At 38.4% G+C, this 57671-nt stretch carries 63 protein-coding genes, 1 riboswitch and 2 other annotated features (1 of these 66 running past the window's edge); of the genes, 28 read left to right on the top strand and 35 right to left on the bottom strand.

Features of this window, described 5'->3' with window-relative positions; genetic code table 11:
* Window positions 1-117: 117 nt before the first annotated feature.
* From F1560_RS03290 to F1560_RS03300, 3 genes are all read right to left on the bottom strand, one after another.
* The gene (locus F1560_RS03290; protein WP_149473215.1) at window positions 118-567 is read right to left on the bottom strand and encodes a YueI family protein; all 450 of its coding nucleotides are present in this window, start codon (window positions 565-567) and stop codon (window positions 118-120) included.
* A gap of 167 nt (window positions 568-734) precedes the next feature.
* Window positions 735-905 (bottom strand): YfhD family protein, encoded by a 171-nt coding sequence (locus F1560_RS03295; RefSeq protein ID WP_149473216.1) that lies wholly within the window; start codon window positions 903-905, stop codon window positions 735-737.
* 204 nt (window positions 906-1109) lie between these two features.
* The gene (locus F1560_RS03300; RefSeq protein ID WP_149473217.1) at window positions 1110-1724 is read right to left on the bottom strand and encodes a spore coat protein; all 615 of its coding nucleotides are present in this window, start codon (window positions 1722-1724) and stop codon (window positions 1110-1112) included.
* Window positions 1725-2042: 318 nt separating this feature from the next.
* Between F1560_RS03300 and F1560_RS03305 the strand changes: the two genes are divergently transcribed.
* A complete protein-coding gene (locus tag F1560_RS03305) occupies window positions 2043-2990 on the top strand; it encodes an MBL fold metallo-hydrolase (RefSeq protein ID WP_149473218.1) in 948 nt (315 codons plus the stop codon).
* Between the two features lie 123 nt (window positions 2991-3113).
* On the opposite strand, the gene F1560_RS03310 is transcribed toward F1560_RS03305, so the two are convergent.
* Window positions 3114-3509, bottom strand: coding sequence for a hypothetical protein (locus tag F1560_RS03310; RefSeq protein ID WP_149473219.1), 396 nt, complete (start codon window positions 3507-3509; stop codon window positions 3114-3116).
* 171 nt (window positions 3510-3680) lie between these two features.
* Window positions 3681-4439, bottom strand: coding sequence for an exodeoxyribonuclease III (locus tag F1560_RS03315; protein ID WP_149473306.1), 759 nt, complete (start codon window positions 4437-4439; stop codon window positions 3681-3683).
* 292 nt (window positions 4440-4731) lie between these two features.
* On the opposite strand from F1560_RS03315, the gene F1560_RS03320 reads away from it, so the two are divergent.
* From F1560_RS03320 to F1560_RS03345, 6 genes are read left to right on the top strand one after another with little or no spacing between them, the layout of a single operon-like run.
* Complete coding sequence (locus tag F1560_RS03320) at window positions 4732-5124, top strand: GntR family transcriptional regulator (protein WP_149473220.1); 393 nt, start codon at window positions 4732-4734, stop codon at window positions 5122-5124.
* Window positions 5121-5810, top strand: a complete 690-nt coding sequence (locus F1560_RS03325; RefSeq protein ID WP_149473221.1) for an ATP-binding cassette domain-containing protein — start codon at window positions 5121-5123, stop codon at window positions 5808-5810. The genes F1560_RS03320 and F1560_RS03325 overlap by 4 nt, the downstream gene beginning before the upstream one ends.
* Window positions 5807-6640: a hypothetical protein gene (locus tag F1560_RS03330; RefSeq protein WP_149473222.1), complete on the top strand. Its 834-nt coding sequence runs from the start codon at window positions 5807-5809 to the stop codon at window positions 6638-6640. The genes F1560_RS03325 and F1560_RS03330 overlap by 4 nt, the downstream gene beginning before the upstream one ends.
* 12 nt (window positions 6641-6652) lie before the next feature.
* Window positions 6653-7897, top strand: a complete 1245-nt coding sequence (locus F1560_RS03335) for a hypothetical protein (RefSeq protein WP_149473223.1) — start codon at window positions 6653-6655, stop codon at window positions 7895-7897.
* Between the two features lie 13 nt (window positions 7898-7910).
* Window positions 7911-8603 (top strand): ABC transporter ATP-binding protein, encoded by a 693-nt coding sequence (locus tag F1560_RS03340; protein WP_149473224.1) that lies wholly within the window; start codon window positions 7911-7913, stop codon window positions 8601-8603.
* Window positions 8600-9940: an ABC transporter permease gene (locus F1560_RS03345; protein WP_149473225.1), complete on the top strand. Its 1341-nt coding sequence runs from the start codon at window positions 8600-8602 to the stop codon at window positions 9938-9940. Before F1560_RS03340 ends, F1560_RS03345 begins: the two co-directional genes overlap by 4 nt.
* Window positions 9941-9966: 26 nt before the next feature.
* Here F1560_RS03345 and F1560_RS03350 read toward each other — a convergent pair whose 3' ends face one another.
* Window positions 9967-10305, bottom strand: coding sequence for a thioredoxin family protein (locus F1560_RS03350; protein WP_149473226.1), 339 nt, complete (start codon window positions 10303-10305; stop codon window positions 9967-9969).
* Window positions 10306-10437: 132 nt separating this feature from the next.
* On the opposite strand from F1560_RS03350, the gene F1560_RS03355 reads away from it, so the two are divergent.
* Complete coding sequence (locus F1560_RS03355) at window positions 10438-10653, top strand: hypothetical protein (protein WP_149473227.1); 216 nt, start codon at window positions 10438-10440, stop codon at window positions 10651-10653.
* A gap of 67 nt (window positions 10654-10720) precedes the next feature.
* On the opposite strand, the gene F1560_RS03360 is transcribed toward F1560_RS03355, so the two are convergent.
* The 10 genes from F1560_RS03360 to trpE all read right to left on the bottom strand — a co-directional run bounded on the left by F1560_RS03360 (window position 10721) and on the right by trpE (window position 20171).
* Window positions 10721-11275: a CotY/CotZ family spore coat protein gene (locus F1560_RS03360; RefSeq protein ID WP_149473228.1), complete on the bottom strand. Its 555-nt coding sequence runs from the start codon at window positions 11273-11275 to the stop codon at window positions 10721-10723.
* A 263-nt stretch (window positions 11276-11538) separates the two neighbouring features.
* Window positions 11539-12483 carry a lipoyl synthase gene (gene lipA, locus F1560_RS03365; protein ID WP_187773614.1) on the bottom strand — a complete coding sequence of 315 codons (945 nt, stop codon included), beginning with the start codon at window positions 12481-12483 and terminating at the stop codon, window positions 11539-11541.
* Window positions 12476-13318: a lipoate--protein ligase family protein gene (locus F1560_RS03370; protein ID WP_420874455.1), complete on the bottom strand. Its 843-nt coding sequence runs from the start codon at window positions 13316-13318 to the stop codon at window positions 12476-12478. Before F1560_RS03370 ends, lipA begins: the two co-directional genes overlap by 8 nt.
* A 114-nt stretch (window positions 13319-13432) precedes the next feature.
* A riboswitch (TPP riboswitch) is annotated at window positions 13433-13535 on the bottom strand.
* Between the two features lie 127 nt (window positions 13536-13662).
* Entirely contained in the window at window positions 13663-14460 is a 798-nt protein-coding gene (trpA, locus tag F1560_RS03375) for a tryptophan synthase subunit alpha (RefSeq protein ID WP_149473230.1), read from the bottom strand.
* Entirely contained in the window at window positions 14460-15659 is a 1200-nt protein-coding gene (trpB, locus tag F1560_RS03380; protein WP_149473231.1) for a tryptophan synthase subunit beta, read from the bottom strand. Before trpB ends, trpA begins: the two co-directional genes overlap by 1 nt.
* A 103-nt stretch (window positions 15660-15762) precedes the next feature.
* Complete coding sequence (locus F1560_RS22380; protein ID WP_149473232.1) at window positions 15763-16380, bottom strand: phosphoribosylanthranilate isomerase; 618 nt, start codon at window positions 16378-16380, stop codon at window positions 15763-15765.
* Complete coding sequence (gene trpC, locus F1560_RS22385; RefSeq protein WP_149473233.1) at window positions 16381-17166, bottom strand: indole-3-glycerol phosphate synthase TrpC; 786 nt, start codon at window positions 17164-17166, stop codon at window positions 16381-16383. It lies immediately after the preceding gene.
* Window positions 17167-18192 (bottom strand): anthranilate phosphoribosyltransferase, encoded by a 1026-nt coding sequence (trpD, locus tag F1560_RS03395; RefSeq protein WP_149473234.1) that lies wholly within the window; start codon window positions 18190-18192, stop codon window positions 17167-17169. It lies immediately after the preceding gene.
* Window positions 18176-18778, bottom strand: a complete 603-nt coding sequence (locus F1560_RS03400; RefSeq protein WP_149473235.1) for an anthranilate synthase component II — start codon at window positions 18776-18778, stop codon at window positions 18176-18178. The genes trpD and F1560_RS03400 overlap by 17 nt, the downstream gene beginning before the upstream one ends.
* Complete coding sequence (gene trpE / locus F1560_RS03405; RefSeq protein WP_149473236.1) at window positions 18762-20171, bottom strand: anthranilate synthase component I; 1410 nt, start codon at window positions 20169-20171, stop codon at window positions 18762-18764. Before trpE ends, F1560_RS03400 begins: the two co-directional genes overlap by 17 nt.
* A 61-nt stretch (window positions 20172-20232) precedes the next feature.
* Window positions 20233-20495, bottom strand: a binding site (T-box leader).
* Window positions 20496-20536: 41 nt separating this feature from the next.
* Window positions 20537-20780: a binding site (T-box leader), on the bottom strand.
* 171 nt (window positions 20781-20951) lie between these two features.
* On the opposite strand from trpE, the gene F1560_RS03410 reads away from it, so the two are divergent.
* Both F1560_RS03410 and F1560_RS03415 read left to right on the top strand, forming a co-directional pair.
* On the top strand, window positions 20952-22322 hold the full coding sequence (locus F1560_RS03410) for a VWA domain-containing protein (RefSeq protein ID WP_149473237.1): 1371 nt from the start codon (window positions 20952-20954) through the stop codon (window positions 22320-22322).
* Between the two features lie 82 nt (window positions 22323-22404).
* Window positions 22405-22602, top strand: coding sequence for a hypothetical protein (locus F1560_RS03415; protein WP_149473238.1), 198 nt, complete (start codon window positions 22405-22407; stop codon window positions 22600-22602).
* A gap of 48 nt (window positions 22603-22650) precedes the next feature.
* On the opposite strand, the gene F1560_RS03420 is transcribed toward F1560_RS03415, so the two are convergent.
* Window positions 22651-23199 (bottom strand): nitroreductase family protein, encoded by a 549-nt coding sequence (locus F1560_RS03420; protein WP_149473239.1) that lies wholly within the window; start codon window positions 23197-23199, stop codon window positions 22651-22653.
* 301 nt (window positions 23200-23500) lie between these two features.
* Here F1560_RS03420 and F1560_RS03425 point away from each other — a divergent pair, with 301 nt between their 5' ends.
* The gene (locus tag F1560_RS03425) at window positions 23501-23953 is read left to right on the top strand and encodes a DUF2269 family protein (protein WP_149473240.1); all 453 of its coding nucleotides are present in this window, start codon (window positions 23501-23503) and stop codon (window positions 23951-23953) included.
* Window positions 23954-24023: 70 nt separating this feature from the next.
* Here the strand turns inward: F1560_RS03425 and F1560_RS03430 are convergent, their stop codons facing one another.
* Entirely contained in the window at window positions 24024-24341 is a 318-nt protein-coding gene (locus F1560_RS03430) for a hypothetical protein (RefSeq protein WP_149473241.1), read from the bottom strand.
* A 253-nt stretch (window positions 24342-24594) separates the two neighbouring features.
* Between F1560_RS03430 and F1560_RS03435 the strand changes: the two genes are divergently transcribed.
* Window positions 24595-25131 (top strand): HD domain-containing protein, encoded by a 537-nt coding sequence (locus tag F1560_RS03435; protein ID WP_149473242.1) that lies wholly within the window; start codon window positions 24595-24597, stop codon window positions 25129-25131.
* A gap of 74 nt (window positions 25132-25205) precedes the next feature.
* Here the strand turns inward: F1560_RS03435 and F1560_RS03440 are convergent, their stop codons facing one another.
* Window positions 25206-26240 carry a D-alanyl-D-alanine carboxypeptidase family protein gene (locus F1560_RS03440; RefSeq protein WP_149473243.1) on the bottom strand — a complete coding sequence of 345 codons (1035 nt, stop codon included), beginning with the start codon at window positions 26238-26240 and terminating at the stop codon, window positions 25206-25208.
* 285 nt (window positions 26241-26525) lie between these two features.
* Complete coding sequence (pepT, locus tag F1560_RS03445; protein WP_149473244.1) at window positions 26526-27755, bottom strand: peptidase T; 1230 nt, start codon at window positions 27753-27755, stop codon at window positions 26526-26528.
* 216 nt (window positions 27756-27971) lie between these two features.
* Here pepT and F1560_RS03450 point away from each other — a divergent pair, with 216 nt between their 5' ends.
* Both F1560_RS03450 and F1560_RS03455 read left to right on the top strand, forming a co-directional pair.
* A complete protein-coding gene (locus F1560_RS03450; protein ID WP_149473245.1) occupies window positions 27972-28811 on the top strand; it encodes a sulfurtransferase in 840 nt (279 codons plus the stop codon).
* Entirely contained in the window at window positions 28804-29367 is a 564-nt protein-coding gene (locus tag F1560_RS03455; RefSeq protein ID WP_149473246.1) for a DNA-3-methyladenine glycosylase I, read from the top strand. The genes F1560_RS03450 and F1560_RS03455 overlap by 8 nt, the downstream gene beginning before the upstream one ends.
* 147 nt (window positions 29368-29514) lie before the next feature.
* On the opposite strand, the gene F1560_RS03460 is transcribed toward F1560_RS03455, so the two are convergent.
* On the bottom strand, window positions 29515-31281 hold the full coding sequence (locus F1560_RS03460; protein ID WP_149473247.1) for a methyl-accepting chemotaxis protein: 1767 nt from the start codon (window positions 31279-31281) through the stop codon (window positions 29515-29517).
* A gap of 187 nt (window positions 31282-31468) precedes the next feature.
* Here F1560_RS03460 and F1560_RS03465 point away from each other — a divergent pair, with 187 nt between their 5' ends.
* Window positions 31469-32293, top strand: a complete 825-nt coding sequence (locus tag F1560_RS03465; protein ID WP_149473248.1) for an aldo/keto reductase — start codon at window positions 31469-31471, stop codon at window positions 32291-32293.
* A gap of 274 nt (window positions 32294-32567) precedes the next feature.
* Window positions 32568-33638 (top strand): ribosome small subunit-dependent GTPase A, encoded by a 1071-nt coding sequence (gene rsgA / locus F1560_RS03470; protein WP_420874457.1) that lies wholly within the window; start codon window positions 32568-32570, stop codon window positions 33636-33638.
* Between the two features lie 96 nt (window positions 33639-33734).
* Here the strand turns inward: rsgA and F1560_RS03475 are convergent, their stop codons facing one another.
* Window positions 33735-34274: an HD domain-containing protein gene (locus F1560_RS03475; RefSeq protein WP_149473249.1), complete on the bottom strand. Its 540-nt coding sequence runs from the start codon at window positions 34272-34274 to the stop codon at window positions 33735-33737.
* Window positions 34275-34477: 203 nt separating this feature from the next.
* Between F1560_RS03475 and fni the strand changes: the two genes are divergently transcribed.
* The 8 genes from fni to F1560_RS03515 all read left to right on the top strand — a co-directional run bounded on the left by fni (window position 34478) and on the right by F1560_RS03515 (window position 43394).
* Window positions 34478-35533 (top strand): type 2 isopentenyl-diphosphate Delta-isomerase, encoded by a 1056-nt coding sequence (fni, locus tag F1560_RS03480; RefSeq protein ID WP_149473250.1) that lies wholly within the window; start codon window positions 34478-34480, stop codon window positions 35531-35533.
* A 126-nt stretch (window positions 35534-35659) separates the two neighbouring features.
* Complete coding sequence (locus F1560_RS03485; protein ID WP_149473251.1) at window positions 35660-36115, top strand: DUF2188 domain-containing protein; 456 nt, start codon at window positions 35660-35662, stop codon at window positions 36113-36115.
* Window positions 36116-36264: 149 nt separating this feature from the next.
* Complete coding sequence (locus tag F1560_RS03490) at window positions 36265-36978, top strand: DsbA family oxidoreductase (protein ID WP_149473252.1); 714 nt, start codon at window positions 36265-36267, stop codon at window positions 36976-36978.
* 906 nt (window positions 36979-37884) lie between these two features.
* Window positions 37885-38655, top strand: coding sequence for an iron ABC transporter ATP-binding protein (locus tag F1560_RS03495; RefSeq protein WP_149473253.1), 771 nt, complete (start codon window positions 37885-37887; stop codon window positions 38653-38655).
* Window positions 38656-39271: 616 nt separating this feature from the next.
* On the top strand, window positions 39272-40291 hold the full coding sequence (locus tag F1560_RS03500) for a siderophore ABC transporter substrate-binding protein (protein ID WP_149473254.1): 1020 nt from the start codon (window positions 39272-39274) through the stop codon (window positions 40289-40291).
* A gap of 44 nt (window positions 40292-40335) precedes the next feature.
* Window positions 40336-41325: an ABC transporter permease gene (locus F1560_RS03505; protein ID WP_245347839.1), complete on the top strand. Its 990-nt coding sequence runs from the start codon at window positions 40336-40338 to the stop codon at window positions 41323-41325.
* 4 nt (window positions 41326-41329) lie between these two features.
* Window positions 41330-42385 carry an iron chelate uptake ABC transporter family permease subunit gene (locus F1560_RS03510; protein ID WP_149473256.1) on the top strand — a complete coding sequence of 352 codons (1056 nt, stop codon included), beginning with the start codon at window positions 41330-41332 and terminating at the stop codon, window positions 42383-42385.
* A 295-nt stretch (window positions 42386-42680) separates the two neighbouring features.
* Window positions 42681-43394, top strand: coding sequence for a SurA N-terminal domain-containing protein (locus F1560_RS03515; protein WP_149473257.1), 714 nt, complete (start codon window positions 42681-42683; stop codon window positions 43392-43394).
* Between the two features lie 42 nt (window positions 43395-43436).
* On the opposite strand, the gene hisC is transcribed toward F1560_RS03515, so the two are convergent.
* The 9 genes from hisC to hisZ are packed head-to-tail and all read right to left on the bottom strand — an operon-like array spanning window position 43437 to window position 50988.
* Window positions 43437-44492, bottom strand: coding sequence for a histidinol-phosphate transaminase (hisC, locus tag F1560_RS03520; protein ID WP_149473258.1), 1056 nt, complete (start codon window positions 44490-44492; stop codon window positions 43437-43439).
* A complete protein-coding gene (gene hisIE, locus F1560_RS03525; RefSeq protein ID WP_149473259.1) occupies window positions 44485-45126 on the bottom strand; it encodes a bifunctional phosphoribosyl-AMP cyclohydrolase/phosphoribosyl-ATP diphosphatase HisIE in 642 nt (213 codons plus the stop codon). The genes hisC and hisIE overlap by 8 nt, the downstream gene beginning before the upstream one ends.
* A complete protein-coding gene (hisF, locus tag F1560_RS03530) occupies window positions 45117-45887 on the bottom strand; it encodes an imidazole glycerol phosphate synthase subunit HisF (RefSeq protein ID WP_149473260.1) in 771 nt (256 codons plus the stop codon). The genes hisIE and hisF overlap by 10 nt, the downstream gene beginning before the upstream one ends.
* Window positions 45877-46599, bottom strand: a complete 723-nt coding sequence (hisA, locus tag F1560_RS03535) for a 1-(5-phosphoribosyl)-5-[(5-phosphoribosylamino)methylideneamino]imidazole-4-carboxamide isomerase (RefSeq protein WP_149473261.1) — start codon at window positions 46597-46599, stop codon at window positions 45877-45879. The genes hisF and hisA overlap by 11 nt, the downstream gene beginning before the upstream one ends.
* On the bottom strand, window positions 46596-47201 hold the full coding sequence (gene hisH, locus F1560_RS03540) for an imidazole glycerol phosphate synthase subunit HisH (protein WP_149473262.1): 606 nt from the start codon (window positions 47199-47201) through the stop codon (window positions 46596-46598). Before hisH ends, hisA begins: the two co-directional genes overlap by 4 nt.
* Before the next feature lie 40 nt (window positions 47202-47241).
* Window positions 47242-47826: an imidazoleglycerol-phosphate dehydratase HisB gene (gene hisB, locus F1560_RS03545; RefSeq protein WP_149473263.1), complete on the bottom strand. Its 585-nt coding sequence runs from the start codon at window positions 47824-47826 to the stop codon at window positions 47242-47244.
* Window positions 47807-49105 carry a histidinol dehydrogenase gene (gene hisD / locus F1560_RS03550; protein WP_149473264.1) on the bottom strand — a complete coding sequence of 433 codons (1299 nt, stop codon included), beginning with the start codon at window positions 49103-49105 and terminating at the stop codon, window positions 47807-47809. The genes hisB and hisD overlap by 20 nt, the downstream gene beginning before the upstream one ends.
* 5 nt (window positions 49106-49110) lie before the next feature.
* A complete protein-coding gene (gene hisG, locus F1560_RS03555) occupies window positions 49111-49737 on the bottom strand; it encodes an ATP phosphoribosyltransferase (protein ID WP_149473265.1) in 627 nt (208 codons plus the stop codon).
* Window positions 49738-50988: an ATP phosphoribosyltransferase regulatory subunit gene (gene hisZ, locus F1560_RS03560; protein WP_149473266.1), complete on the bottom strand. Its 1251-nt coding sequence runs from the start codon at window positions 50986-50988 to the stop codon at window positions 49738-49740.
* Between the two features lie 194 nt (window positions 50989-51182).
* On the opposite strand from hisZ, the gene F1560_RS03565 reads away from it, so the two are divergent.
* The 4 genes from F1560_RS03565 to murB all read left to right on the top strand — a co-directional run bounded on the left by F1560_RS03565 (window position 51183) and on the right by murB (window position 54406).
* Window positions 51183-51983, top strand: a complete 801-nt coding sequence (locus F1560_RS03565; RefSeq protein ID WP_149473267.1) for a histidinol-phosphatase HisJ family protein — start codon at window positions 51183-51185, stop codon at window positions 51981-51983.
* A gap of 100 nt (window positions 51984-52083) precedes the next feature.
* Window positions 52084-52473 (top strand): YbaN family protein, encoded by a 390-nt coding sequence (locus F1560_RS03570; protein ID WP_149473268.1) that lies wholly within the window; start codon window positions 52084-52086, stop codon window positions 52471-52473.
* Window positions 52473-53291, top strand: coding sequence for an alpha/beta fold hydrolase (locus F1560_RS03575; protein WP_149473269.1), 819 nt, complete (start codon window positions 52473-52475; stop codon window positions 53289-53291). Before F1560_RS03570 ends, F1560_RS03575 begins: the two co-directional genes overlap by 1 nt.
* 191 nt (window positions 53292-53482) lie before the next feature.
* Complete coding sequence (gene murB, locus F1560_RS03580; protein ID WP_149473270.1) at window positions 53483-54406, top strand: UDP-N-acetylmuramate dehydrogenase; 924 nt, start codon at window positions 53483-53485, stop codon at window positions 54404-54406.
* Between the two features lie 371 nt (window positions 54407-54777).
* Here murB and ehuA read toward each other — a convergent pair whose 3' ends face one another.
* From ehuA to ehuB, 4 genes are all read right to left on the bottom strand, one after another.
* On the bottom strand, window positions 54778-55548 hold the full coding sequence (gene ehuA, locus F1560_RS03585; protein WP_149473271.1) for an ectoine/hydroxyectoine ABC transporter ATP-binding protein EhuA: 771 nt from the start codon (window positions 55546-55548) through the stop codon (window positions 54778-54780).
* Window positions 55549-55575: 27 nt separating this feature from the next.
* Window positions 55576-56268 carry an ectoine/hydroxyectoine ABC transporter permease subunit EhuD gene (gene ehuD, locus F1560_RS03590; protein ID WP_149473272.1) on the bottom strand — a complete coding sequence of 231 codons (693 nt, stop codon included), beginning with the start codon at window positions 56266-56268 and terminating at the stop codon, window positions 55576-55578.
* Window positions 56265-56927, bottom strand: a complete 663-nt coding sequence (ehuC, locus tag F1560_RS03595) for an ectoine/hydroxyectoine ABC transporter permease subunit EhuC (RefSeq protein WP_149473273.1) — start codon at window positions 56925-56927, stop codon at window positions 56265-56267. The genes ehuD and ehuC overlap by 4 nt, the downstream gene beginning before the upstream one ends.
* Window positions 56928-57089: 162 nt before the next feature.
* On the bottom strand, window positions 57090-57671 hold the 3' portion of the coding sequence (ehuB, locus tag F1560_RS03600) for an ectoine/hydroxyectoine ABC transporter substrate-binding protein EhuB (RefSeq protein ID WP_149473274.1). 297 nt of this gene lie beyond the right edge of the window; only the last 582 of its 879 coding nucleotides appear in the window; its start codon lies beyond the right edge, outside the window; it ends in the stop codon at window positions 57090-57092.

Raw genomic sequence — 57671 nt, forward strand, 5'->3', positions numbered from 1 at the left:
ATTTTAAATTCCTCACTATATTTCGCCATAAAAACACCCCCAAAAGTTAGTTTTTTACTCTAACTTTTGGGGGTCGGTACCACATTAAATTGTGCTGCGGTCTATAATGGCTTTACCTTAGAAACCAAACCACTTCTTTATTTTTCCGATAAAGCTTTTCGGTTGTTCATCCGTTTCAGTCATTTCCTCATTGGGTTGCTCTTCGTCAATAAAGATATTCTCTTTGTCAATGGCGTAGTCGTAAGTAAGTACTGCGCCAATGTCTGTATCACTTTCATTGTTGGTAATGGTTGTATAAGGAATATTATATTTATTAGCAAGTTCTTTTTCTTCTTTTAAAAAGCGATAAGGCACATGACCATTAATCAGTAATGTTGCTTCCCGATTCTCTTTGATTGCTTCTTCCAATTTATGAAGTCCAGAATCAGACATAACTTGTCCAATCGTTAGAGCCAAAACGATTCGTTCTCTAAGGGTGCCGAGAAACTGAATTCTTTCGTGCTCCTTCGGTCTGCGTGTTCCGTACATTCCTTCTGTTAAATAATCATCGACGCTTTTGTTAGTCATTCGTATTTCATCCTTTTGAAAAGTAATCTACTTCTAATTTATAATATTTTCATTGAAACTTCCAATAATAATCGATAAAAGCGACTAATTTGTAACAGAAATAGAACATTATTGTTAAAATTACAAAGCGATTCAATAATTTAAATTGAATCGCTTCGTCGTACTACTTATTTATCATGTGCTCGTTTGTCGGCTGCACGGCTTCTTGCTTGAGCTTCTCTATCAGCATCATCAGCAAACTCATCTGAAAATTCAACATCAATGCCATCTGTTTTCTGATTTTTAGGAGTTTGTGCCAAGTAATTATTTTTTCTCTTCTTATGATCATCTCTACCCATTTTGTTCACCCCTTTTTAGCTGTTTGGAAAGTTATTTACTTTGCAGTTTATAGTAAAGTAGTTATTAGAAAACTTGGCATTCGCCAATCTTTTAGGCGAGTGCCTTAGTTGCGCTTATGCAAGCAGGAAAGTTATTAAGTTTTATACTCTCCTTCTTGCTAAATCAAGGCTCTCAAGAAATAGCCTGAGAGCCTTGGATTCAAATTAATGTTGCATTGGATTTTGAACAGGAGCGAAGCTGTTCATATAAATTTGCATCTCTTCTGGCTTTAATTGAGGTACTTGATAATACTGGCGTTTATTTTGGTATAAAAATATTTCGTAAGCCATTTCGATAAGGTTTGGAATACTATCTGCAAACACTCTTCTTAAAACAGGGTTGGTTGTTTCGAGTGCTGTCATCGTAAAAGCAGAAGCAGATGATTTTAAATTACCCATCATAAAACTAGAAATACATTCGTCATTCAATTCTGTCGCAGATTGAGCAGGTGTCTTTGGTTGAGTAGCCTTCATTCCGTAAAGTACATCATTACTTTGTGCCATCATATACGTTTGTGTTTTTACGGATGGCTCCTGACCTGTATTGAGAGCCTCTACGATTGTATTGTACATTTGAGTAAGGTGCGTCTTGTGATTCTGAAGCATCGTTTTTAATTCAGGATCCTGAATATGCTGCTCATAAAGCAGTCCTTGTTCTAAACCGCCAATTAGGCCAGATATTGCTTCATGTGCATCAAACATTTCATGACCACCATGACTTTGATAATCAGGCATTTGTGAAGACCCTTGGAAATTTTGATTCTGTTGTTGATGATTCAATTTATAAAACCTCCTTTTTTATACAAGCACCCCAAGCAGGTTATCAAGCCACGTCATGTGGTGACAACCTTCATTGTCCACACACAACAAAATGGAAACCTGTAATGGTTTATACATCTGTATTTTTAACAGGTTTACTATACTTATTCATTTTAACAATGTACTTTTTATATAGAATCATGTGTTCAATCATTGTGGTATGCGCTTACATAAAGTTCGTCTATGTACGCTGGAAAATGATGTACAAGGGGGAATTTTGTGATAACATAAACGTAAAAGTATGTGCTGAGATTTTCATGAAATGAAGGGGGAGGTTTTATGAGGGTAAAAGATCCAATTATGCTGGATGATCGAATTTATTTAATTGATGGGTTTGACTTAGATGTAGCCAACCGGACTGGAACCTATGTTATTAAGGAAGAAGAATTAACACTTGTTGAAACAGGGCCAAGCCCATCCGTGAAGTATATTAAGGCTGGATTAGCAACGCTTGGACTTTCGTTGGATGAAGTGAAATATATTATTGTTACGCATATTCACCTCGATCATGCAGGAGGAGCAGGGCTTTTACTAAGAGAGTGTCCGAACGCGACAATTATTGTTCATCCCCGGGGACAGAGACATTTAATTAATCCGAAGAAGCTTGCAGCAGGGGCCAGAGCTATTTATGGTGACAGCTTCTCAGACTTATTTGATCCAATCGTTCCGGTACCTGAAGAGCGACTTCTTGTGAAAGGTGAGGGTGATACACTGAAAATTGGTCCAAATTGTACGCTTGAATTTTGGGATACACCTGGACATGCAAAGCATCATATCAGTATCTATGATCCAATAAGTAATGGAATGTTTACTGGTGACACAGTTGGTGTTCGTTATGAACAGCTCGTCCCGAATGGTGTTGATCTATTTTTGCCTTCTACTTCTCCAAACCATTTTAATCCGAATGAAATGGAAGCATCAATCAAGCGAATTCGCGAAAAAAATCTTGACCGGATTTACTTTGGGCACTTCGGTATGACGGAAAATACGGAGGAAGCATTGAATCAAGCTTCTGATTGGCTGGATGTATATATGGAAATCGGAGAACAAGTATTGATTGAAGGAAAAGGCTATGATGTAATTTCACAGCGCTTACTTGTGAAAATCCGGGAACATCTGAGAGAAAAAGGGATACCAGATGAGCATGAGGTCTATATTTTAATCAACCTCGACTTACAAGTTGGTTCGCTCGGTATCATTGATTATTTTAAAAAATTGAAGCAATAGAGATAACGAAGCACTCGGATATGTACGAGTGCTTCGTTATTTATCAAGGTTTAAAGAAGTACTACTTTGGCTAATTGAGTATCGCTTTATAATAAAAAGTTAATAATCAGGCAAGTAGTCAATCTATTTTGCTACTTCTGTTTTCATAAACGTTAAAATGAAAAAGAATACAAAGCTTATTAATAGTATGGTTCCTCCAACGATAAAGAAAATAGTTGTAAACGTATCTCCGATAGCAAAGGGACGAACGTAATAGAGCCACATGCCAATCGTCAAACCAAATGTTCCAATGATTGTTGTCCATACATGTAGTGCTGCAAATTTTTTATTTGCTGGCGTAAATAGTTTATAAAAAACCGCAAAAGCAAAAAGGGATAACCAGCCAACAACAAGAATATGTGCGTGAACGGTTTTGAATTCGTATCCGCCTGCACCTGCCATATGAGAGCCAATAACTGCTCCAAGTAATGCAAAGAACGCCGAAAAACGTAGTAATAATGTACTGTAATTCAATTTCATCTCTCCTTTACGCTGTTTCTAGTGTACAAATTGAATATGAACAGCGTGTGAACAGATGGTTACAGTGATTGGTTTTCCTATCTGCATAAGAGCAACAAGGGCATTCGCTCAGAAGATTTGCACTCCAACGTATAAGGGTTCTGAGAATTCCTTTAACGAATGCCACGTTTTCTATAGGTCACCCATTTCTAGTACAATTGGACAGTGGTCACTACCCATGACTGTTGTGTGAGCTCGAGAGTATTTTAGAGTAGGAATGAGTCTTTCTGAGACGATAAAATAATCAATCCTCCACCCAATATTCCGTTCCCGCACCGTACTCATATAAGACCACCATGTATAGATATCCTCCGTATCAGGATGGAAATGTCGTAATGTATCAATAAAACCTGAATCAAGTAGACGCGTCATTTTACCACGTTCTTCCGTTGTGAATCCAGAATTCCCATGATTCGTTTTATGATTTTTTAGATCAATTTCTTGATGGGCAACATTGAGGTCGCCACAATATATAACAGGTTTAACTGCATCTAATTGCTTTAAGTAGCTATATAGTTCATCTTCCCACTCTAGTCGATAATCAAGTCTACTCAAGTCTCTTTTAGCGTTTGGAGTATAAACGTTTACTAAAAAGAACGACTCAAATTCCAACGTGATAATTCTTCCTTCTTCTTGTACCTCTTCACTATTTAACCCATACGTAACACGAATAGGCTTTTTCTTTGTGAATACTGCTGTTCCAGAATAGCCTTTTTTAACAGCATAATTCCAGTATTGCTCGTATCCTTCCAAATCAAGTTCGATTTGTCCTTCCTGTAATTTGGATTCCTGAATACAGAATATATCAGCATCTACTTCGCGGAAATAATCAAGAAAACCTTTCTTAACACATGCACGAATACCATTAACATTCCAAGAAACAACTTTCATCGTTACATTCATTCCCTCTGTTTATTAGTCTGTTTTGTCTATTTTATCATAGTGGTAGGTAGAACATAGGGTTTTTGACAAAATCCAAGACAGAATGTCATACGATGTTGAATATTATTTCCCAGGAAATAATCTATAAAAGGTTGTCGAAAAATAGTTATTGACAGATTATGTGTATGAAGCATATAATACACGATAGAATGTATTAAACGATTAATACACTTTTTTAGGTTTGGTGTATTAAGGATGTAATACAGGTTGCGAACTTAGAAGAATATAGGAGCGTGTGCTGATGAATGTAAGCTTTAATAAACGGGATCCAGTCTATATACAGGTTGTCCGCCAATTTAAAGAAAGAATAGCAACAGGAACGTTTGAACCCGGGCAAGAGATTCCATCACGGCGTGAGTTAGCCAATCAGTTAAAAATAAATCCAAATACTGCACAACGAGCATATAAGGAAATGGAGGAAGAAGGATTGATTTATACAGAAGGCAACAACCCAAGTAGAATAACGAAGGATGAACATGTACTTGCTGCGGTTAGAGGCGAATTACTTGAGGAAGCGGTCGATTCTTTTATGACATCGATACGACGAATCCAAATTCCATTTGACGAACTTGTGGAAGTAATGAAAGAAAAATACCAAGAGCAGAGCGGGAAAGAAGGGGGGGAAATAAAATGATTGAAGTAAAAGATGTTACGAAGAAATTTGGCCGAAAGCAAGTGCTTAAGGGTGTGACATTTACTGCTGAAAAGGGAGAAATTACATGTCTGATTGGAATTAATGGTGTTGGTAAAACAACGATTTTAAATGCAATTATGGCATTAACACCAATCAATAGTGGTCAAATCTTAATTGACGGATCCGCAATCAACAAGAAAAGCTATGAAAAAATTACGTTTATCCCAGATGCAATAACGATGCTTCCACAAATGACGATTGGCCAATCGATGCAATTTATGCAGGACTTTTACGAAAGCTGGAACCAAGAGCGGGCTACGGAATTACTTGGATTCTTTAAATTAAAGCCGGAGGAAAAAATCTCTAGTCTTTCAAAAGGGAATACAGCAAAAGTAAATCTTCTGTTGGGCTTGGCACTCGATGTTGATTATTTATTAATGGATGAACCTTTCTCAGGTATTGACATTTTTAGTCGTGAACAAATCGCTAACGTATTTACAAGCCATTTAGTTGAAGATCGTGGTGTCATTATTACGACACATGAAATTAATGATATTGAGCATTTAATTGATCAAGTGGTTCTATTGGATGATGGTGTTGTTGTTAAAGCATTTAATTCCGAAGAGGTCCGTGAAAATGAAGGGAAATCGGTTGTTGACGTGATGAGAGAGGTGTACCAGCAATGAATAGATATCTAAAGCTTGTAAATTTTGAGCTTGGTCGTTTTATGAAAATCTATATCGCTTTAATCGGAATAACGATTGTTTCGCAGCTTGCCGCAGTCATTATCTCTTCTAAGAGCTATTTAAATAATGCAAATCAAGCGATTCATGTAGATCGAATGACAATCGAGGCGTTTGTTGAGCAATATGGGAAAATGTCTTTTAATAATGTCACGAATTCAATCTTGTTTTTCGGCCCAATTGCACTTTGTGTTGTTACCTTATTAATTTATACGCTGTTTATTTGGTACCGTGATTGGTTTGGGAAGAACACATTTATTTATCGACTGCTTATGCTGCCAACTGCGCGTTTAAATGTATACTTCGCTAAAGCTACAGCAATTTTTCTTTTTGTCCTAGGCTTGATTGCCTTACAACTTGTATTATTACCGGTTGAACGTTTGCTTTTACAAAAGATGGTTCCAGTTGACCTAAGGTTGGATATGACGATTAATGAGATGATTCGTTATTTTGACCAAATTGGAGTTATGATTCCAAATTCCTTTATAGAATTTGTGCTCCATTATGGGATAGGTTTTGTGGCTGTATTTGTAATCTTTACAATCATTATGCTGGAACGATGCTTCCGCTTGAAAGGAATATTTTTAGGAATCGGTTATGGTGTACTAGCATTTATCGTCTTTTTCTTACCTGTATTCATTCAAGAATTTATTCTGTTTAACTATTTCTACCCAGCGGAAATATTCGTATTAATGATCCTAACAGGGCTAATTGTTGGTACAGGGTCAATATGGGTGAGCAATTATTTATTAACAAAAAAGATACGGGTTTAAGGGGGGATCATGATGCAACGATATTGGAAATTAATTTCACTTATCAGTGTAATTGTACTTGTGATTGGAACATTTTATATTCAATCGAGTATGGCAGCAAGCAGGTTACCTGAATTTGTTCTTGAAAAAGTAAGTGGGGATGAAGCAGAGATAAAGCAGTTAAGCCTGGAGGCTAACTATTATCAAAATGCTGAACTAGGTGAATGGTTTCAGCTGAATAACGAGGGAACGACGTATTGGAATGAATATTCGTATTGGGATCGCATGATCGGAATTAATCACAATGCTAAAATCGAGCAGCTCAGGCAGGACTACCGTAAATTTATGAGAGGCAAGAGTGAGAATCCATATTCCTTCCATGAAAATGAAGAGTTACTTGTCTATGTCGATTTAACATGGGATATGGTGAACGGTTATCAACCCAATGATTTCAAGCTGGACATAGCAGTATTGGATAAAGTGTCGAAGGAGGAAACTTCTTTTCAAGCTGCGATACCCAAAACTAATCAATCCGTTTATTCATTTGATGTTGAAGGGATTTATCTTAAAAACGGGCAACTGAAAGTTATTACCCGAAATTCTGGACACGATAGTCAATCGGAAAGGGATTTTACAAATTATCCTGTGTATCTAATTGATATTGCAACTCAAACAATAAAAACTGAAAATATAATTACTGCGAAAGACGCTGAAGTATCATCCAATCAGTTCCAAGAACTTCTAATGATTCGTAATAAATGGGAAGATTTCCAGCAACCTAGTGATTTCATTGTATTTGAAGAAAAAGTTGTAGAAGAACGGATGATTGATGAATGGGAGATTACTTTTGATACCGTTGATCGTGAATTGTTCGTATACAATTTGGAGTCGGAGGACAAGGAACAAATAAAATTACCAAAAGAATTGCAGGAAGATGCAAGTGCGGAAATGGTAATTGGTACAACGATTTATTTCGTGGAGAAATCAGAGGGAGTGCTTGTGATCACTTCTTATAACTTTGAAAGTGGAGAAATAGAAGCGAAGCAAACGATAGCTGTCCCAGAGGTTGCCGATGAACAAGGTTACATGTATAAAATAAACGATGACAAGGTATATGTAGTTCCTGTATCTAAAAATGCAAAACAAGATCTGCTACTTCAGATTGTTCACCTAAAAACAGGAGATACATTATATGAAGGAAAGGTAACAATGAAGAATCCAAATAAACAGGGTATCGATTATGATCTGGATATCCAATCAATCGACTTGGATAACTAATGGAGGATTTCTAATGATTACAGTAAAACAATTAAGTCATCATTTTGTGCTTGGCAAGAAAAAGCAGGAAACAACGTTATCGGTACTTCAGGATATTTCAATTCAAGTGAATAAAGGTGAGATTGTAACGATTGTTGGAAAAAGTGGGTCAGGTAAGTCCACATTGCTCAATTTGATTAGTGGCTTTATTCGTCCGACAGAGGGTGAAATATGGATAAATGATCAGAAAGTAAGTAATTTTTCAGAGGCGGAATTTGCTGATTTTCGTTTAAAGCATATGGGGTTTATTTTTCAAAGCTTCCAACTGATTCCGAGTATGACAGCTTTTCAAAATATTGAATTACCATTAATTTTAAATGGAGAAAGTGAATCATCTCGAAAGGAAATAACGCTTGCTATCCTAGATAAGGTCGGCTTAAAGGAATTTGCTGATCATTATCCGAGTGAATTATCTGGAGGACAACAACAGCGCGTTAGTATTGCGAGGGCATTGGTATTAAAACCGCCCTTGATTCTCGCTGATGAACCGACTGGAAGCTTAGACAGTGAAACAGAGACAGAGCTTCTACAATTTATTAAGGAGCTAAATCAAGAAATGGGCATCACTTTTCTGATCATTACCCATGATGATGAAGTAGCGGCAATTGGCGATCGTACGATTACGATAAGTGACGGATGTATCGTAGAGGGGGTAAAATCCCGATGAAAATAAAAGACCAATTTCGCTTCGTCAGACAAAATATAAAAAAGAATAAAGTAAGAACTGGGATGACCATTTTAGCAACGGCAATGGGATGTACATTTCTTATCGTTTTAGCATCTGTAGGTTATGGGCTACAAGAGAGTATTGTAAAGGATACGTTAGAGCAGCAAATTGTGACGGAAATTGATGTATATGGGCATATAAGTGAAGATGGTAATTATCGACCGTTAACCATGGAAGATATTGATGTACTAGAATCGATTGATAACGTAAATGCTGTAACGCGAAGAAATGAGCTACGTCAATTTCCAACCTTTTCATTGGATGAATATAAATCCGAAACAACCACTGTGGCTGCGCACTTCCCCTCTGAAATAGCATCTGGAATGGAGCTTGATGAAGGGAGGCTACCAGAAAAACCGAATGAGGTTGTCGTAGGATATCATTTTCTTGATTATTTTGTTTTGGATGTAGAAGATGAGAATATTTACGATGAAACGAATGGAGAAATTAAAGAAGAGTACCTTTATCAAGCAGATTTAATCGGAAAAACCTTGGATATGACAGTGCGGAAAGATGAAATGACAGATGATAATGAGCATTCGATTCCGCTAACTGTAGTTGGCATTTTGAAAGAACCAACGAGAGAGTGGATGCAAGATCAGAAAGTCTATATTTCTAGTGACGTTTTTGCTGATGTCGAAGCATATACGGGTACACCAGGCGGAGAGTTAGGTGTTGATGTGAATGCACTTGAATCAACGGCTGCCGATTCATTTGACAATGTAAAGGTGTATGCAACGAACCTAGAAGCAGTTCAAGCAATCGTGGATGAACTCGACGATGGAAATTATGCTTCGTATTCTGTTGTCAGTGAGATGAAGCAGATCAACATGCTATTTACAATTATGAAAACAGGATTAATTCTTGTCGGTACAATTGCAATACTAATCGCTTCGATTGGTATTTATAACACGATGACGATGGCTGTAACTGAACGAGCCCCAGATATCGGTATTATGAAAGCAATTGGTGCACATCCGAAAACGATTAAACAAATTTTTCTGCTAGAAAGCAGTTATATCGGGATTATTGGGGCATTGATAGGCACCGTGGTGGCCTATGTAGTAAGCTTTTTAGTAAATCTTGGGTTGCCACTAATTATAGAATTTGCGTTTAAGGAAGAGCTGCCAGAACAGCTGCAATTTTCGATGATACCTGTCAGTCTTGTTTTAATAGCAGTCGGAATTTGTTTGCTTGTGACGATTTTATCTGGTTTACGTCCGGCAAAACGCGCCACGCAGATTGATGTATTGAAGGCAATGCGAAGAGAGATATAACAATAAGAAGCAATGTGCTTGAATCGTTAGGATTCAAGCACATTTTCATAGATTTTTCGTATCTTTTCTTCTAGTAGGTCCAAATGTACAATTCTTGCTTCTCGTATATATTCTCTTCCATCGACGAAAAGTAATAACACGGGGATCGTGAAGATAGAAAAACGCCCAGCTACCTCTTGCACTTCTTCTACATTAATGTGAGCTGATTTTATTTGTGGATAGGAGTCCATCAATTGTTGAACCTGTGGTAATAATCCATGACAGACACTGCAATTAGGTCGAGAAAAATAAAGAAAAGCGAATCGGTTTTCTGCTATAAATGTTTCTACATGATCAAGTGTTCTTACCCTTTCAAATTCCTCCATCGTAATGTAAAACCTCCGTTCTCCTCTGTTCCCTATAGTATACCAAGAAAAAGAAGCTGATACATAATGGAGGTTTAGTAACAGGTATAGAAAGGAAGTAGAAAGTAAAGGAGACAATGGGGTGAAAATTAAATGCACAATAAAAATGAACGTTCTCCAAAGAAAATAAGACCACAGTGGAATGATGAAAGAAGAACGAAGCTTGATGAACAGGAAGAACAGAAATTTGTGGATGATATTCCGATGGAAGATTTAAAAATAGAAACACAGGATGAGAAGGATAAGAAGAAGACGAAGGACGATTCACAAAGTGAAAGAAAGTATAGACAGAAAAAGAATGATGAGTAGAGTGAAAGACCCTAAGCGTAGTGCTCTGGGTCTTTCTGTTTGTTTCGATAAAAAGCTCCCATTCATACTAACATGGATAGGAATGATAGCGCCGCGGTAGGGGTCTGATTGGTTCTAAGCAAGTGATTGCGCAGAAACAATCTAAATCTAGAGTGATACATATGCCAGTTTTTTTGAAGTCTACTGTTTGATGAGGAGGTTTATTTTTAAAGAAATCAACTAGTTTTTTTCCTTTGTTAGTTAGTGGAATACCATGTGCATTTACCGGCTGTAATAATTCAACTTCGACACAGCAGCTATGTGGAATAAATCGTATTGCCCGTAATACAGGTGTTTCGAGAGCGGCAAAAAATGTATCATGATAACATCCTTTTTTCCCCTTTTTATAAACTCCGCTTGCAATAAATGGTTTAAGACTACCTTTTTTAAATAGGATAAATGGAATGGTTGTATTCATATTTCTATTTCTAGAGTAAGGTGAAAGTAATTGTTTAATGGAGTTTTCGCAGCCACTACTACAGTGTTTGTTTCTATCAGCTACTTTATTTTGGGCGGCAACTATTTTTCTTACTACTTCACAAACACAGTCTCGATGAATGCATGGATGGTTGTTATAGCTCATGAGTTATCGGTCCTTTCTTTGTTGCTGTATTTACTATCAAGATATGTTGATACCTGCTCGGTGCTTGTATAATAGTCTAATAAATCTCTTGAAATGAAAATTGTACGCATGAAGTAGGGTTTATTCATAAGTAAGATAGTTTTTCGTGGAGAGGAAAGCACGTAAGATGGCCCTTTTAAGGTGAATTTGTTGGGTTGAAAATAATGATGTCGAAAAACCCCTCCTATCGAACGATTAGGAGGGGTTTTAACATGGCGTATTATTTAAAAATGAAAATCAACCTTTGTATCCTCTTGCGATTCATAGCCTTTCATATATTTAATTCGTCTTTGTGCGGCAGATTGACTTACTTGTTCATCTGCATGATAGGAAGAGCGTACTAATGGACCAGACTCACAATGCGAGAACCCTTTTTCAAGCGCTATTTTTTTCAGTTCCTCAAATTCATCAGGATGATAATACTTTTCAACATTTAAATGCTTTTTTGTTGGTTGTAAATATTGGCCAATTGTAACAATATCCACGTCATGTGCACGCAAGTCGTCCATTGCTTCGATGAGTTCTTCCGTTGTTTCTCCTAATCCGACCATAATACTTGATTTCGTAGGAATATTTGGTGCGATTTCTTTTACACGTTGGAGAAGCTGTAAGGACCGATCGTATCTTGCGATTGCTCGAACACGTTTTGTTAATCGTCTAACGGTTTCAATATTATGATTGAAAATATCCGGTTCGCTATCCATAAGACTATGTAAGCTTTCATAATCCCCCTTCATATCAGATGGGAGAATTTCTATCGTACAGCCTGGATTCTGGTGGCGGATTGCACGAACAGTATTGGCAAAAACAGCTGCACCACCATCTTCTAGGTCATCACGCGCAACCGCTGTCACAACAACATGCTTTAGCCCCATAATGGAAACAGAATCAGCAACTCGCTTTGGTTCGCCTAAGTCAAGCCCACTTGGAAGACCTGTTTTGACCGCGCAAAATCGGCAGCCGCGTGTACATGTATCACCTAGAATCATAAATGTTGCTGTCTTACGCTCACTCCAACATTCATAAATGTTTGGACACTTTGCTTCTTCGCATACCGTGTTTAGTCGCTTGTCGCGCATTAAATGCTTTAGTTTTTTATAGGAATCATTTGTGTTGATCTTTGTTTTTAGCCATTCTGGTTTCCGAATAAATTCTGCCTGTTTAGCCAATGCTAGCACGCTCCTTATTTGAGTTAATATTCCATGCTTTTGTTTCATATTTTGATTGTGCTAATTGCTGCACTTCTTCCCATTGCGTTTCTGTTAATTGCAAAGGATGGAGTTCTAGGTCTAAGCCTTTTTTGAATCCTTCTTTGAATGCATCCGTTAACATGTCATACTGATACACTCGATTTGTTAATTGATTAATTGTAACCGCTTTTTTGTGAAATGCATCTCGACTTCGTTCTCGTAAACGTTCGGAAGAAAATAAGAATAAATCAAAAAGCATCACTGTATTCATACTCATTGGAATGGAACCATGTTGCATGAGTACGCCCTTTTGCCTTGTTTGAGCATTTCCAGATAGCTTTTTGCCGTCTACAACCATTTCGTAGATGGCTGGTTTTTCAAAGCATATTGCTGTTCTTCCTCTGGCTCTTTCTCTGTCTAGAATGGCATATTCAGCAGGAATTCCTAAATTACGATAACCTTCAAAAACACCTTTAGATAGTACGTGGTATGCTTCTTGAACGGATATAGGAATATCTGGATCATTCTCTGAAATAACAAGACTATACGTTAATTCATCATCATGAAGCACTGCACTACCACCAGTTAAACGACGAACAAATTGGCATCCGTGCCGTTCAATTGCATCGAAATTAATTTTTTTGTTAACTTTTTGAAAGTAGCCGACAGATAAACTGGGTTCTTTCCAACCATAAAATCGTAATGTTGGTGGGATTTTACCTTCGTGATGCCAGTTGATTAAACATTCGTCAAAAGCCATATTCCATGCGGCATCTTGGAAACCAGTATTGATAAAAGCCCAATGTTTCTTCAATGTAGTCACCTCCGATAAAAGTATTACCTATTAGAGAGCTGTGAACAACGAAAAAGACTGCATTAAATAAAAATGCAGTCTTTGATAAATTCATCCATAGATAAGATATCCGATCCATTGTCGACTGCACATTCCCCACGCTAGTATTATCTAATTCGGGTCCAAAGGGTCAACACGAAACGTCTTTCTCAGCCAAGCAGCTCCCCTAGTGCGTATTTACTTATTCAATTTACAAACTAAGCTTACTGTTAATTGTATTAATTGTAAAGATAAATACAACAATTAGCGTTAAGAATTTTTATACTAGTTAGCATTTAAGCACATGCCATCTCGATGTGTGCGTTTTATCGAACCTTTTGCACGTTTGGTCGAATGCTTCCTTCTATTAAGTGCTGTATTTCATTCCATTTTCCTTCATGTAAAAGCTGGACAATTTTACTTCCAACAATGATTCCATCACATGCTTTTGAAAGCTGCTGCGCCTGTTCAGCATTTGATACACCAAACCCTGCAAGAACAGGGATAGAGCTATTATCTTTGAGCAGTTTTAAATAAGCATGCACTTTATTATCGTGTCTTTCACGTTCCCCTGTTGTTCCTTTAACAGCAACGGCATACAGGAATCCTTCTGAACGTTTAGCTAACTCTACTAAGCGTTCTTTTGGACTTGTCATTGCTGCGAGGCGAATAAAAGCAATACTTTTTTCTTGTAAGGAACCAGAAACAATTTCTTCCTCTTCCATTGGTATATCAGGTATAATGACACCATCAACTCCTGCTTTTTCACAGTCGGCTGCAAATCGATCAATGCCGTAGGAGAGAATTGGGTTTAAATAAGTCATGATAATAATCGGAATCGAACGATTATCTTTAAACGTAGCTAGTTTGTCTATAACTGTTGCTAAGGTTGTGCCATGACTTAATGCGCGAATACCAGCTTCTTGAATAATGGGACCATCTGCGACTGGGTCAGAGAAGGGAATACCAACTTCAATTGCTGTAGCTCCACATGTTTGCAAGAAGTGAGTGGTTTCTTCTAAACGATCTAGACCACCATCACCAGCCATGATATAAGGAACGAAAATCGTCTCGTTAGCATTCACCTTATCCTGCAATGTCTTTTCTAATCTTACTTTACCCATTATATGTTCCCTCCAATCCGATCTTTCACTTGCTCGACATCTTTATCTCCGCGCCCCGATAAACAAACGACGATATTTTCGTTTTGTGGCATTTCTTTAGCAAGCTTCATTGCATATGCAATTGCATGTGCGCTTTCTAATGCAGGAATAATTCCTTCTGTCTTGGATAAAAATTGGAAAGCTTCCAGTGCTTCCTCATCTGTAATGGATGTATACGTCACGCGATTTATTTCATGCAAGTGACTATGCTCAGGACCAACACCAGGATAGTCAAGTCCGGCAGAGATAGAGAAGGCTTCCTCAATTAATCCTTCCTTATCTTGTAATAAGTAAGTTAATGTACCATGCAATACACCGACCTCTCCGCCAGTTAAAGTTGCAGCATGCTGATTTGTTTCAAGACCAGCGCCGCCAGCTTCTACACCAAATATCTTTACATCTGTATCCTGGATAAATGGATAGAACATCCCCATTGCATTACTACCACCACCGACACAAGCAATGATTGCGTCTGGTAGTTTACCAGTTTGATCGAGGATTTGTTCTTTTGTTTCTTTCCCGATAACAGATTGAAGATCACGAACGATTTTCGGAAATGGATGTGGTCCAACAACGGAGCCGATTATATAGTGGGTGTCATCGACATGATTAACCCAGTAACGCAATGCCTCATTAACTGCATCCTTTAGTGTTCCGCTACCTTGGGAAACTCCCCGTACTTCAGCACCTAACAGCTCCATTCGAAACACATTTAGCTTTTGACGACGAATATCTTCTTCGCCCATAAAGACAATACATTCTAATCCAAGTAATGCACAAACGGTTGCTGTTGCAACACCATGCTGGCCTGCACCCGTTTCAGCAACAACTTTTTTCTTGCCCATTCGTAATGTGAGCAAAGCCTGCCCAATCGTATTGTTAATTTTATGTGCACCTGTGTGGTTTAAGTCCTCTCGTTTTAGATAAATATTAGCACCACCAAGTACTTTGGTGAGTTTCTCTGCGTAATATAATGGTGTTTCCCGCCCGACATATTGCTTTAAATAGTAGTTTAGCTCCTGGATGAATTCAGGGTCCTTCATTGCTTTTTCATAGGCTTCTTCTAATTCAATGACGGCTGGCATTAATAGCTCAGGGACAAATTTCCCTCCAAATTGACCATACTTACCTGCCTCATTTGGCATTGTATAAATTGACATGTATGACACCTCGTTTTCGTAGATTATGAATCAGTTATAAAATTTGATTAAGCGATCGTGTAGCTAACCAACTAAAAAGCCGCAATAGCACCAACCGATCGTTCTAACGCTCCACTCCCGCTTTCAATTTAGCATTTCTAATAAATTGTTCTATTTTATCTAAATCTTTTTCTTTATTTGTTTCCACGCCACTGGACACATCAACCGCAGCTGGCCTGACAGTGTTTATTGCTCTTTTAACATTCTCCGGAGTAAGTCCGCCAGCTAGCATGACTTTTGCCCGGTTGATGGATAGCTGATCAGCTAAACTCCAGTCGAAGGCAATGCCACTTCCGCCTCTCCGTGAATCTACGAGACTATCAAGTAAATAAAAGTCGCATGGATAAGAGCGAATGGCAGGTAGTGTATCTTTATTAACCGGAAATGCTTTAATAATTTCATACGGCAGCTGCTTCGCTACCTCTGGAGGTTCGTCTCCATGTAATTGAATGGTATCTAAGCCAACTGTTTGAGCGGTTTCCTTCATTGTCTCCACCGTTTCATTGACAAAAACACCAACCTTTTTAACGAAAGCAGGGAGGGAGCTTGCAATAATCGCAGCTTCCTTAGGGGAGATTTGTCTCGAGCTCTCAGCAAAAACAAATCCGATATAATCTGCTCCGGCTTTTACTGCAACATCGGCCGCATCTTTTGTTGTAATGCCGCAAATTTTGACGAGCATTTATTTCGCTCCTTTCACTGGTAGTGGAATTTGCAGCTGTTTGAAGGTTTCATTTACATTGTCTGAACGCATCAATGTTTCACCAACGAGAATAACATTGGCACCTGCATCAGCAGCTCGTATTACATCCTCCTTTGTTTTCATTCCACTTTCACTAATTAGAATTGCATCTTGTTTTGTTATTATTGAAGCGAGCTTATCGGTTGTCCCGAGGTCGACTTCAAATGTTTTTAAATTACGATTATTGATTCCGATAATCTCTGGATCTACTTCTAATGCGGATTTCAATTCTTCTTCATTATGAACCTCACAGAGTACCTCTAGGTCAAGATTTGTTGCATAGTTGTATAATTCAGTAAATTGTTCCTTGGATAAGGCGGCAACAATAAGCAAAATAATGTTTGCCCCAGCGGCTTTTGCATGATCAATTTGAACCGGATCAATGATAAAGTCTTTACATAAAATCGGAATAGCTACAGCTTCTCGAACAGCTCGTAAATCGTCCATCGATCCATTGAAAAAAGGTTCGTCTGTCAGTACAGAAATAGCAGCGGCCCCAGCTTGTTCATATTGTTTTGCTTGTTTAACGGGATCCACAGTCATATGGATCGCTCCTTTTGATGGAGAGGAACGTTTGATTTCAGCGATAATATTCATATGTGCTGCACCTTTGACCCTGCTTTTGAAAGTAGAGACTGGAGAGTAGTTTTTCTGCTCAATCGTTTTCGTTTTTAATTTGGCAACTTCTTTTGCCTTTTCGGTTAAAATCTTATCTAAGAAAGTCATTTAATACACCCCACTTGGAATTTTTTTGCTGTATGCTACTAAATGCTGTAATCGTTCTAAGGCTGCACCTGATTGGATGCTTTCTCGTGCTAATTCAATCCCATCCCGTGGACTATTTGCTTTGCCATTCGTAAACAAACCAAGACCTGCATTTAATAAAACTGTATCTAAATAAGGTCCGGGTTTACCATTTAAAACAGATTTGAGAATTTCTGCATTTTCCTTCGCGTCACCACCACGGATACGTTCATTTGGATAACCGGATAAGCCAACCTCTTCGGGATGTAACGTTGTTTCAGTGAGCTTTCCATCCTCAAGGATGATCAGGTGATTGTCTCCCGCAAGAGAAGCCTCATCCATCGAACCAGCACCATTTACAACAACTGCTCGACGTCTGCCTAACTTCTTTGCGGCTTCCGCAATAATTGGCAGTAAATCTTTGCGATATACTCCAATTAATTGGGTATCAAGCTCAATCGGATTTGTCAGCGGTCCAATTGCGTTGAAAATTGTTGGCAGTCCCAAATGTTTTCGAACGACTGAAAAGGGACGAAGCGCTTCATGAACATGTGGAGCAAATAGGAATGCAATTTTATTTTCTGCAAGCATTTCACTGACATGCTCGTTGGAGAATGAAAGGGAGACGCCTAAATGTTCTAGGACATCGGCGCTTCCGGTTTTGCTGGAGATGCTTCGGTTTCCATGCTTTGCAACCGTAACGCCAGCTCCAGCAATAACAAAAGCAGAGGTCGTACTGATATTAAAGCTATTGGACTGATCTCCACCGGTCCCGCAGTTATCCATCGCATCTTGGATTGGACTTGTTTGGAAGGAGGACTTATCACGAATTACTTCAACAAGTCCAGCAATCTCATCAGAAGTTTCTCCCTTAATTTGTAACGCAGTTAAAAATCCAGCGATTTCGGATTCAGTCACATCCGTTGTAAAGCAGTAATTTGCAGCTTCCTTCATTTCTTCTACTGTTAAATGTTCACGATTCATCAATTTTTTAAGATACAGTTTCATTGGTTAAATACTCCTTCCTAATTTCGTCCATAAAGTTTTGAATCATTGTTTTCCCGGATAACGTACCAATTGATTCTGGGTGGAACTGAAGTCCATAAATTGGAAAGTCTCGGTGCTTGATCCCCATGATTTCTCCGTCTTCTATCGCATGCGCAACAACTTCTAACTCCTCAGGTAATGTCTCTCGATCAACCACATAGGAATGATAGCGCATGACCTCGATTGGGTTTTGCAAATCTTTAAAAGCCCCGGAATTTTGATGGGCAACGAGTGAGGTTTTTCCATGCATAATTTGCTGTGCAGGAACAACTTTGCCTCCCAGCGCTTCTCCAATTACTTGATGACCTAGACATACACCCAATATAGGGATGGACGTGTAAAAGTGTTTCACCAATTCGATACAAATGCCAGCTTTGTCTGGTAAACCTGGTCCAGGGGAGATAATAATCGCTTCTGGGTTTAGCTCCTCCATCTCAACGATTGAAATTTTGTCATTTCGGATAACTTGAATTTCAAGGTTTAATTCCGAAAAATATTGGTATAGGTTATAGGTAAATGAATCATAGTTATCAATTAAAAGTATCAACTTGCTGCACCTCCATTAGTGATCTTGCTTTATTTAATGTTTCTTGATATTCATTTTCAGGTATCGAATCGTAAACAATTCCTGCGCCAGCCTGTAAATAAGCTTTCTCATTTTTGAGAATCAGTGAACGAATCGTTAGCGCGATATTCAAATCATGGTTAAAATTAATGTAACCAATCCCACCACCATATGCACCACGTTTTTTATCTTCCAGATCGTTAATGATTTGCATTGCCCTTATTTTAGGAGCCCCAGAGACGGTGCCGGCAGGGAGGCAGGAAATCAATGCATCGATTCCAGTTAAATCCTTCATTAACTTACCTTTAACTTCAGAGACAATATGCATCACATGCTGATATTTCTCGATTTTCATATAGGTTGGAATCATGATACTGCCAGTTTCACAAACACGCCCAAGATCATTTCTGCTAAGATCAACAAGCATCCGATGCTCGGCGATTTCCTTTTTATCGGAGAGAAGTTCCTGCATCAATGCCTCATCCTCTTCCGGTGTTTTTCCTCGCGCTCGAGTTCCAGCAATCGGATTGGTAATAATTTCATTGCCAGCTGTTTGAATTAAACTTTCTGGTGATGCACCTAAGATTACATAGTCTTCAAAATCAATATAGAACATATACGGTGAAGGATTTGCTGTTCTAAGCTTCTCGTAAAAATAGAATGGGAAGTCTGGATGCTCATCAATCGTCGCTGTCATCCTTTGTGATAAGACAACTTGAAAAACGTCGCCTTCTTTAATATGCCTCTTCGCTATTTTTACTTTCTCTTGAAAGCTTTCTGAAGTCATTTCCGGCTCAAATTGAATCGGACCAAATTTCAATTCGTTGTGACTTTCCGTTCTGTTTAGTGCTTTTTTTAAAGTGTCGATACGCTCATCTAAAACGGCTTCTGGTTGATTATCTGGATTCATAGCAATCAAGTAAATCTGGTTGTCTGTATGGTCAAATACAATAACATTTTGATAAAGCATGAAATGAATATCAGGCATATTTAAGTCGTCTGGTAAAGTCTCTCCAATTGCTTCAAATTGTCGAATCGAATCATAGCCAATATATCCAATTGCACCTCCGAAAAAAGGAAGGGCTAAGTCTGCTTCGAGTTTTGGCATTTGCTTTTTTATATGATTGAGTGCATGTTCCGGCTTGATTTCAATCGTACTTTTTTCTAGGTGGCGGATGGTCGTTTTATTTTCCGTACCAACAACTTCTTGATAAGGGTCCACTCCAAGAAAAGAATACTTTCCTTTTTGTTCATGTTGGAACGTGCTTTCTAGCAGGAATCGTTTTCTTCCCGATAAATTTTTGAATATGTGTATGGGTGTTAAGTCAAAAGCATCTATCCTCGTGTATTTATACGTTTTTTTGGTCACGTGCATCCTGTTCATTCCCTTCTTTTCAAATAAAAAAATCCTCTATAAACACAATTGGTATGTGTTTATAGAGGACGTATGTAACCGCGGTGCCACCTCGCTTGAAAGGAAAACCTTTCATCTTTTTCGAATACGGGATGTCAAGCATTGCAGCTTATCTTCATCCGATATCCTATCCGTATAACGGCGGAATTCCGTGTTTCCATACTCCAATGTTCAGGAAACCTCTCATAAGTCCATTCAACAATAATCCGCGTACTGGAATTCCACCTGCACCAGCTCTCTGCAACGCTTTAATTATTGTCTACTCCTCTTACTCAAAGATTTAGGTATTCAATTCATTTATAAAACGCAAAAAGATCCCTTATCCAAAAAAGGACGAGGGACCGTGGTACCACCTTTATTAGCTGAAAACAGCTCACTTTAGTAATATGAAATAATGATGCTTTCATATTTGTCTCTTGTAACGATGAGACGATTTCGCCAAAGCCTACTACGATCGGTTCGGTTTGGAAGCTCGGAAGCCCATTCATCTATTCGCTCACACTGGTTTGCACCAACCACCAGCTCTCTAAAGTGTCAAAATAGATTACTATTCTTCGTCGTTGCTTAAGTCGATTAAGTTATTGGAATTAATAATAGAATAGTTTGAAATAAAAGTCAAGGATATTTCGAAAATTAATTCCAAAGGTTTTTAGTAATTATTTTAGAAAATATTTATAATTTTAGGTTATTATTTTAGTATAATAGTGTTATACATAATTTTTACGGATAAAGGGGCCGACTATGAAAAAAGCAATTATATTATTAGTGAGCTGTCTATTTATTTTTTCGGCTTGCAGTGAACCAGAAGAAACTGTGGAATCAGATGATACAAAGCAAGTGGAAGAAGATGAAGCAGAGACAGAGGAAACAGAATGGTGGAAAACAGATGTAGCATCTTATACATTACATGATTTACCACGTGATTTAGAGGAGCTGGAACAGGAGCTGATTGTGGAAGCAGGATTATACAGTGGGGATAATTATGATGTAACTGCAGCAAAAGAACTACTTGACCAATTACCAGAAGATCTGGCAGAAGAAGAGCTTGAAACAGCAATTTTGCAATTGATTCGGGAAGATTATCATGCAGAAGTGGAAACATTTGTAACGTTTGATCCAACGGTTGATATTAGCGTTGATCGTCCAGATGAAGAACTGGAGGAACCGTCAGAGGATATGGCTACATCGACATCTCATTTTGCTATTTTATTAGATGCAAGTGGGAGTATGAATAATACGAGTGATGGCACAACACGTATGGAACTGGCAAAAGAAGCAATTGGAAATTTTATTGATATTTTACCAGAAAACAGTACCGTTTCATTGCGCGTGTATGGTCATGAAGGAACAGGGTCTGATGATGATAAAAAGCTATCCTGTAGCTCTACAGAATCCTTATACAATGGAGAAATGAACGAAAAAGAATTTATGAAAGCACTTCAAGCAGTACAGCCAGCTGGGTGGACACCCATTGCGAATGCACTAGAGGAATCGGAGAAGGATATTCCGGAAAATTCCTCAACTGCCATTGTCTATGTTGTAAGTGATGGGATTGAAACCTGTGATGGCGATCCTGTAAAGGTTGCTGAACAATTGAATCAAAAGGGAGTACAGCCAATCATTAATATCATTGGCTTCCAGGTCGATGATGAGGCACAGGAATTATTAAAGCAGGTTGCAGAAGCTGGAAAAGGCGAATTCACATATGCTGGGAATAAACAGGACTTGGAAGATTATTGGAAAGAAGAATATGATCGACTGCAGGAGGCTTGGGAGGCATGGCAGCAAGAAGGTATGAAACGAGCCAATGAGCTTTCACAGCAATTAATGAAGCAAGCAGATGAAACAGGGTACGCCATCATGGAAAAATCCGATCTGGAATTTAGACGTGCAGAGGAGTTAATAAACTATTTAACAACCAATCGCAATATGGAAAATGCAGATAACCTGTGGAGCCTCTTTTACGAACGTTCTACCACGATTTGGAGCTATGGCTATAATAATCAGACGGAGAACTGGGGCGCGGCCTATGAAAATGGGAATGCAGCGTGGCGGTATTTTTATGAAACTGGAACAGAGAAGTGGACAGAGTACTATAATAAAATGAATTAATACTGTGAAAAGGTTGAGAACTCACGAATGCTAGATTAAATGCTATGGGAAAAGGGAATAATATATAGTGAGGTGAGGAATGATGCCTGTTGAATTAATTGTTAGATTCGTTGTAACCATCATTATATTCATCATCATTATCATTATTTTGAGCAAATTTAGAGCGAAAAATTCTCAAACAAAAGCAGATGATTCGTTGGAAGTGATGAAGAGGAGATTGGAGAACGAAGAAATTACCGAGGAGGATTTTAAGGAAGCTAAAAGAAGGCGTGGGAAATAAGCAGAGTGGCAATGATTAGCCAATCCTAGCCGCTCTGCTTTATCATAATTAACCTTGAAATAGACTGAATTTATCTCTTGCTGAAATTCTTTCTTTCGTTTCAGGGAGCTCGTCAAAATAGCCCATATGGAGAAAGCCAACAATTTTTTCGTTTTCATTTACACCGAGGATTTCTTTTACTTTGGGATCGTAAATGTGTGGGTTTGTTTTCCAGACAACACCGAGCTTTTGCTCCCATGCAAGTAGCCAAAAGTTCTGAATCATGGCGGACATTGCGCCATAGTTCTCATCCCATTGCTTCGGTATTTCTGGTTCATCCATAATAACAACCAAAATAGCGCTTGGCTCATTCAAGTAATCTTCTCTGTTTTGCTGCCTTTCCTCAGGATAGGTTGAAGCAATTTTCTTTGCAAAGCTACCTTTTTGGTCGGCGTTAACGAAAATAAATCTCCATGGTTGTCTCATCCCGTGGTTCGGTGCCCAAATGGCATCATCTAACAATTCAAGCACGACTTCTTCCGTTACTAATTTATCATTATATCCTTTTTTAATTGCTCGCCTTTCTCGGATAATTTTTGCTAATTCAGATTTTTTCATAAATAAATACCCCTATATACAATTTAATTGATAACAGTTATCAATTAAATTGTATCTGATAAACTATTAAAAAGCAATTGGTTGATACTTGCTGCTTGCTTTGGTGATAAAAGGAAGTTTAACCTTTGACCTTGTTTTTGTATATAAACAAAGAATGATGTGTACATATAAGACGCCTGATATAAAAATATCAAGCGTTTTTTTCATGTTATTTATTTTAATATTGTTCATTTTTTGTGATGGATATCACAACCTCTGCCGAATAAACGGGTGTATGATAATGGGTAGAGGAGGTAAAACGATGTCATTCTATGGATTGTTAGTATTTATACATATATTTTCTGCTATATTGGGGATGGGTCCGGGACTTGTGATGACTGTAATCGTGAGAAAGGCGAGCAATATGACGGAGCTTCGCCATGCATTTGTTATCCGCAACCAATTACATATTTATACGATGATCGGTGGCACATTGTTACTTGTTACAGGGATTTGGATGGGTTTCCTTAATACTTATTTATTTACACAGGGCTGGTATTGGCTAAGTCTCAGTTTGTTTTTAATTGCATTAGCATTTGGACCGTTTGTATTATCTCCAAGATCGAAGCCGATAAAGGATATTTTAAGAACCTATAAGGGAGAAACGATACCAAAAAGTTATTATATGTTAGCTGGTAAACTATTCTTTTTTGAGCATATAACCAATATCATTTTCTTAATCATTATCGCACTCATGATTTTGAAGCCATTTTAAAGAAACCGCTGTTCATCTGAGATGAACAGTGTTTTTCTTTTATGAGTAGCCGTTTCTGGAAGATTGCTAATTATGAAAAAATTTCTCCTTTTTTGCTATAAATTTCATATGCAAAGTATCCAAATAATAAACCTATTCCAGCACCCAAACCAATTGTAGAAAGTAAGGATATTGGGAAAAATATGCTAAGAAGTACAGCAAGAGCACAGCCAATCATCATTCCGAGTGGTATTAAACTATCTAATAAACTTTGAGCACCTTTTGATTTTTTCTTACCCAGGGTACCTTTCTTATATTTATGTTTCATTCTAATAACTACAAATACTGCAATCCCACCCGCTATTACAACAGGTAGTAAAATACTCACAACTTCCAATGCTAAGCCCATATTAGAATCTCTTCCTTTCGTTTTTTAATTGATTCATTTTCAACGATTTATTCCAGGAAATGGCCCGGTAGCTGAATGAGAAATATTGTTTATATTGCCAATGTTAGATAACCTAATTGTATCATAGGTTTCAGTATAACAGAGCCATGTTTTAAAGTAATATAATCGGTTATTATTGCAATTAAGTAGAAATTATGATATAGTCGTTGAAATTTTACCTGAAAAATAATGACATCGAAAGGAGAGAATTCAGATGAGAAACGTAACGTTAGAGCAGATTTTTGTTCATCCAATTACACAGAAATACTTGGGGCGTTCTGGGATTGCCCATGCGATTGCTGTTGCTGAATATGCATACATGTTTTCAAAAGAGTTTGATGTGAATCCAGATTTAGCAGCAAAGGCAGCATTGTTACATGATGTTGGGCATTACACATGGTATCGAGATGGTGAATGGGATTATGAGCTCTATAAAGAAAATGATATCCATGCCATTAAAGGTGCAAGTCGTGCACATAAGTTGCTTATTCGGATAGGCGAAGACCGGCAATCAGCAAAAGAGATTGCAGTTGCTATTCTCCTGCACACGGATTCGTATTTGCCAAAGGGAGAACTTGAACTAAAGCCCCTTCAACAAGTCGTAGCGATGGCAGATGAAGCTGATGAAGAGAATGGCGGCAAGCACCATTATAAAACGATTGAAGAAACTGATGCATTGGAACGAATTCGTGCATTAGATGAACAAATTGAGCTGGATTTGCAGGAAGAAATGTCGTGGATTAGGGAGTGAGATAAAATTCCCTTATAACTAGGGGTCATTAAAAGAAAAAATCCTGTTCCAAGGAAACAGGATTGTAATATATTCTATTCGTTTGCTTCTAAATATTCTTCTAATGTTAATTCCTGTGACATAATCTCCTGAGCAGCCTTTACGCCAACATAACGGAGGTGCCATGGTTCATATTGGTACATGGTTATTTCTTCTTTTCCTTCTGGATACCTGATGATAAACCCGTAATCTGCGGCATTTTCTTTAATCCATTGCCCTTCTTCCGTTTCACCAAATTCAATCACTAAATCAAAGTTTACTGCTGGGCTCGTAACATCCATTGTCAGACCGGATTGATGTTCACTTTCTCCTGGACGAGCACTGAAGTTATTTGCTGCTTCTTCACCATGTGCATCTACATTTGCTGCAAAAATCACGTCTTGTCTTTCGTAAGAACGATAGCCAGACTGAGCATAGAGTTCAAGCTCTGCCTCTTTAGCATCTTGAAACAGTTCTTCCAAGGCTGCAGCTGCAGCTTCCCGCATTTGTTTTTTAGGTAGATCCTCTGCAAATGGGAATGGTACATCAGGGATTACAAGATCTTCTGGAATATAATCTTCTGGTAAAGCATGTTCTTTGTTAATCAACCCAAGTTGATCATATGGGTTTGCAATAATCTCTGTTCCGGAATTAGTAAAAGCAGCCTCTGCTTTTTGAGGGAGACCATCACCAGCAGTAATAACATCATTATTTTCAATAAGCTGTTCTAATAGCTGTTTGGTTGGTTCATCATAGATACCTGATGCGAGTAAGTTATCATCCTGTAATTGAAAATCCGTTATTGCCCATGTTGTTGCTTCGTCATACTGATCACTTGGATTAAGGTCGTATCCAATTTCATTTAAAGCAAGTTGGAGTTGCTTTACATCCTTACCTGTATCCTTTTTTTGCAGTGGTCCATCAGGGATTTTGCTGAACTCCTCTGTATCTGTTGGAGCAGATTCTGAATGGGCAGGTGTTTCTTCAGGTTCTTTCGAATCATTACTTGGTTGTTCTGGAGCATCACATGCTGCCGTAATGGTTGGTAGCATTATAATTAGACATATAATCATTATAGGTTTCTTAAACATTAGAAATCTCTCCTTGTGTTTCTGCTACTAGAGTGTCTACAAATAGTCACTACTATTAGTCTATGTTTTTATGAGGACTAGCAGAAGTAAAAAAGCTTTATCCATTTTCTCATACTTGATACCTCAAGAGCAATATACGAGGAAAATGCGAACCATTCAGAAAAATCATAGACGGAGAGATTGGAAGTTAAGTTTTTCTATAAACTTGTGCGTTTAGATAAAAAAATCAGACCCATCAAGTGGGCCTGACTCTAGCGTCCTAACCTGGCGCTCCCGCTTTTATCCTTACTTTGCAGCAAATAATTTACTGATTTCGATAATGACATGTGATGCCTTCTCCATATTATTTACAGAAATATATTCAAATTTCCCATGGAAGTTTTCCCCACCAGTAAAGATGTTCGGTGTTGGAAGGCCCATATAAGAAAGCTGTGAGCCATCTGTTCCACCTCGAACCGGTTCAATGATTGGCTCGATATTTAAATTTTTCATCGCTTGGTCTGCGATTTCTACAATTTCCTTCACGGGTTCAATTTTTTCCCGCATATTATAGTATTGATCTTTCATTTCTAATTCAATCGCTGTCTCTCCATGCTGTGCCTTAATCTCATTTACGAATTGCTCTACGGTTGCTTTCCGTGCTTCAAACTTTTCACGATCATGATCGCGAATAATGTAGTAAACCTTTGTCTGTTCTACATCCCCATTAACAGAAATAAGATGATAGAAGCCTTCATAGCCTTCTGTATGTTCTGGTGATTCGTCATCTGGAAATTTGTTAATGAACGCTGCGGCTAATTTACCGGAATTAACCATTTTATTTTTAGCTGTGCCCGGATGGACACTATTACCATGAAAAGTTACTTTAGCTGCCGCAGCATTAAAGCTTTCATATTGTAATTCACCTAATGGACCGCCATCTACCGTATAGGCATACGATGCGTCAAAGCGGGATACATCGAATTTATGTGGTCCGCGACCAATTTCTTCATCTGGTGTGAATGCTACACGAATCCGTCCATGCTCGATTTCTGGATGCTGAATTAAATAGTTCATTGCAGTCATAATTTCTGCAATTCCTGCTTTGTTGTCTGCACCAAGTAATGTGGTACCGTCAGTAGTAATTAATGTATGTCCTTTATAGCTTGGTAATTCCGGGAATTCATTTGCCGATAATACGACATTTAATTCTTGATTTAATACGATATCGTTTCCATCAAAGTTTTCTACAATTTGTGGATTGACATTTTTACCAGTGAAGTCTGTTGCAGTATCCACATGTGCTAGGAATCCAATTGTTGGGACATCTTTATCCGTGTTGGCAGGGAGGGTAGCCATTAAATAGCCATTCTCATCAATTTCCACATCTTCCATTCCAATTACCTTTAATTCCTCGGCTAACAGGTTAACAAGCTCAAGCTGACCTTCTGTAGTTGGTGTTGTAGTAGAATCCTCATTTGATTGTGTATCTATTTTTACATATGTAGTAAAGCGTTTAATGATTTCTTCCTTCATCTGTGGTTCGCTCCTTTAATTTCGATTAAGTCTATTTTAACATAATAAATAACGGAACTCGAAATAATTAGAAAGAGGAATAAGCGACTTTTTGTCGAAATAAGTTAGGATAGGATAGTAACCGAATAGATGCTATATACTTGATAAAATAATACTGTTTTCCATAAAGCTAGAAATCTAGTTTTGATAATATGAAAATCTACGAGGAGGAAAATGATGAAAAATATAATTAGTGTTAGTCGTTTAAAGAAACGGTTAGAAAATGGTCAAAATAATACAGTGATTGTCGACGTGCGTTTCCAATTGGATGATCCAGATGCTGGTAGAAAAATGTATTTGAATGATCACTTGCCTCGTGCGGTATATATGGATTTAAATAAAGATTTATCAGCTCGTGCAGAAAAGCATGGTGGAAATCATCCACTTCCGGATTTTAAAATGTTTGCTGCAAAGGTGGGGAACATTGGAATTGATAAAGATACGACAGTAGTTATTTATGATCAGGGAAATGAAATGTTTGCCGCACGATTATGGTGGTTATTGGAGACTATTGGACATGAGAAGGTATATATTTTAGAGGGCGGATATCATCGCTGGGTAGAGGAAGGAAATGAAGTAACAGATGAAATACCTTCCTTAAAAGCAAAAGAGTTCCGTGCTGTATTACACAATAAAAGCACAGTAAATATGGAAGAAGTGAAGGAAAAAACAGAAACAAACGTGGCTGTGTTGATCGATTCTAGAGCGCCAGATCGTTATCAAGGGAAAACAGAGCCATTGTACCGAAAGGCAGGACATATTCCTGGAGCCGTAAATTACTTTTGGAAGGACTTAGTAGATGATAATGGCGCATGGAAAAAAGGGGAGGATCTCGAACAGCATTTCTCTGACCTTTCCAAGGATGATGAAATTATTGTATCCTGTGGTTCTGGTGTGTCAGCATGCCCGAATATATTGGCACTAAAATCTGCTGGTTTTACAAATGTAAAGCTGTATCCGGGGAGTTTCAGTGATTGGATTTCCTATGATGAAAATGAAGTTGAAGTAGATGGATAAGCAACGGTGTGCGTGGGTGACAACAGACCCACTTTATATAGAGTATCATGATCATGAATGGGGAAGACCTGTTCATGATGACAGGAAATTATTCGAAATGCTCACGCTGGAAGGAGCGCAAGCAGGGTTAAGCTGGATTACAATATTAAAGCGCAGGAAGTATTACCGGGATGCATTTGATGATTTTGATGTTAAGAAAATCAGTGTGTACAAGGATGCTAAGATTACTGAGCTTGAGCAAAATGAAGGGATTATTCGTAACAAGCGAAAAATCAGCTCCGTGATTACAAATGCCCGTGCATTTATCAAGGTTCAAGAAGAGTTTGGTTCGTTTGATAACTATATTTGGCAATTTGTTGGAGAAACTCCAATTTTAAATGAATGGTTATCGAATGAGGAGGTACCGGCAATAACGCCTGAATCTGAAAAAATGAGCAAGGATTTGAAAAAGCGTGGCTTTACATTTGTGGGCCCAACGATTTGCTATGCGTTTATGCAAGCAACTGGTATGGTAAATGACCATACCAAGGATTGTTTTTTGTATAAGTGCAACTAAGGATTGCAGGGATTGAGTTAGTGGCAGGACATGGAGAGTTAATCCGGATTTACTGAGATTTATTCCGTTTTTAGACAACTATGTACTGAACAAGACAGGGGCAGACTTCAATGCAATCTACTAGGAAGTCTGCCCCTTGTAATGATATTAGAGTTTAAAGCTAGTTAGCTGTTCATTTAATTGTTCTGCAAGACTGGCAAGCTCGTCAGCACTATGGGAAACCTCTTCCATGGAACTAGCTGTCTGTTGTGAAGAAGCTGCTGCTTGTTCAACTCCTGCAGCAGACTCTTCTGATACAGAGGCAATTTCTTCAATAAGATTGTTCATCGCATTACTATTCCCAGCAATGTCTTTTAGATTAGCTGAAATAGAGGTAATTTTTGTAGTCATCGCAGTAACAGCCTCTTTAATGGTGTCGAAGCTTTGTCTTGTTTCTTCCATATGGTTAGACCCTGTCTGAACCTCTTTATATCCGGAAGATAGGGAATCGACAACGTGCTTGGTATCGGACTGGATGGCGGTCACAATAGAAGTAATCTCTACTACTGATGAAGCTACTTGATCGGATAATTTCCTAACCTCATCCGCAACGACAGCGAATCCTTTCCCGTGTTCGCCAGCTCTAGCAGCTTCAATTGCTGCATTCAATGAAAGCAGGTTAGTCTGATCCGCAATTTCCTTAATAACAGAAACAAGATTCGAAATTTCTTTTGATTGCTTATCGAGATTTTTCACTCGGTCAACGGATTCGGAAACAATCGTGTCAATCCGTTGCATTTGCTGGACAGATTCATTCATTAGTGTTGTCCCATCTGTTGTGAGTGCAAGAACACCTTGGGATGCAGTAGCAATTTCCTGTCCACTTTTCTCAGATTGAATAACGGTTTTCACAAATTCATTCATGTTTTCCGCAAGGTCAGAGGCACCATTTGCCTGTGTTTCTGCACCAGAAGAAAGCTCCTCCATTGTTACCGCAATTTGTGTGTTTCCTTCTTTTACTTCGTTAGCTGCTTGTGTTAGTTCTTCGCTTCTGCTTGAAACAGCATTACTAGCTGTCGTGACATTATGGAGGACGTTTTGCATATTTTCCTTCATTTGATTAACTGATGAGGCTAATTGTCCTATTTCATCATTTCCACTGTAATTCAGCTTTGCTACGGTTAAGTTACCGTTAGCTACTTCTGAAGTGATGTTAACAATTTGCTTTAAGTTGGACGTTACATTTCTGCTTATGAATGTAAAAATAATAATTCCAACGATGATCGTAGTTATATTTGCAATAAGCAAGATTGCAGTTACACTGTCCATACTTCCGATTGCATTTTCCGTCGCTTCCATTTGCTCCGCTTTCATCATCTGAATTAACCCATCTACAATTTCTACATTACTTGTTCGAAATCTGTACGTTGTCTCGCGTAATGTATTAGCAAGCGTGGCTTGGTCGTTCTCTAGGTATGTAACAATTTTATCTGTAAATGTAGAATTAATCGCAGCATCAGATAGGATGAGCTCTTGGTACATGGATTGTTGTTCATCTGTTACCATCATTGGTTCAATTTGTTCGATAATTGAATTGAACTGGCCCTGGTAATTGTCGAAAGCCTCTATGTAAACTGCATTTTTCGTTAGTAAATAATCAGCAATTTGAACATCTTTAGCTTGGATGACAGATGATAGCTCCGTGAGTGTGTTCACATGACTAATATATTCATTAGCTGCTTCAACGTCCTGTTGACCTTGTTCCAATTGAAAGTAGACTAATAGACTTGAACATACAAATAATAGGATTGTTGCTATAAATGCATATAAATATTTCTTGCCGATTTGAATATTATGAAAGCGAAACCTGCGCTTCTTCCCAACATTATGTGCTGATTTCTGTTTCTTTGCCTGTTTACTCTTTTTCATTTGCATCCCCATCTCCCCCTATGTTCCAATTAGTATATCGGTCTGTAGGTCAAAAGTATGAAGTTAATTATTAAAAAATTTTTACAAGGATAAAAGATTAAAAATTCGTCGAAAGGCAAGTTCAGAATAATGGTGTATTTCCCGTTGTTTATGTAGAATAGTTTTCGTAGACTGATGGAAGGGAAGATGAAAGATGCAGCATATAACGTTGAATAATGGTATAAGCATGCCACAGTTAGGATATGGTGTGTGGAAGGTTCCGGATGAAGAAGTGGCGATTCCAGTTGAACATGCATTACAAGCTGGATACCGTTCGATTGATACAGCAAAAATATATGGGAACGAATCTGGCGTCGGAAAAGCGATTGCAAATAGTGGTATTCCGCGTGAAGAGCTTTTTATCACGACAAAAGTATGGAATAGTGACCATGGTTATGAGAATACATTAAAAGCGTTTGATGCAAGCTTAGAAAGGTTGGGGCTTGAATATGTTGATCTTTATCTCGTACATTGGCCTGCTCCGAAATTTGACCAATACGTAGAAACCTATCAAGCGTTAGAAAAACTCTACAAAGAAGGCCGTGTACGAGCGATCGGTGTTTGTAATTTTGATATTGAGCACTTGGAACGAATTTTGGATGTGTGTGAGGTTGTGCCAGCAATCAATCAAGTGGAATGTCATCCATACCTACAGCAAAAGGAATTACGAGCTTATTGTGAAAAGCATGGGATCCAAGTTGAAGCATACAGTCCATTAATGAATGGAACAGATGTGTTAGAAAACGATGTGATTCAAGAAATAGCGAAACAGAATGGTAAAACACCCGCACAGACGATTCTTCGTTGGCATTTACAATCAGATATGGTTGCGATTCCTAAAACTGTTACGCCATCAAGAATGAAGGAAAATATGGACGTATTTGATTTTGAATTAAGTAAAGAAGAAATGGAAAAAATTGCGCAGCTCGATAAAGGTATTCGTAATAATGCTGTTCCAAATGAGATGAATAGACGATAAAAAGCAAATCGATGTAGCAACTGCTGCATCGATTTGTCTTGTATAAAAGCAGTACTCACAATTAAGGTAACGTACATATAGAGGTAAAGAAAATATAAAAAATGTGGCACGAATGTATGCGTTTATAGTAAAATAAAGCTAATGAAGTTCATCCATTTTGAAAGGAGTGATGTTTTATGATTTTCACGCTAAAGAACCAATATCAGAAAACAAGTATCAAAATGGAGGAACAGTCGGCATAAAATGACTTTTCCTCCTACAAATAGGAGGAAAAATAAATTTGAATAATCTTTGTAAACTTGGTTGGGAAAATTCCAACCATTCGACTAATCTTGAGCATCTGGCTCGGGTTATTACAGTACAAAAAAATAGCTATCGTATTTCAGATGGAAAGATGGAATATTTGGCCCACCTGAGTGGAAAGTTTTTAAATGAAACCAACTCTACGATGGATTATCCTGCGGTTGGTGATTGGGTGGAAGCCCAGAAGCTCGAAGAAGAGAAAAAAGCTGTTATCAGACGGGTTTTACCACGTAAAAGCCAATTCGTGAGACAGGCAGCGGGATTGAAAACAGAAGCACAAATTGTGGCTGCGAATATGGATACCGTTTTTATTGTTAATTCATTGAATCATGATTTGAATGTTCGGCGAATCGAGCGCTATGTACTAGCGACCTATGATAGTGGAGCCACACCAGTTATTGTACTGACAAAAAAAGATGCCTGCTCACAGGAAGAGGTAGAAGCTGCGATTGCAACGGTTGAGGAAGTTGCAATCGGAATTCCAATTATTGCAGTGAGCAGTGTTTCAAAAGACGGGGTTGCCGAATTAATGGAATATTTGCCAGCAGGTCGTACGGTTACATTATTAGGCTCCTCTGGTGTTGGTAAATCGACATTAGTAAATACGTTGCTAGGGAAAGAAGTCCAAGATACAAAAGAGATTCGGGAATCAGATAGTAGAGGGCGTCATACGACAACACACCGGGAAATGTTTAGCTTGCCAAATGGTGCGTTGTTAATAGATACGCCAGGCATGAGGGAACTGCAATTATGGGATGGCGAATCATCGATCGATACGACGTTCCAAGATGTTGAACAGCTTACTACCGAATGTCGCTTTACTGATTGTAGGCATGATACAGAACCGGGCTGTCGGGTTCAGGAAGCCTTAGCAACTGGCGAACTATCCGAAGCGCGTTTTGAAAGCTATTTAAAGTTACAGCGTGAGCTTGCTTATGAGAAAAGGAAACAGAATCAAAAGGCTAAGCAAGATGAGAAAAGCAGATGGAAGCATATTTCAAAATTCCAAAAAGAGCATTATAAGTATCATAAGAAGCGATAATAGTAGCACCTTTCTTAATATAAGGAAGGTGCTTTTGTGTAGGATTGTAGTCATCGAAAGCTCTAAAGGCGTTTGGCAAACTCATAAAGGGTCTATTTATTTGAATACCCGCTCTACAGCTTTCTCAAATTTTTGAAAATAATCAGGAATATCCTCATTATTTAACCCGACATACATATTGGAAGCAATCGATTTGTTATACCATCTTTGCTTTTCTCTACCTGCGTTAAAGTTTTCCCATACGGATTCTCCTTGTGCCTTCAAATCGTTCTCTAAACCAAGCAGGTTATCAAGTTTATCTGCTACAACTAAATATTTTATCTCTGGATCAGCAGTTTTTATTATATCAATTGTATGCTGTTTACGTTCCTGCCATGATTTTGATTTATCCTCCGTGTGTGCAGCGACGATATGAGCTATTTCGGTACCAAATCCCCGTTCAATATCTTCTAGCTCTACCAATGTATCCTCGACAACATCATGCAAGTATCCAGCACAAACTAACTCATCCCGAAACCCAGCTGCCTCTAACCGTTCAGCTACACGAATAGGGTGAGTTATATAGGGGACATCCGAGTTCTTGCGTTTTTGTCCTTTATGGGCTTTTGCAGCAAATTGTTTGGCTTTCTCCTTCAAGGCTAACGCCTCCTTCACAAGGTACTACTTTTTTCCTAAATATAACATAAATTAGATGGAATGCGGATATTTTAAAAAGGTAATAAACGTTGGTGTATGAAGATACCGAAAAGCTAAGCGACACTTCGCTTTCTTTTCGACAAGGAAACAAGTAAACTAGAAGGTAACGTCAATTTAATTTAGATTTAGCGGGGGTACTTCACATGGAACAAGGAATCAATCAACGTAAGACTGAACATATTCGTCTCTGTCTAACTGGAAATGTTGAAGGAGTTAATAAATCAACTGGTCTCGAAGGAATCAGTTTTATACATAATGCGTTACCAGAAATAAATTTTGCTGATATTGCACTGGATGCGAGTTTTCTTGAAAAGGAACTGAAAGCGCCATTTTTAGTCAGTTCCATGACAGGTGGTTCAGAGCTTGCAACAACAATTAATCAAAATCTCGCAATAGCTGCTGAAGAGAAGCGTTGGGCATTTGCGATCGGCTCAACACGAGCTTTTCTAGAGAGTGATGCACATAAAGAATCTTTCTTAATCCGTGAACAAGCGCCGACAATACCGATCATTGCTAATATCGGTGCCGTGCAATTTAATTATGGCTATGGTGCGGAGGAATGCCAACGAATCATTGATAAAACGGGAGCTGATTCGATTGTCCTCCATTTAAACAGCTTACAGGAAGCTGTACAAGATGGTGGAGATTTAAACTTTGAGTCCCTTCTACCGAAAATTGAACAGGTTTGCAAAACGTTAGATAAGCCTGTTGGTGTAAAAGAGGTTGGGTTTGGGATTGATGGTACAGTCGCTGAACAATTATATAATGTAGGAATTGCGTATATTGATGTTGCTGGTGCAGGAGGGACGTCCTGGAGTCAGGTGGAAAAATTACGCTCGCGTGACCCACTTCGTAAAGCGGCTGCGGAAGCATTTAATAATTGGGGAATCCCAACAAAGGATTGTATTGTCTCGGTTCGTGGCAAATTACCTGAAGTGCCACTAGTTGCTAGTGGCGGAATGAAAACTGGCGTCGATGCAGCAAAAGCAATTACGATTGGAGCAGATGTGATTGGCTTTGCACGTCACTTGCTTCAAGCTGCGACAGAATCTCCGGAAGCAGTGATCGAAACAATGGAGCAAATTGAACTCGAATTTAAAATGACGATGTTCGGCATTGGCGTGAAAAATTTGGCGGAGTTAAAAAATACAAAGCGTGTCAGTGTTATGGGGCAATCTTTATTAGAAGAAAACAGCTAAGCTATGGCTGTTTTCTTTTTATTTATCATCCATGTTAGTTAAATTGAAGCCAATAATGATTCACCCACCATGTTTTCGTAACCAATGACAAGGGAATAGTGATGAAAAATGAGGGAGTGATGAAGAGTGCCTTGGACATTAGATGATTACCCTTCTTCCATGAAAAACTTGAATGAGGTTACGAGAAAGAAAGCAATTGATATTGCCAACTCCATGGTGGATGATGGCTATTCAGATGATCGCGCAATCCCAATAGCTATTACGCAGGCGAAGGAATGGCGTGAAAATGCTGAAAAAGAAGAGATTGATGATTATAAGATGCATGGTAAACCAACAATGAGGTCAAAAGAAGGTAAAAAATATAGTAGCAATCCAGAGCGCTTGGAGGAAGGCGAGCAAGTTATTGCACATGAGAACGGCTGGGCAGTGAAATCAAGTGGTGCAGAACGTGCTAATGAGGTTTTCGATAAGAAGGATGAAGCAGTTAAACGCGCAAAAGAAATTGCCAAAAATAAAGGCACCACCTTAACGATTTATAAACAGGATGGTACAGTTCAAGATAAACAAACGTTTCATGAATAAGATAAGACTTAAAAGTAAAGGCTGTCAAAATGGCAGCCTTTATTACATAGTTAGGAAAATATTTGAATGCTCCGTTTTAATGAAGCACATTATTTTTAGATCGTGTGCTGCTATGGTACACTATTTTACAGAAAAGCGAGGTGCTTATAATGAAAATCGAAGTATGGTCCGATTTTGTTTGCCCGTTTTGCTATATCGGAAAACGCAGGCTGGAAAATGCAATGGAAAAATTCCCGCACAAAGAACAAATTACACTAGAGTATAAAAGTTACCAGCTTGACCCAACAGCTGAGCATATCCCAGGAAAAAACTTCTATGAAACATTTTCTGAATTAAAAGGAATTCCTCTTGAGCAAGTTAAAACAATGAATCAACAGGTTGGCCAACAAGCAGCCAGTGTAGGGTTAACTTACAATTTTGATGATATGAAATATGCAAATACATTTGACGCCCATCGAGTTGCTAAATATGCTGAGGAACAAGGAAAAGGCAAAGAAGTTACGGAGCGTTTCCTTCATGCATACTTTGCCGAATCTGAGTTGCTAAGTGATTATGACACACTGATTAAACTTGCAACTGAGGTAGGATTGGATAAAGAAGAAGTGGAACATGTACTGCAATCGGATAAATATCGAAATAAAGTAAATGAAGATATTGATGTTGCGCGTCAAATCGGTGTCCAAGGAGTACCATTCTTTGTATTTAATGAGAAATATGCTGTATCTGGAGCTCAGCCACCTGAAGTGTTCGAGGAAGTGCTTACCAAGGTATGGGAAGAGGAGCAAGAGAAGCCAGTTCTGCAATCGTTAAATCCAAAAAAATCGGAAACATCCTATTGTACGGATGAAGGATGCGATGAATAAGGGACGCACTAATAAGAACCGAAAAAATAAAAGCATGCTGTGATGAACTGGACCCCAATTGTTAGACACACTCTAACAATTGGGGTCCAGTTTTTGTATGATTAAATTTACATCAGAAATTAAATTAGTGATTATTCAAGGGTTTAATTCTAATTTAGTTTCAAAAAAAGAATACGCAAGACAAGCGAGATAGGGGGGGAAAACCTAAATTAACTCAGGGCTTTATAGAGTATAGTGGTTTTCGAAGAGAAGAAGAGTTCTATGAAAATATGGTATCCTGACTTTTGTAGTTAAAACAACTTAAAAACAGCCAAGAACCCATATGAATACTAGATTCTTGGCTGCTTGTTGTCATGAAGTTGTTGTGTTTTCTCCCCTTTTTGACCTCACCTAAAATTTTTAAAATTCTCCTAAAGCCATGTATATCATCACAAAATCTAGACCTAATTCTTTTCCGATATCGGACAGTACCTCATCGTAATGATCAAACAAATAATAATTTTCCTGGGCAGGATTATTGGCAGAAACATTGATTTTAAAATGCGTGTCATCTATAATATAACTAATAATGATAATCATTATTAGTTATATTATTAGCACCGTCTAAAAAGCAATGATACGTAACACTAATGTTGTTCAATAATGAAATATCTCTACAAAAATATGTAGAGGGTTGGCTAAATATAACTTCTTTCCAAATACAAGTAGTAGAGGTTAGATGAAACTTCACAGATGAACAGAATCACCTTTCAATGGAAGCAGATTTTCAGAAAAAATATGAGGACAATTTTAGTGGGAAGTTTCTTGAGTTACATGTCTTAATTTAAATATAACATACCATCAGTATATTATTATTGATGATAATTATCTCATTTATTTAATACTTAAAGAAAGCAGGGCTACGACATGATCGAAATAAAAGGTTTGACAAAGAAGTATGGAAATAAATCTATCGTAAAAGATGTATCGGTTCAAATTAAGCCTAACAAAATTACGTCGTTTATCGGACCAAACGGTGCAGGGAAATCAACGCTACTTTCCATGGTAAGCCGACTGCTTGATGCAGATACTGGAGATGTATTACTCGATAAAAATAATATAAAAAATATGAAATCGAATGAATTCGCTAAGCGCATTGCCATTTTAAGGCAAGCAAATTTTTTAAATGTGAAACTAACGATTCGACAATTGGTATCGTTTGGTCGGTATCCTTACTCGAAAGGTCGTCTAAATGCTGAGGATAATCGAATCGTCGACCAGGCAATTGAATATCTGAACTTAACAGATATTCAACATAAATTCTTAGATGAACTGTCTGGCGGTCAAAAGCAACGTGCATTTATTTCCATGGTTATTGCCCAAGACACAGAATATATTTTACTGGATGAGCCATTGAATAATTTGGATATGAAGCATTCTGTACAAATCATGAAAATATTACGCAAGCTTGTCGATGAGCTAGGTAAAACAGTTGTGATTGTATTGCATGATATTAACTTTGCTTCTGTTTATTCAGATCACATTGTAGCTTTAAGAGATGGACGTCTCGTAAAAGATGGTCCAACACACGAAATTATTAATTCAGAGGCATTAAACGAAGTCTATGATATGCATATTCCAGTTCATATGCAAAACGGTTGTCGTTTTTGTGTATACTTTGACTCCCATATAGTTTAAAAGTAGCTAACTGTTCCGGTCTACAGATGCCAAGCTGAGCCATTAATTGTTATCTTATAAATGTCCAAACCGTATACTATCTCAATGAATACATCTAGGGAAAACCTTCTCCATGGTAATTTAACCGGATGGTGCAGCTAACGGAGAACGATAAATCTAACCATGCGTGCTACCTTCATAGGGAGCACGCATGTCTATGGTGTGGAACATAGTTTCAATCAATTGGTTGTATCTTTCCAAGACCCTTGTGTCTAAGCGTTTTTTTCCATTGTTTAAGAAACTACTCTCACATGAATCATTTTATCATCGATCTGCAGTTGAGAATGGGATGAGAATAATGGGATTTTTTAAGCTGAAGATTATTGCTCAAAGGTATAAGTTTAAAAAATTAAAGCTTTCAAAATACAGTTGACAACGCTTTTTGATTTGGTATACTTTAAATAGATTTATTGAGATTGATTATCAATATCAATGTGTTGTGTTGTAGCTATGCACTATAGTTAAATAGAAATAATTATTATTTAAATCACGCACTAATATATAACATAGATATTAATTTCATCAATTCAATAGTCTACTCGTCTATAAAACTTACATAAGGGAAGAGGTAGAAGAAATGAGAAAGTCTAATTTTAAATTAGCATTTATTATAGCAATTTTCGCAATTTTTGCTTTGGTGTTGGCAGCTTGCTCAGATTCAGGTAATGAAACGGAGGATACGGATGGCCAAGCAAATGATTCTGCTGAAGATACAACGATCGAAATCACGGATGCTCATGGAACTGTTACAGTCCCAGTAAATCCAAAGAATGTCGTTGCTTTAGATAATAGAACTTTTGAAACATTATCTGATTGGGGAATTGAATTATCTGCTGCTCCAAAGGATGTAATGCATGCAGATTCACCGTATGTAGCTGATGAATCAGTTCAAAATATCGGAAATCACCGTGAACCAAACCTTGAAGTTATAGCAAGTGTAGACCCTGAAATTGTAATTGTCGGTCAGAGATTTGCTAGCTATTATGAAGATATAAAAGAATTAGTGCCAAATGCTGCTGTTATTGATCTTAATATTGATGTTTCCGAAGAAGCTAATACACCTGGAGAAAACTTAGTAAATGGATTTAAGGATTCTACGATCACTTTGGGACAAATTTTTGATAAAAATGAAGAGGCTGAACAATTGGTAGCTGATTTTGATCAAGCCATCGAAGAAGCTCAGTCTGCATATAACGGGACAGATACAGTCATGAGTGTTATAGTATCTGGTGGAGATATTGCTTTTTCAGCTCCACATTCTGGACGCGTTTGGGGACCGTTGTATGATATTTTCGAATGGACTCCGGCATTAGAAATTGACCAAGCTTCTTCAGACCACCAAGGTGATGATATTTCTGTTGAAGCTATTGCACAAACCAATCCTGATTGGATTTTCGTACTAGACCGTGATGCTGCGGTATCTTCAACTGATGCAGTTCCTGCTCAGGATGTTATCGATAATTCACCTGCTCTTCAAAACACAACTGCTATTTCTGAAGGACAGTTAGTTTATGCACCGGCAGACACGTATACAAATGAATCAATACAAACTTTTATAAAGTTATTTGAAGATCTTGCAAATACTTTAGCTGAGTAGTATAGAGGAGTATAACTATAGTGCTTAAAAATACAATACAAAAAATGTTTGGGGCTGAGAACTCTCAGCCCCTACGTTCTAATCATCAAAAAGTATGGACGAAACCTTTTATATTAGCAATCGTAGTTGTTATTATTTTAGGTATTATTTCTATGTTTACTGGGGTTTATGATATACGAGGGCAAGAGGATGGAATGGATATGTTTTTCATCACTCGTATTCCAAGGACAGCTGCATTAATGCTTACTGGAGCTGCAATGGCAATGTCAGGACTCGTAATGCAACTTATTACACAGAACCGCTTAGTCGAACCTACTACAACAGGAACAATTGAATGGGCAGGCTTGGGATTGATTTTTGCTTATTTATTATTTCCTGCGCCAACTTTAGTCCAAAGAATGACTGGGGCAATCATTTTTTCCTTTATAGGAACGATGGTTTTCTTTTTGTTTTTAAGAAGAGTTAAACTTCGCTCGTCTTTAATTGTCCCGATTATTGGAATAATGCTTGGAGCGGTCATTTCTGCAATTTCCACTTTTGTTGGACTCGCTTTTCAAATGTCGCAAAATGTTGAAACCTGGTTTGTAGGTTCTTTTGCATCGATTCAAATTGGAAGATATGAATATTTATGGCTGATTGTTGTAATTACCTTTTTTATTTTTATCTTTGCTGATAGATTGACTTTAGCTGGATTAGGAGAAGATGTTACAACAAGTCTTGGAGTGAGTTATAATAAGATCGTTCTTATTGGTACTGGTCTTATTGCTTTTGCAGTTGGAATTGTTGCGGCTGTTATTGGGAATTTACCTTTTTTAGGTTTAATTGTACCAAATATTGTTTCCATGTTTAGAGGCGATGATCTTAGGAGTAATTTGCCCTGGGTTTGTGTGTCCGGAATGGGTGCCCTGACCATTTCTGATATAATTTCCCGGACAATTATAATGCCATTTGAAGTACCTGTCTCTTTGATACTTGGAACAGTGGGCGCAGTCGTATTTATTGTTATTTTATTGAGAAGAAGGAGGCTAGGATAACGAATTGGAATATACTAATAAAAAAATTGTCAAAATTGATTCTAGCCTTCCTAATAAAAATAGAGCAGCTAAAGCTTTTCGTTCTAAGAAGGAGGAAAAACGTTATTGGATATTGTTGACAACGTTGATTGGATTGGGTGTTCTTTCTTCGGTTGGGCTTTTAGTTTATAACAATCCAGTTCCAGTAGATTCTCCTTCCTATATCCCAGTCGTTAAAAGAAGAATGGTAGCTATTGTTGCAATGATTATTGCTGCAATTTGTCAGAGCTTGGCAACCGTTGCTTTCCAATCGGTTACGAATAATCGGGTTATAACTCCTTCACTTTTAGGATTTGAAGCACTTTACTCTACCATACATACAGGTACAATGTTTTTCTTTGGTGCCAGTGTATTTATAGGTTATAGCGGTACTGGACCATTTTTATTGCAAGTGGTTGTTATGGTCTTAATGTGTTTGATACTTTATGGATGGTTACTATCCGGAAAGTATGGGAATTTGCAACTTATGCTATTGGTTGGAATCATTATTGGAACTGGATTAAGGTCTTTGTCAACTTTTATGAGAAAACTGCTTGCGCCGGCTGAATTTGATATTTTACAGGCAAAGTTGTTTGGTTCAGTCAATAATGCGGACCCTGAATATTTTTCTATTGCAATTCCAATCGTAATAATTGTAGCATTACTTCTTCTTGCTTATTCTAAAAACTTAAATGTATTGTCGCTTGGAAAAGATATCTCTAGTTCTTTGGGAGTTAATCATCAATTCAGTATCATTTATGTTCTTGTATTAGTTTCTATTTTGATGTCAGTCTCAACGGCTTTGGTTGGACCACTTACTTTCTTTGGATTTTTGGTTGCAACGTTGAGTTATCAGCTGGCGCCAACTTATGATCATAGATATATTTTTCCTATGGCTCTTGCTACTGGATTTTTGATACTAACCGGTTCATATTTTATTATGAATCATGTATTTAACGCTCAAGGTGTAGTTTCAATTATTATAGAAATCGTTGGTGGATTAACATTTTTAATTATAATTTTAAAGAGGAAGACTTTATGATAATTTGAGTTTACCAATACTTTTATATCCTCGTCTGTTAAAGGTCGTGTGTGACTGCTTTCAACAGATTTGAGGGTATTTTTTTGCTGTCTGTCTTCGGGAGCGAGAGCGTTGAACCTTTCTCTACCTATCAAAGCAAAAGTAAGTAAATTTTGTTATCCAACTGTAAATAAACGCTTTAACACCTGCTGTAACAGCAATAACTGAATCAAGAGCTATTTTGTTTCTACTTGAAATCACATAGAGATGTGTGGTTGAATGGAGGGAGACTTAATAGAAATGAGGGAAGTCAATTATGAAAAAGTTAAGTGTACTATCACTGGCGTTCGTTATCATCATCATGCTAGCTGCATGCGGTGGGAATGACGAGGCGGAAGAGAATGAAAATACAGAAGGTGACACTTCAGAACAACCTGCACAACAGGAATTAGAGTTTGCGGATGAAGAAAAGCTGGATGAAGAAACTCCAGTTGTTGTTGTCAACGGAGAAGAAATTACAGGATCGGATTATAATCCAATATATACACAAGTAAAATCAACAATGTATCAATATGGACAAGACGTAAGTGACCTTGATATGATCAAAGACCAAACGGTTTCCATCCTTGTTGAACAAGCACTTATTCAACAGGATGCCGAAAGTGAAGGTATCGAAGTGACAGACGAGGAAGTACAAGAAGAATTGGATACTATTAAGGAAACAAGTGGGGAAGAGCAATATGCCACTCTATTGGAACAGTTACAATTGTCAGAGGATGAGTTCAAGGAGCAGCTCACGGGTGAGTTAGTGACAAGAAAGTATATGGACTCGGAATTTGAAGTAGAAGTGACAGACGAGGAAGTACAAGAGTACTATGATCAGCTAAAAGAGCAAAATGGTGAAATGGGTGAGCTAGAAGAAGTTGAAGGGCAAATTAAAGATGTGCTTACGAATGAAAAACAAAGTGAGCAGCTACGTGCAAGAATTGATGAATTGAAAGAGGACGCAGAAGTAGAGAATGTATTGTAAAGTAAAAGCATCGCCCCTATATGGGGTGATGCTTTTCTATGGTTATAGAATCGTATCGAGTGTTTTGAAAAATACGCGCATCTGTTCATCCGTACCAATTGTAATCCGAATATGATTATCAATGGCAGGTATTTTAAAATACCGAATAAGAATATCTTTTTCTTTTAAAACTGCGTATAACTCACCTGCGTCTTGATTAGGATGCGTTGCAAAAATGAAATTCGTTTGGGAGGGTAGGACAGTAAATCCACGTTTCTCCATTTCAACAATTGTCCATTCTCTTGTTCGAATAATTTTTTCTGTCGTCTCGTTAAAATAGTCCACATCAGCTATAGCTGCCTCCGCTCCAACAAGAGCTAATCGATCTATCGTATAGGAATTCATCGAGTCTTTAATCCGGGTCAATCCTTCAATAAGATCCGGATGTCCTAACGCAAATCCGACCCGTAGCCCGGCTAGTGATCTTGACTTCGACATGGTTTGAATTACAAGCAGATTTTCATACATATGGATTAAAGAAACCGCTGACTCTGTTGCAAAATCGATATATGCTTCGTCAACAATGACAATTCGATCAGGGTTATTATCCAGGATTTTCTTCACTGCATCGAGTTCCATATAAATACTTGTTGGCGCATTCGGATTTGGAAAAATAACGCCACCCTCAGATTGGGAGAAAGCCTCTACAGGGATTGTAAAATTATCCTGAAGAGCAATTTCTTCGGTTGGAATATCGAATAGCTTTGCATACACTGGATAAAAGCTATAGGAAATAGCTGGATAGCGAATCGTTTTGTTTTTATCAAAAAAAGCCATAAACGAAAAGGCGAGAACTTCATCTGAACCATTTCCAACAAAAACATTTTCTTTAGATAAGGAATGGAATGCCGCAATATCTTCCCTTAATTTATCTGCTGTTGGAGAAGGATAGAGGTTTAATGCTTGCTCGCTTTCCTTTTGGATTGCCTGAATAACCTTTGGTGATGGGCCATATGGATTTTCATTTGTGTTCAGTTTAATGACATTGGCGCGATTGATCTGTTCGCCCGGAATATAGGGTGCACAACGCTTTGCCATATCGCTCCAAAATTTACTCACGATTTTGGCCTTCTTTTTGGATATGTCTTTTCACTAATTCATTTTTTATGTCTGACAGGGATACATCCATAAGCTCCATCAATACAAGTGTATGATACGTAAGATCAGCTATTTCACTAGTCAGCTCCTGTTTATCATTGTTTTTTGCCCCGATAATGACTTCTGACGTTTCTTCTCCAACCTTTTTAAGAACTTTATCGATTCCTTTTTCAAAAAGATACGATGTGTACGTACCATCAACAGGATTATCGCGGCGATCTTTAATTTTCGCAATTACGTGATGGACGATATCATGTGCCGGGATATCATTTGTATAAAGCTCATTGTAGAAGCAGGATTCATTACCGGTATGACATGCAGGTCCGAGTGGACTAACTTGAACCAATAATGCATCCGAGTCACAATCATAGGAAATTTTTACGATTTGCTGTTTATTACCGGATGTTTCCCCTTTATTCCATAGTTCCTGTCGATTTCTTGAAAAAAACCATGTTTCATTGGTTTGGATTGTCTTCAGTAATGCATCCTGATTCATATATGCTAGTGTTAGGACGTTTCCTGTGCTTGCATTTTGAACAATGGCAGGGATTAAACCCTTTTCGTCAAAGACAAGTTGTTCGATATTTACTTCCATTCAATTTCCCTCCTGACGATGATATTATTTTCCTCGAGATAGGTCTTGAGGTCAGGTATTTGAATTTCATCATAGTGAAATACAGACGCAGCTAGTGCCGCATCAGCACCTTGTTCTAATACCGAGCTAAAATGCTCTTTTATTCCAGCGCCACCGCTTGCAACGATTGGAATATTAACGGTATCGGCAATTGCTTTGGTTAAGGGAATATTATAGCCATCCTTCTCGCCGTCTGAATCCATTGCGTTAATAACAAGTTCTCCAGCTCCAAGCGCTTCTCCTTGCTTGGCCCATTGAATGGCATCTATTCCGGTATCGTAACGACCACCTTTTGTAAAAACATTCCACTGATTTGGTGCTACTTCCTTTGCATCAATCGATAAGACAATGCACTGACTACCAAATTTCAAAGCGGCATCTTGAATAAGCTGTGGATTTGTTACAGCTGCACTATTGATGGATACTTTATCTGCTCCAGAGCGGAGAACTTTATGAATATCTTCTACTGTCCGTATGCCTCCACCAACTGTAAATGGAATTGCGATTTCCTTGGCAACTTGCTCAACAACATCGAGAAAAATATTGCGTTCTTCATTGGATGCTGTAATATCATAAAAAACAAGTTCATCAGCGCCGGCTTCGTTATATCTTTTGGCCAATGCTACGGGATCGTCAACATCCTGGATATTTTGAAACTTTTTCCCTTTTACAACACGCCCCTTATCGACATCAAGGCAAGGGATAATTCGTTTAGCGAGCATAGAAATCATCCTCCGTTAACGCTTCAAAATTTAATGTGCCATCGTATAATGCTTTGCCTATAATCGCACCATACATGTTCATTGATTTTAACTTGCGTATATCTTCCTCCGTTGAAACACCACCAGATGCAATGACATCCATGCTTGTTGCTTCATTCACAGCTTGTAGCTCTTCAAAATTCGGCCCTTGCATCATGCCGTCCTTCATAATGTCCGTGTAGACAATTGTTTTAACGCCAATTTGTTCAAGTTCAGCGACAAGATCGATGGCTTTGACGGTACTTGTTTCTGTCCAACCATCTGTAGCGACATAGCCATTCCGCGCATCAATGGAAACGGCGATACGAGATCCGAACTTTTCCACGGCATCTTTTAAAAAGGCTTTGTCGTTAATAGCTGCTGTACCAATAATCACGCGAGCAATGCCTGCAGCAAGGTAATCTTCGATCGTATCAAGTGAACGAATGCCTCCACCGACCTGTACAGGGATTCCCGTTTGTTTAGCGATCGCTTTAATGGCGTCCCGATTTAAAGAGTCGCCGGTTTTAGCACCATCCAGGTCAACGGTATGTAGGTATGCTGCTCGCTTATTTTCCCATTGTTTTGCCATATCCGTTGGGGAATTGCTATAGACTTTCTCTTTGTTATAATCCCCTTGAATAAGGCGGACACAATTTCCACCACGAATATCAATTGCAGGGAATAAAATCATGAAATCATCTCCTCATAGTTTGCAAGTAATTGAATACCGATATCTCCGCTCTTTTCCGGGTGGAATTGCATGCCTGTAATGTTCCCTTGCTGGACAATCGCAGGAATACGACCACCATATTCGGTACTGCCAACAAGTGTTGCTTCCTCCAATTCCCCGACAGCATAAGAGTGAACAAAATAAACGTGGAAATTATCCGGCAGATGGAGCGTTAATGGACTTTCGTTATGCTTTGTAATTGTATTCCAGCCCATGTGTGGAACTTTGACCGTTTCCTTTATTCGACTAACATTTCCTTGAAGTAATCCAAGACCATCCCAATCGCCGTCCTCATAGCTTTTGTCATAAAATAACTGCATGCCAAGACAAATCCCAAGTATTGGCTTTCCTGCCTGAACTTCTTGTTTAATTACATCTGTTAACCCCAGCGCATTGATTGCATCCATTGCATCCTTAAAGGCGCCTACACCAGGAAGAATGATTGAGGAAGCATCTCTGATTACTCGTGGCTCGGTTGTTAATACAGATTCCTTATTTAGTTTTGCAAGCGCAAATTGTAGGCTTTTAATATTTCCTGCACCATAATCAATGATTGCGATCATCTTGTTTCTTCCTCTCTGTAAAAAAATCGAGTTGTCTGTTTTACAAGCTTCCCTTTGTAGAAGGAATTCCTTCCACTCGTGGGTTTAGCATTGTTGCCTGATCTAAAGCACGCCCAAATCCTTTGAAGATGGATTCAATCATATGGTGTGTGTTTTTCCCATATGCAAGATTGATATGAAGTGTCACTTTGGCATTGCTGACAAACGCTTGGAAAAATTCCTCGACCAGCTCGGTATCGAAATCCCCGACTTTGTCTTTTAGACCTTCTACGTTGTATACGAAATAAGGACGCCCACTAATGTCTAAGGAAATCGTTGACAGTGCCTCGTCCATAGGTGTTGTTACCGTTGCATATCTTGTGATTCCTTCTTTATTTCCCAAAGCTTTCTGAAAAGCTTGGCCTAAAGCAATTCCTATATCTTCAACAGAGTGATGCTGATCGACTTCTAAATCTCCATTACACGTGACTGCTAAATCGAATAGACCGTGTTTGGTCATTAGTAAAAGCATATGGTCTAAAAAGCCTACCCCTGACTGGATAGCGGTTTTTCCAGTACCATCAATTGTCAAGTCTAGCTTGATTGACGTTTCGGCTGTTGATCGTTCAATTTTTGCTTGACGCATTCGTATCATCCTTTCTAAGCTGAATGGAATTGGCGTGTGCTGTTAGCCCTTCCACCGTTGCAATTTTAATAATTGGATCGGCGGCTTGTTGCAGTGCCTCTTTGGAATAACTAATAATGCTCGACTTTTTCATAAAGTCATAGACCCCAAGTGGTGAGGCGAATTTTGCTGTTCCATTTGTCGGTAAGGTGTGGTTTGGACCTGCAAAATAATCTCCCAATGGTTCAGGGGAATAATTTCCGAGAAAAATAGCGCCGGCGTTTTTAATAGATGAAAGACTTTCATTCGGATTTTCAACCATCAGCTGTAAATGCTCGGGTGCAAGTTCATTTACGATTAAGAATGCTTCCTGTAGGTTCGCGGTGACAATTATTTTTCCGTTTTGCTTTAGTGATTGTATGATAATCTCTTTTCGTTCAAGTGTATTCGTTTGTTTTTCAACTTCTGCGATGATTTGCTCGGCTAATGCAATACTAGTGGTGACGCAAATGGAACTTGCCGATTCATCATGCTCTGCTTGTGATAGTAAATCGGCTGCAACAAAGCTCGGTGGGGCAGTCTGATCTGCAACAATACAGATTTCACTAGGGCCTGCAATCATATCAATCGCTACATCGCCATATACCCACTTTTTCGCTCTCGCCACAAAAGCATTCCCTGGTCCAACGATTTTGGCGACCTTTTCGATTGTTTCTGTTCCATAGGCTAATGCAGCAATAGCTTGCGCACCACCAACCTTATAAATTGTATCTACTCCGACAAGCTGTGCTGCGACAAGCACGTGAGGGTTAATCTTTCCATTGGCTTGTGGTGGAGTTGTCAGGACAATTTTCTCTACACCAGCGATTTTTGCAGGGATGACATCCATCAATACGGTGGAAGGATAAGCTGCCTTCCCGCCCGGAACATACACACCAACTTTATCAAGAGGGGTTACCTTTTGTCCGAGTAAGATACCTGGCTCTTTATTCACAAACCAGGATTTTTCCTTTTGTTGTTCGTGAAATGCTTTAATATTTTCTATGGCTTGCTGTAGGGCGTCAAGAAAGCCGGCATCTACTTGTTTTTTTGCTTCTATTAATTCTTCCTTAGATACAATGAGGGAATCTAATGCTACATGGTCAAATTTCTTCGTGTATCGATATAGTGCTTCGTCTCCATCTTCTCGGACCCCGCTAATAATGTCCAGCACAGCTTGGTCAAGCTCTTGTTCCTTCAATTGATTAGAAGTACTAGCTTTATAATCCTGCAAAAACTGCTCTTTTGTTTGTATGTTCATTGCTATCACTCCAATGCTGACTTTAACTGAGAGATAAATTGCTGTACTTCAACTGATTTTGTAGCAAAGCTCGCTTTATTAACAATCAATCTCGTACTAATAGGTTCAATATCTTCAAGAACATTCAACCCGTTTTCTTTTAGCGTGTTTCCGGTTTCTACAATATCAACAATCAAATCGGCAAGCCCGATTAATGGAGCTAATTCAACAGAGCCGTTTAGCTTAACGATTTCAATTGCTTCCCCTTTTTTCTCGAAATGTTTCTGAGCGATTATTGGATATTTTGTTGCGATTGTTAGCTGTTGTCCTTTTTCAGGAATATAATCCTCTTTTCCAGCAACTGCAAATTTGCACTTTCCTAGCTTTAAATCAAGTAGTTCATAAACATCCGCTTGGGATTCAAGAATGTTATCTTTGCCGACAATCCCGATATCGGCAGCCCCTTTTTCGACATAGGTTGGTACATCGACTGCTTTAACGAAAAGGAGTTTAATCGATCGATCGTTGTTAAAAAAGACAAGCTTCCGACTATCTTCGTGAAAATCTCCAAATCGAACATCCGTCTTTTCCAATAGAGCAATGGTGCTTTTAGCTGGACGTCCTTTGGCAAGTGCCAATGTAATAGATTGCAATTAGAAACCCTCCTTGTGACCCTGAAGCAGTTTAACAAGTTCATCTGCCTTCGAAAATGTCTGTTTTATTTGTTCGTTGGAAAAAAGATTTTGCTCTTTTTCAAAGTTGATTATCGATTTAGAAGAAATGGGATTTCTATTACTTGAATCATTCCGAAAACTTAAAACCTGATATCCCTTATTTCTTAGTTCAACTGCAGTTGTTAAAGCTTCTCTCTGCTTTTCGTTCGTATAATAAATGACTGCATCTACTAGCTTATTAGGAGCTTCTGCCAAGCCTTGCTCTAAAATGGCATGAATTAGTAGATCCACCTCAAATGCGAAACCAATCGCAGGCATTTCCTTATCTAGTTGTTTTCCTAAATGATCATATCTTCCGCCCATTAATACAGGCTGACCGATTCGATCGACAAATCCTTGAAAGATGATCCCCGTATAGTAATTCATATTATTAATTAATCCGAGATTCATAGCGACGTATTCTTCAACACCGTAGTCCTTAATTAATGCAAATACGTCAATTAAATTTTGCAAAACGTGCTGCATATGGGTACTGCGAATAATCTTTTCAGCTTGCTGAATAACTTGGTCCGGCGCCCCGTATAAAAGAGGAATCGATTGGATGGCTCTCTTTAATTCTTCTTCAATCGGCATCCCTTCAAGGAATAATTCTATATCCGCTATATTTTTCGATTGAATGAGAGCTTGCAGCTGTTGTAAGTCTTGTTCAGATAGGGCCGCTTGTTGAATAAGTTCCTTAAAGAATCCCGCATGTCCGATTTCAATTTTGAAATTTTCAAAGCCTAAATCCTTTAATGTATGGACTGCTAGCATCATAATTTCCGCGTCAACCTCAGGTGTGTTCTCTCCGAAAAATTCAACGCCAGCTTGTGTGCTTTCTTTTTGGTTTGGCATCTCCTGCGACTGACGAAATACATCCAGCACATAGAAAAGCCGTTGCGAGAATACATCGTTTGCTTGGTTTACAGCTGTCATCATCCGGGTAATGGGAATGGTAACATCCGGACGTAAGACGAGAACCTTCCCAGTTGTATCAATTACTTTAATCATGTCATCTTTTTGTACCGTACCAGTAATGTCCGAATACATCTCATAGTTTTCAAAGGCTTTCGTCCGTACTTGTTTATAGCCATAGGTAGTAAAGCGATTTTTCAATGTTGCAATAAGATTATCTCTTACTTGAAAATCTTCTACATGCTTATTTCGGTCGTTCAGCGTGTATCGTTGCATCTATAAAACTCCTTTTTATAACTTTAATACTTTATCGCTTTAACTAAGTAAAGTTATATAGTATTATAATTAGTATATTCTTAAAAGTCAACACCAAATAAAAGCAGAAGCATCTGGTTAGCTACGTGTGGAGATGAGGAAAGTCTCGCTAGTCGCTGGACACTGAACTGAACGAAAAAACAGGAGATGATGAAATGTTTGATTACCATATTCATAGTGATTTTTCAGCAGATTGTAAGACGCCGATGGAAACGACAATTGAAAAAGCAATCAGCATCGGTCTTGAAGAAATTTGTTTTACTGAGCACATTGATTATGACTATCCAGATAAGGATTGGATATTTGAATTTGACTTAAAACAATATGACGACAGAATAAAACAGGTGCAGCAGAAATACAGCGATCAGATTCGAATAAAAAAAGGTGTGGAAATTGGTTTGCAGCCACATTTGTTAGGGAAATATGAAGCATTGATGCAGGAAGAAGCATTTGATTTTGTAATATGCTCCATGCATGCAACCGCTGGGATGGATCTGCATTCTAGGGAATTTTTTAAAGGCAAAACAGTTGATGAAGCGTATCAAATCTATTATGAAGAATTACTCGCATGCATTCGCAAATTTAAAAGCTTTAGTGTTCTTGGTCATATTGATCTTGTTAAACGTTATACGGAAGAGAAGAGCTCGAATAATTTCCATGAAATCTTGGAAGCAACCTTTGACGAAATCATTCCGGCGGGAAAGGGTATTGAATTAAATACGTCAGGCTATCGCTATGGTTTAGAAAGTGGGATGCCGAGCCCTGATATTTTAAAATTATATAAGGAATGTGGGGGAGAAATCATTACAGTAGGGTCGGACTCCCATGTGGAAACAACATTAGCGTATCAATTTAAGGATGCGTATGAATTGTTAGACGCTATCGGCTTTCGTTATATAGCAACATTTGATGATGGAGATCCGATATTTCATCCGATTTCAAGCCTCGTTAAATAGATAAGAAATTTCTATGAATTTTACGTGTTGTGGCGATTATAGAGGTGTGTAGATGATATAATAGAGGTGTTCAATTAACACATGTAGCTGGTGGTTGTTTATGAAATCTATAAAAAAAATACTTTTAATAATTGCAGGCTCTATTTCATTAGGACTTGGTGTGTTAGGTATCCTGTTACCATTATTACCGACAACACCGTTTCTTTTGCTTGCAGCGGCTTGTTATATTCGCAGTTCTGATAAATTATATCAATGGTTAATCACGAATAAATATGTCGGCTCTTATATATTGAATTATCGCGAGGGAAAAGGAATACCATTAAAAGCTAAGATTGTTAGTGTAAGTCTATTATGGACTTCGATGCTGTATACAATTGCGTTTGTGATTCCTTTAGTAATGGTAAAAATTTTATTATTTTTAATCGGTTCCTATTTTACATGGTTTATTCTGAAACAGAAAACACTAAGGAAAAGTGTGCAGGTGAGGTAATGTATTTTATTAAAAAACATAGGCTAAAGCTAACAATGGCATTGGTATTAATTGTTGGTTATACCACGTATATTTCGCTGCCTAATAAGGCGAAATCAGAGCATTATACGGGTGATCCAACTGTGTTTATTCATGGATATAAAGGTACGAAGAATTCCTTTGGTTATATGCTTGATCGGTTCGAGCATGAATACGGTTGGGGGAATAAAGGATTTGTCTATTACGTTACCAAAGAAGGGCGAATCCGTGATTATAATTTAAACAAGGGGAGATATGACCCTACGTTTATTCAAATAATTTTAGAAGACAATCGGGCAAGTTTCGCTGATAGTGCGGAGTGGATATCTGCAGTTCTATTGCAAATGAAGGAAAAATACAAAATTGATTCTGTAAATATTGTTGGGCACTCAATGGGTGGAATACTTGCACTTAAATATACAATGGAATATGCGGGTAATGGTTATCCAGAAGTGAATAATCTTGTTACCATTGGTAGTCCGTTTGATGGCATTTATAGTGAAGCATATTTCCAAATCCATAAAGATGCTGCAGCAACAGATTTAAAACCGGATTCGCTGGCACTTCAATTGCTAAGAGAAAATTCATTTCCTGAAGGTATCCAGGCACTGAACATTGGAAGTACAGGGGATGCTGTTGCACTCCCAGAAAGCGTGCAGGCCTTACGAATGATTATACCAAGTGATCAATTACATGAAATTATAATTGAGGATAATGCAATAGGCCATAGTGCACTACATGAAAGTGAAGAAGTAGATAAAATGATTTATACATTTTTGTGGCAAGATGATGGCCAATAACTTACAATAGATAAAGATTGTTTGTGAAAAAGTCACCATGTATTATTTGGTGATTTTTTGGCAGATAGTGAACAATAAATAACTTTCTATCTGCATCAGTGTAATAGTATTTACTAAAGAAGGCTTGTTGAATGTATTATTTACGAAACAGCCTTCCCGAAAAATGATAACTCGTTAAAGGAATGATAGGAGTGGCAATGAATCATCATCTACACGAAAAACTAATAGCATTGACATCTGAGCGTAATGTGATGGTGAACGAACACTTGAGAAATCATACGTACACCCGTTTAGGCGGGCAGGCAGACTTCTATGTAACGCCAGAAACATATGAACAAGTACAGCAGATCATTAAGCTAGCGAATCAAGAAAATATAGCCTTTACGATGCTTGGAAATGGCTCCAATCTAATTGTGAAAGATGGCGGGATTCGTGGCATCGTCATGAATCTGCAAAAGCTTTCTGCGATAAAAACAGATAGCAATATGATTATCGCTCAAAGCGGTGCGCGAATTATTGATGTTTCACGAGAGGCATTAAAAGAAGAGCTAACCGGCTTGGAATTTGCGTGTGGTATACCTGGATCTGTTGGTGGAGCATTATATATGAATGCCGGAGCGTATGGCGGTGAAATCAAGGATGTACTAACAAGTACATTGGTCGTTAACCGAGAAGGAGAGCTTCTCACATTAACTGCAGAGCAATTGGATTTAGATTACCGTACAAGTAATATACCAGATCGTGGGTACATTGTTTTGGAAGCAACCTTTACTTTAAAAGCAGGTGACCCAAAAGCGATTAAGGAAGTAATGGATGATTTAACATACAAACGTGAGTCGAAGCAACCATTAGAATATCCATCCTGTGGAAGTGTGTTTAAACGCCCACCAGGTCATTTCGCTGGAAAATTAATTCAGGACAGTGACCTTCAAGGAAAGCAGATTGGCGGAGCACAAGTCTCGCTCAAGCATGCGGGCTTTATCGTCAATAAAGACCATGCAACAGCAAAAGAATATATTGAACTGATCCAATATGTACAGAAAGCCGTAAAAGAAAAATTCAACGTGAATTTAGAACGGGAAGTAAGGATAATTGGTGAGGATTCTGTAAAGTAAAGCATGAAGCTGTAATGACCTTAAACTGGTGGTTGCAGCTTTTCTTTTATGCTTGAGCAAGCACACAATCACATAAACTAAAGCACCATCCCGCACGCCTATGACACTAAAATAAAAACTAAAGCACCATCCCGCACGCCTATGACACTAAAATAAAAACTAAAGCACCATCCCGCACGCCTATGACACCAAAACGAAAACTAAAGCACCACCCCCGCACGCCTATGACACCAAAACGAAAACTAAAGCACCATCCCGCACGCTTATGACACCAAAATAAAAACTAAAGCACCATCCCACGCAATTATCGCACCAAATCAAAACCAAACTAAAAAGGCATTACCCCTACCGACAGGAGTAATACCTCTAATCTATCCCCTAAACCGACGCAAGAACCCTTGCAGTCTTTCATTCTCAGAATGCTCGATTACTTCGCTTGCAGTACCTTGCTCAGCAATGACACCCTCATCTAAAAATAGCACTTTATCCGCTATATCAAGTGCAAAGTCCATTTCGTGTGTAACAAGCACCATTGCCATATCCTCGTGTTTGGCGAGATCACGAATAACCTCAAGAACTTCGCCGACAAGCTCTGGGTCTAGTGCTGACGTTACTTCGTCAAATAACATAATCTTAGGTCGCATGACAAGTGCACGGGCCATAGCGACACGCTGCTTTTGTCCGCCAGAGAGCTGGCTTGGATAGTTATCTAATTTTTCACCAAGTCCAACTCGTTCGAGCATTTGAATGGAGCGATCGCGAACCTCTTCTTTACTTTCCTTTTTTACATGAATCGGCGCTGTCATACAATTTTCTAAGATTGTCATATGTGGAAAAAGGTTAAAGTGCTGGAAAACCATTCCGATATCCCCGCGAACTTCTCTTAAATGCTTTTCATTGGCTTTCACCATGTGGCCATTCTTTTCCATCTTCCACAGGTTTTTACCATCCACGATAATATCACCAGATGACGGCTCTTCCAAGGTCATCAACATCCGTATGATTGTTGTTTTCCCAGACCCACTAGGACCAATAATAGCAACTTTTTCAGCTGGTTTTATGTCTAAATTAATTCCTTTTAAAACGTTAACATCACCAAAAGATTTATGCACATCCTGGAATCTTACGATGGGATCAGTCATATTATCACTACTCCTTTTCCGTGCATGCTATTTAATAGCTGCATTTTTATCAAATCGTGTATTCAATTTTATTTCTAATTTCCTAATCAGTACTGCTGAAGGATAGCTGAGAACTAAGAATATAATTCCGACAATAGTTAATGGCTCCAGGTACGACCAGTTTTGTGCACCGTAACTATTCGCCATTAGCATTATACCAGCAACTCCTATTGTGGAAGCAAGTGGAACCTCTTTAAACATAATAATGAAATAGTTCCCCAACATCGGAACTGTTGGCGGTATTGCCTGTGGTAAAATAATTCTTCTCCACTTATCAACCGTCGAAAAGTTCAATGCTTTGGAAGCCTCCCATTGTCCTTTGTCAATACTATCAATCCCTGAACGATAGATTTCTCCAATGTACGTGCTAAAATGAATGCCTAGACCGAGTACGGCGCTTGTAAAAGGACTTAATGTTACGCCGATTCCTGGTATCATTGGCCATGCATAGAAAAGGAAAAATAATTGAACAAGTGGGGGAGTAGAGCGAATAAATTCCATGACCCATGTAACGATCCAATTGAAAAATCTATTCGGTATCCTTCTTAGAAATGTCCATACAAACCCAAAAAGAAGTGCGAATAAATAACACGTAATGGTTAAGCTAACTGTAATCCATAGCCCCTGCAATACAAATGGGAGAGCATCCATAAATGTTTCCCAACTCCAGTTATTATTCATCCGTTAGCAACTCCTTTCTTGGAAATACGTTCGCCTTTTCTTGTCAGCCAAATAAGTGGAAGCGCAAGAATAAAGTAGAACACGAGAACTAATAAGTAAACAATTGGTGCTTGCGACAGGTTTGAGCTTCGGAGAATGTCGCCATAATATAAAATGTCTGTCATCCCAATTAAGGAAACTAATGAGGTTCCTTTCAGCATTTGTATGGTGTAGTTGCCGAATTCAGGAAGCATCATTCGTACTGCTTGCGGGAAAATAACGAGTCGCATACGTTGGAAGCGTGACATGTTTAATGCTGTTGCGGCTTCAGATTGCCCCTTTGCAACGGAAAGAATCGACCCGCGTACAACTTCTGAAAGATATGCACCATAATTTAAACCAATGGCAATCACACCGGTCCACCAGTTGGAACCTAGCTGAATGCCAAAAAGCATTGGAATGGCGTAGTAGAGCCAGAATAACTGAACGATTAAGGAAGTACCACGAAAAACCTCCACATAAAATCCAGTGAATTTCCGGATGAAGATGTTCTGAGAAAGCCGGCATAATCCAGCAATAAAAGCCATTAAGTAAGCTAGAATTGCTGAAGCAAGAAGGACAGTGATCGTTACATGAAGTCCTCTTGCAAGCTGTGGAAAAATCTCTATGATTGCATTCATAGTATCACTCCTTCAAATTTCGTTTTTGTGAATTAGAATCCTTTGTTAATCATCTGCTGATAGCTGATCCAATAAGATATAAATAAGGAATAAATAAAGGGCCTGCTTCCCCCCGGGACGAGGGAATCAGACCCTATGGAGTCTTTACTTTATAAAAGTTCCTTAAATCTCCCCGTTGCAAACTTCTTCTGTTGAGACTTCCCCTACAGGAACAAAATTAGTTTCGCCATTAAAACCGTTCGCTTCTAATAGCTCCGCAATCGTACCGTCTTCCTTTAGTTCTGCTAATTTTTCATTATAAGCATCGCGTAAATCTTCATCATTTAAGTTAAAAGCTTCTGCACCGTAGCTTGGTACGCCTTCGATATCTGGCTGCTCAAAGGATTCCACAAATTCTAGCGCGTCCGTGTTGGCAGATTCAAAAGCCATTCTAACAGTCATTTCTGTACCAGTTGTCGCATCTGCACGGCCAGATTGTACAGCTGAGAATGTAGCTGGAATATCTGGTGCGGTAACGATTTGACTCGGATCTACTCCTTCTTCCTGTAAAAATCCGATTTCTGTTGCACCTTCCATAACAACAACAGTAACATCTGGATTAGCTGCAATGTCTTTATAGCTTTCTAATCCAAGTGGATTACCAGCTTCTACAACTAAGCCTTCCCCATATTGCATCGTAGGTTCACTGAATGCTACATTTTCACAGCGTGCTGGCTGAATAGCCATACCCGCGGTGATAACATC

This window comes from Oceanobacillus polygoni, from assembly GCF_008304605.1.
GTDB classification, from domain to species: Bacteria; Bacillota; Bacilli; order Bacillales; family Amphibacillaceae; genus Oceanobacillus; species Oceanobacillus polygoni.

Coding starts and splice junctions, on each gene's coding strand:
- F1560_RS03290 (WP_149473215.1), bottom strand. CDS start 567: ATGACTAACAAAAGCGTCGATGATTATTTAACAGAAGGAATGTACGGA.
- F1560_RS03295 (WP_149473216.1), bottom strand. CDS start 905: ATGGGTAGAGATGATCATAAGAAGAGAAAAAATAATTACTTGGCACAA.
- F1560_RS03305 (WP_149473218.1), top strand. CDS start 2,043: ATGAGGGTAAAAGATCCAATTATGCTGGATGATCGAATTTATTTAATT.
- F1560_RS03310 (WP_149473219.1), bottom strand. CDS start 3,509: ATGAAATTGAATTACAGTACATTATTACTACGTTTTTCGGCGTTCTTT.
- F1560_RS03315 (WP_149473306.1), bottom strand. CDS start 4,439: ATGAAAGTTGTTTCTTGGAATGTTAATGGTATTCGTGCATGTGTTAAG.
- F1560_RS03320 (WP_149473220.1), top strand. CDS start 4,732: ATGAATGTAAGCTTTAATAAACGGGATCCAGTCTATATACAGGTTGTC.
- F1560_RS03325 (WP_149473221.1), top strand. CDS start 5,121: ATGATTGAAGTAAAAGATGTTACGAAGAAATTTGGCCGAAAGCAAGTG.
- F1560_RS03330 (WP_149473222.1), top strand. CDS start 5,807: ATGAATAGATATCTAAAGCTTGTAAATTTTGAGCTTGGTCGTTTTATG.
- F1560_RS03335 (WP_149473223.1), top strand. CDS start 6,653: ATGCAACGATATTGGAAATTAATTTCACTTATCAGTGTAATTGTACTT.
- F1560_RS03340 (WP_149473224.1), top strand. CDS start 7,911: ATGATTACAGTAAAACAATTAAGTCATCATTTTGTGCTTGGCAAGAAA.
- F1560_RS03345 (WP_149473225.1), top strand. CDS start 8,600: ATGAAAATAAAAGACCAATTTCGCTTCGTCAGACAAAATATAAAAAAG.
- F1560_RS03350 (WP_149473226.1), bottom strand. CDS start 10,305: ATGGAGGAATTTGAAAGGGTAAGAACACTTGATCATGTAGAAACATTT.
- F1560_RS03355 (WP_149473227.1), top strand. CDS start 10,438: ATGCACAATAAAAATGAACGTTCTCCAAAGAAAATAAGACCACAGTGG.
- F1560_RS03360 (WP_149473228.1), bottom strand. CDS start 11,275: ATGAGCTATAACAACCATCCATGCATTCATCGAGACTGTGTTTGTGAA.
- trpA (WP_149473230.1), bottom strand. CDS start 14,460: ATGGGTAAAGTAAGATTAGAAAAGACATTGCAGGATAAGGTGAATGCT.
- trpB (WP_149473231.1), bottom strand. CDS start 15,659: ATGTCAATTTATACAATGCCAAATGAGGCAGGTAAGTATGGTCAATTT.
- F1560_RS22380 (WP_149473232.1), bottom strand. CDS start 16,380: ATGCTCGTCAAAATTTGCGGCATTACAACAAAAGATGCGGCCGATGTT.
- trpC (WP_149473233.1), bottom strand. CDS start 17,166: ATGACTTTCTTAGATAAGATTTTAACCGAAAAGGCAAAAGAAGTTGCC.
- trpD (WP_149473234.1), bottom strand. CDS start 18,192: ATGAAACTGTATCTTAAAAAATTGATGAATCGTGAACATTTAACAGTA.
- trpE (WP_149473236.1), bottom strand. CDS start 20,171: ATGCACGTGACCAAAAAAACGTATAAATACACGAGGATAGATGCTTTT.
- F1560_RS03410 (WP_149473237.1), top strand. CDS start 20,952: ATGAAAAAAGCAATTATATTATTAGTGAGCTGTCTATTTATTTTTTCG.
- F1560_RS03415 (WP_149473238.1), top strand. CDS start 22,405: ATGCCTGTTGAATTAATTGTTAGATTCGTTGTAACCATCATTATATTC.
- F1560_RS03420 (WP_149473239.1), bottom strand. CDS start 23,199: ATGAAAAAATCTGAATTAGCAAAAATTATCCGAGAAAGGCGAGCAATT.
- F1560_RS03425 (WP_149473240.1), top strand. CDS start 23,501: ATGTCATTCTATGGATTGTTAGTATTTATACATATATTTTCTGCTATA.
- F1560_RS03430 (WP_149473241.1), bottom strand. CDS start 24,341: ATGGGCTTAGCATTGGAAGTTGTGAGTATTTTACTACCTGTTGTAATA.
- F1560_RS03435 (WP_149473242.1), top strand. CDS start 24,595: ATGAGAAACGTAACGTTAGAGCAGATTTTTGTTCATCCAATTACACAG.
- F1560_RS03440 (WP_149473243.1), bottom strand. CDS start 26,240: ATGTTTAAGAAACCTATAATGATTATATGTCTAATTATAATGCTACCA.
- pepT (WP_149473244.1), bottom strand. CDS start 27,755: ATGAAGGAAGAAATCATTAAACGCTTTACTACATATGTAAAAATAGAT.
- F1560_RS03450 (WP_149473245.1), top strand. CDS start 27,972: ATGAAAAATATAATTAGTGTTAGTCGTTTAAAGAAACGGTTAGAAAAT.
- F1560_RS03455 (WP_149473246.1), top strand. CDS start 28,804: ATGGATAAGCAACGGTGTGCGTGGGTGACAACAGACCCACTTTATATA.
- F1560_RS03460 (WP_149473247.1), bottom strand. CDS start 31,281: ATGCAAATGAAAAAGAGTAAACAGGCAAAGAAACAGAAATCAGCACAT.
- F1560_RS03465 (WP_149473248.1), top strand. CDS start 31,469: ATGCAGCATATAACGTTGAATAATGGTATAAGCATGCCACAGTTAGGA.
- fni (WP_149473250.1), top strand. CDS start 34,478: ATGGAACAAGGAATCAATCAACGTAAGACTGAACATATTCGTCTCTGT.
- F1560_RS03490 (WP_149473252.1), top strand. CDS start 36,265: ATGAAAATCGAAGTATGGTCCGATTTTGTTTGCCCGTTTTGCTATATC.
- F1560_RS03495 (WP_149473253.1), top strand. CDS start 37,885: ATGATCGAAATAAAAGGTTTGACAAAGAAGTATGGAAATAAATCTATC.
- F1560_RS03500 (WP_149473254.1), top strand. CDS start 39,272: ATGAGAAAGTCTAATTTTAAATTAGCATTTATTATAGCAATTTTCGCA.
- F1560_RS03505 (WP_245347839.1), top strand. CDS start 40,336: ATGTTTGGGGCTGAGAACTCTCAGCCCCTACGTTCTAATCATCAAAAA.
- F1560_RS03515 (WP_149473257.1), top strand. CDS start 42,681: ATGAAAAAGTTAAGTGTACTATCACTGGCGTTCGTTATCATCATCATG.
- hisIE (WP_149473259.1), bottom strand. CDS start 45,126: ATGGAAGTAAATATCGAACAACTTGTCTTTGACGAAAAGGGTTTAATC.
- hisF (WP_149473260.1), bottom strand. CDS start 45,887: ATGCTCGCTAAACGAATTATCCCTTGCCTTGATGTCGATAAGGGGCGT.
- hisA (WP_149473261.1), bottom strand. CDS start 46,599: ATGATTTTATTCCCTGCAATTGATATTCGTGGTGGAAATTGTGTCCGC.
- hisH (WP_149473262.1), bottom strand. CDS start 47,201: ATGATCGCAATCATTGATTATGGTGCAGGAAATATTAAAAGCCTACAA.
- hisB (WP_149473263.1), bottom strand. CDS start 47,826: ATGCGTCAAGCAAAAATTGAACGATCAACAGCCGAAACGTCAATCAAG.
- hisD (WP_149473264.1), bottom strand. CDS start 49,105: ATGAACATACAAACAAAAGAGCAGTTTTTGCAGGATTATAAAGCTAGT.
- hisZ (WP_149473266.1), bottom strand. CDS start 50,988: ATGCAACGATACACGCTGAACGACCGAAATAAGCATGTAGAAGATTTT.
- F1560_RS03565 (WP_149473267.1), top strand. CDS start 51,183: ATGTTTGATTACCATATTCATAGTGATTTTTCAGCAGATTGTAAGACG.
- F1560_RS03570 (WP_149473268.1), top strand. CDS start 52,084: ATGAAATCTATAAAAAAAATACTTTTAATAATTGCAGGCTCTATTTCA.
- F1560_RS03575 (WP_149473269.1), top strand. CDS start 52,473: ATGTATTTTATTAAAAAACATAGGCTAAAGCTAACAATGGCATTGGTA.
- ehuA (WP_149473271.1), bottom strand. CDS start 55,548: ATGACTGATCCCATCGTAAGATTCCAGGATGTGCATAAATCTTTTGGT.
- ehuD (WP_149473272.1), bottom strand. CDS start 56,268: ATGAATAATAACTGGAGTTGGGAAACATTTATGGATGCTCTCCCATTT.
- ehuC (WP_149473273.1), bottom strand. CDS start 56,927: ATGAATGCAATCATAGAGATTTTTCCACAGCTTGCAAGAGGACTTCAT.